Source organism: Planotetraspora phitsanulokensis (genome assembly GCF_016863295.1).
GTDB classification, from domain to species: Bacteria; Actinomycetota; Actinomycetes; order Streptosporangiales; family Streptosporangiaceae; genus Planotetraspora; species Planotetraspora phitsanulokensis.
Window position 1 is genome coordinate 227810 of sequence record NZ_BOOP01000001.1, and the last position, 56172, is coordinate 283981.

General features: G+C 69.5%; 56 protein-coding genes and 1 riboswitch (1 of these 57 running past the window's edge). Of the genes, 23 read left to right on the top strand and 33 right to left on the bottom strand.

Going from position 1 to position 56172, the window contains the following annotated elements; translation table 11 throughout:
- Nucleotides 1-17: the final stretch of a hypothetical protein gene (locus Pph01_RS01065; protein WP_204070977.1), read on the top strand. Its footprint begins 736 nt before the window's first position; only the last 17 of its 753 coding nucleotides appear in the window; its start codon lies beyond the left edge, outside the window; its stop codon occupies nt 15-17.
- A 144-nt stretch (nt 18-161) separates the two neighbouring features.
- Complete coding sequence (locus Pph01_RS01070) at nt 162-614, top strand: site-specific integrase (protein ID WP_204070978.1); 453 nt, start codon at nt 162-164, stop codon at nt 612-614.
- Between the two features lie 4 nt (nt 615-618).
- Here the strand turns inward: Pph01_RS01070 and glnA are convergent, their stop codons facing one another.
- Both glnA and Pph01_RS01080 read right to left on the bottom strand, forming a co-directional pair.
- Nucleotides 619-2043, bottom strand: a complete 1425-nt coding sequence (gene glnA / locus Pph01_RS01075; RefSeq protein WP_204070979.1) for a type I glutamate--ammonia ligase — start codon at nt 2041-2043, stop codon at nt 619-621.
- 192 nt (nt 2044-2235) lie between these two features.
- Entirely contained in the window at nt 2236-3336 is a 1101-nt protein-coding gene (locus Pph01_RS01080; RefSeq protein WP_204070980.1) for a hypothetical protein, read from the bottom strand.
- 113 nt (nt 3337-3449) lie between these two features.
- Between Pph01_RS01080 and Pph01_RS01085 the strand changes: the two genes are divergently transcribed.
- Entirely contained in the window at nt 3450-3911 is a 462-nt protein-coding gene (locus Pph01_RS01085; protein WP_204070981.1) for an RDD family protein, read from the top strand.
- A gap of 42 nt (nt 3912-3953) precedes the next feature.
- Here the strand turns inward: Pph01_RS01085 and Pph01_RS01090 are convergent, their stop codons facing one another.
- The 11 genes from Pph01_RS01090 to Pph01_RS01140 form a co-directional block, all read right to left on the bottom strand.
- Nucleotides 3954-4742 carry a class I SAM-dependent methyltransferase gene (locus tag Pph01_RS01090; RefSeq protein ID WP_204070982.1) on the bottom strand — a complete coding sequence of 263 codons (789 nt, stop codon included), beginning with the start codon at nt 4740-4742 and terminating at the stop codon, nt 3954-3956.
- A 58-nt stretch (nt 4743-4800) separates the two neighbouring features.
- Nucleotides 4801-5454, bottom strand: coding sequence for a DUF4191 domain-containing protein (locus Pph01_RS01095; RefSeq protein ID WP_204070983.1), 654 nt, complete (start codon nt 5452-5454; stop codon nt 4801-4803).
- A gap of 48 nt (nt 5455-5502) precedes the next feature.
- On the bottom strand, nt 5503-6432 hold the full coding sequence (gene lipA, locus Pph01_RS01100) for a lipoyl synthase (RefSeq protein ID WP_203950968.1): 930 nt from the start codon (nt 6430-6432) through the stop codon (nt 5503-5505).
- Between the two features lie 4 nt (nt 6433-6436).
- A complete protein-coding gene (lipB, locus tag Pph01_RS01105; RefSeq protein WP_239116329.1) occupies nt 6437-7105 on the bottom strand; it encodes a lipoyl(octanoyl) transferase LipB in 669 nt (222 codons plus the stop codon).
- Nucleotides 7106-7108: 3 nt separating this feature from the next.
- A complete protein-coding gene (locus Pph01_RS01110; protein ID WP_204070984.1) occupies nt 7109-7849 on the bottom strand; it encodes a Type 1 glutamine amidotransferase-like domain-containing protein in 741 nt (246 codons plus the stop codon).
- Nucleotides 7850-7879: 30 nt separating this feature from the next.
- A complete protein-coding gene (locus Pph01_RS01115) occupies nt 7880-8782 on the bottom strand; it encodes a TIGR01777 family oxidoreductase (protein WP_204070985.1) in 903 nt (300 codons plus the stop codon).
- A 261-nt stretch (nt 8783-9043) separates the two neighbouring features.
- The gene (gene sucB / locus Pph01_RS01120; RefSeq protein WP_204070986.1) at nt 9044-10537 is read right to left on the bottom strand and encodes a 2-oxoglutarate dehydrogenase, E2 component, dihydrolipoamide succinyltransferase; all 1494 of its coding nucleotides are present in this window, start codon (nt 10535-10537) and stop codon (nt 9044-9046) included.
- A 31-nt stretch (nt 10538-10568) separates the two neighbouring features.
- On the bottom strand, nt 10569-11948 hold the full coding sequence (gene lpdA, locus Pph01_RS01125) for a dihydrolipoyl dehydrogenase (RefSeq protein ID WP_204070987.1): 1380 nt from the start codon (nt 11946-11948) through the stop codon (nt 10569-10571).
- Nucleotides 11949-12026: 78 nt separating this feature from the next.
- Entirely contained in the window at nt 12027-13514 is a 1488-nt protein-coding gene (locus Pph01_RS01130) for a leucyl aminopeptidase (protein WP_204070988.1), read from the bottom strand.
- Nucleotides 13515-13763: 249 nt separating this feature from the next.
- Nucleotides 13764-14648, bottom strand: coding sequence for an adenosylcobinamide-GDP ribazoletransferase (locus tag Pph01_RS01135; RefSeq protein WP_239116330.1), 885 nt, complete (start codon nt 14646-14648; stop codon nt 13764-13766).
- A gap of 33 nt (nt 14649-14681) precedes the next feature.
- Nucleotides 14682-15833, bottom strand: coding sequence for a bifunctional adenosylcobinamide kinase/adenosylcobinamide-phosphate guanylyltransferase (locus tag Pph01_RS01140; protein WP_204070989.1), 1152 nt, complete (start codon nt 15831-15833; stop codon nt 14682-14684).
- A gap of 157 nt (nt 15834-15990) precedes the next feature.
- Here Pph01_RS01140 and Pph01_RS01145 point away from each other — a divergent pair, with 157 nt between their 5' ends.
- The gene (locus Pph01_RS01145; protein ID WP_203950961.1) at nt 15991-16197 is read left to right on the top strand and encodes a hypothetical protein; all 207 of its coding nucleotides are present in this window, start codon (nt 15991-15993) and stop codon (nt 16195-16197) included.
- Between the two features lie 21 nt (nt 16198-16218).
- Here Pph01_RS01145 and Pph01_RS01150 read toward each other — a convergent pair whose 3' ends face one another.
- The 3 genes from Pph01_RS01150 to Pph01_RS01160 form a co-directional block, all read right to left on the bottom strand.
- A complete protein-coding gene (locus Pph01_RS01150; RefSeq protein ID WP_204070990.1) occupies nt 16219-17220 on the bottom strand; it encodes an aldo/keto reductase family protein in 1002 nt (333 codons plus the stop codon).
- A 26-nt stretch (nt 17221-17246) separates the two neighbouring features.
- Complete coding sequence (locus Pph01_RS01155; protein WP_204070991.1) at nt 17247-19256, bottom strand: multicopper oxidase family protein; 2010 nt, start codon at nt 19254-19256, stop codon at nt 17247-17249.
- Between the two features lie 362 nt (nt 19257-19618).
- Nucleotides 19619-20212: a DUF3043 domain-containing protein gene (locus Pph01_RS01160; RefSeq protein WP_204071277.1), complete on the bottom strand. Its 594-nt coding sequence runs from the start codon at nt 20210-20212 to the stop codon at nt 19619-19621.
- Between the two features lie 166 nt (nt 20213-20378).
- On the opposite strand from Pph01_RS01160, the gene Pph01_RS01165 reads away from it, so the two are divergent.
- The 4 genes from Pph01_RS01165 to pspAB are packed head-to-tail and all read left to right on the top strand — an operon-like array spanning nt 20379 to nt 22892.
- A complete protein-coding gene (locus tag Pph01_RS01165; protein ID WP_204070992.1) occupies nt 20379-21176 on the top strand; it encodes a PspA/IM30 family protein in 798 nt (265 codons plus the stop codon).
- Entirely contained in the window at nt 21173-21451 is a 279-nt protein-coding gene (pspAA, locus tag Pph01_RS01170; protein ID WP_204070993.1) for a PspA-associated protein PspAA, read from the top strand. Before Pph01_RS01165 ends, pspAA begins: the two co-directional genes overlap by 4 nt.
- Entirely contained in the window at nt 21451-22344 is an 894-nt protein-coding gene (gene htpX, locus Pph01_RS01175) for a zinc metalloprotease HtpX (RefSeq protein WP_204070994.1), read from the top strand. Before pspAA ends, htpX begins: the two co-directional genes overlap by 1 nt.
- Nucleotides 22344-22892, top strand: a complete 549-nt coding sequence (pspAB, locus tag Pph01_RS01180) for a PspA-associated protein PspAB (RefSeq protein WP_204070995.1) — start codon at nt 22344-22346, stop codon at nt 22890-22892. The genes htpX and pspAB overlap by 1 nt, the downstream gene beginning before the upstream one ends.
- A 46-nt stretch (nt 22893-22938) precedes the next feature.
- Here pspAB and nadA read toward each other — a convergent pair whose 3' ends face one another.
- Nucleotides 22939-24093 carry a quinolinate synthase NadA gene (gene nadA, locus Pph01_RS01185; protein ID WP_373315609.1) on the bottom strand — a complete coding sequence of 385 codons (1155 nt, stop codon included), beginning with the start codon at nt 24091-24093 and terminating at the stop codon, nt 22939-22941.
- A 231-nt stretch (nt 24094-24324) separates the two neighbouring features.
- Between nadA and erpA the strand changes: the two genes are divergently transcribed.
- Nucleotides 24325-24678, top strand: a complete 354-nt coding sequence (gene erpA, locus Pph01_RS01190) for an iron-sulfur cluster insertion protein ErpA (protein ID WP_204070997.1) — start codon at nt 24325-24327, stop codon at nt 24676-24678.
- 187 nt (nt 24679-24865) lie between these two features.
- The gene (locus Pph01_RS01195) at nt 24866-25852 is read left to right on the top strand and encodes a carbohydrate kinase family protein (RefSeq protein WP_204070998.1); all 987 of its coding nucleotides are present in this window, start codon (nt 24866-24868) and stop codon (nt 25850-25852) included.
- A gap of 151 nt (nt 25853-26003) precedes the next feature.
- Here Pph01_RS01195 and Pph01_RS01200 read toward each other — a convergent pair whose 3' ends face one another.
- Nucleotides 26004-26222, bottom strand: coding sequence for a sulfurtransferase TusA family protein (locus Pph01_RS01200; RefSeq protein ID WP_239116380.1), 219 nt, complete (start codon nt 26220-26222; stop codon nt 26004-26006).
- Nucleotides 26223-26326: 104 nt separating this feature from the next.
- A complete protein-coding gene (locus Pph01_RS01205) occupies nt 26327-27460 on the bottom strand; it encodes a cysteine desulfurase family protein (RefSeq protein ID WP_239116332.1) in 1134 nt (377 codons plus the stop codon).
- A 187-nt stretch (nt 27461-27647) separates the two neighbouring features.
- Here Pph01_RS01205 and ctaC point away from each other — a divergent pair, with 187 nt between their 5' ends.
- From ctaC to Pph01_RS01225, 4 genes are all read left to right on the top strand, one after another.
- Entirely contained in the window at nt 27648-28478 is an 831-nt protein-coding gene (gene ctaC, locus Pph01_RS01210; RefSeq protein WP_204071001.1) for an aa3-type cytochrome oxidase subunit II, read from the top strand.
- Between the two features lie 5 nt (nt 28479-28483).
- Complete coding sequence (gene ctaD / locus Pph01_RS01215; protein ID WP_373315618.1) at nt 28484-30139, top strand: aa3-type cytochrome oxidase subunit I; 1656 nt, start codon at nt 28484-28486, stop codon at nt 30137-30139.
- On the top strand, nt 30136-30531 hold the full coding sequence (locus Pph01_RS01220; RefSeq protein ID WP_203880676.1) for a cytochrome c oxidase subunit 4: 396 nt from the start codon (nt 30136-30138) through the stop codon (nt 30529-30531). The genes ctaD and Pph01_RS01220 overlap by 4 nt, the downstream gene beginning before the upstream one ends.
- A 150-nt stretch (nt 30532-30681) precedes the next feature.
- Nucleotides 30682-31851: a L,D-transpeptidase gene (locus tag Pph01_RS01225; protein ID WP_239116334.1), complete on the top strand. Its 1170-nt coding sequence runs from the start codon at nt 30682-30684 to the stop codon at nt 31849-31851.
- Nucleotides 31852-31946: 95 nt separating this feature from the next.
- On the opposite strand, the gene qcrB is transcribed toward Pph01_RS01225, so the two are convergent.
- The 4 genes from qcrB to ctaE all read right to left on the bottom strand — a co-directional run bounded on the left by qcrB (nt 31947) and on the right by ctaE (nt 36101).
- The gene (gene qcrB, locus Pph01_RS01230) at nt 31947-33578 is read right to left on the bottom strand and encodes a cytochrome bc1 complex cytochrome b subunit (RefSeq protein ID WP_204071279.1); all 1632 of its coding nucleotides are present in this window, start codon (nt 33576-33578) and stop codon (nt 31947-31949) included.
- Nucleotides 33578-34657, bottom strand: a complete 1080-nt coding sequence (gene qcrA / locus Pph01_RS01235; RefSeq protein ID WP_204071003.1) for a cytochrome bc1 complex Rieske iron-sulfur subunit — start codon at nt 34655-34657, stop codon at nt 33578-33580. The genes qcrB and qcrA overlap by 1 nt, the downstream gene beginning before the upstream one ends.
- Nucleotides 34654-35415 carry a cytochrome bc1 complex diheme cytochrome c subunit gene (gene qcrC, locus Pph01_RS01240; protein ID WP_425570016.1) on the bottom strand — a complete coding sequence of 254 codons (762 nt, stop codon included), beginning with the start codon at nt 35413-35415 and terminating at the stop codon, nt 34654-34656. Before qcrC ends, qcrA begins: the two co-directional genes overlap by 4 nt.
- A gap of 68 nt (nt 35416-35483) precedes the next feature.
- Nucleotides 35484-36101: an aa3-type cytochrome oxidase subunit III gene (gene ctaE / locus Pph01_RS01245; RefSeq protein ID WP_204071005.1), complete on the bottom strand. Its 618-nt coding sequence runs from the start codon at nt 36099-36101 to the stop codon at nt 35484-35486.
- A gap of 162 nt (nt 36102-36263) precedes the next feature.
- Here ctaE and Pph01_RS01250 point away from each other — a divergent pair, with 162 nt between their 5' ends.
- A complete protein-coding gene (locus Pph01_RS01250) occupies nt 36264-36677 on the top strand; it encodes a hypothetical protein (protein WP_204071006.1) in 414 nt (137 codons plus the stop codon).
- 23 nt (nt 36678-36700) lie between these two features.
- A complete protein-coding gene (trpD, locus tag Pph01_RS01255) occupies nt 36701-37744 on the top strand; it encodes an anthranilate phosphoribosyltransferase (RefSeq protein WP_204071007.1) in 1044 nt (347 codons plus the stop codon).
- Between the two features lie 201 nt (nt 37745-37945).
- Here the strand turns inward: trpD and Pph01_RS01260 are convergent, their stop codons facing one another.
- Both Pph01_RS01260 and Pph01_RS01265 read right to left on the bottom strand, forming a co-directional pair.
- A complete protein-coding gene (locus tag Pph01_RS01260; RefSeq protein ID WP_203880670.1) occupies nt 37946-38233 on the bottom strand; it encodes an Lrp/AsnC family transcriptional regulator in 288 nt (95 codons plus the stop codon).
- A 51-nt stretch (nt 38234-38284) separates the two neighbouring features.
- Nucleotides 38285-40015 (bottom strand): DEDD exonuclease domain-containing protein, encoded by a 1731-nt coding sequence (locus Pph01_RS01265; RefSeq protein ID WP_204071008.1) that lies wholly within the window; start codon nt 40013-40015, stop codon nt 38285-38287.
- A gap of 230 nt (nt 40016-40245) precedes the next feature.
- On the opposite strand from Pph01_RS01265, the gene Pph01_RS01270 reads away from it, so the two are divergent.
- Together Pph01_RS01270 and Pph01_RS01275 are read left to right on the top strand one after the other, a co-directional pair.
- Nucleotides 40246-41562: an NYN domain-containing protein gene (locus Pph01_RS01270; RefSeq protein WP_204071009.1), complete on the top strand. Its 1317-nt coding sequence runs from the start codon at nt 40246-40248 to the stop codon at nt 41560-41562.
- 175 nt (nt 41563-41737) lie between these two features.
- Nucleotides 41738-42703: a C40 family peptidase gene (locus tag Pph01_RS01275; RefSeq protein WP_204071010.1), complete on the top strand. Its 966-nt coding sequence runs from the start codon at nt 41738-41740 to the stop codon at nt 42701-42703.
- A 663-nt stretch (nt 42704-43366) separates the two neighbouring features.
- Here Pph01_RS01275 and Pph01_RS01280 read toward each other — a convergent pair.
- Complete coding sequence (locus tag Pph01_RS01280; protein ID WP_204071011.1) at nt 43367-43558, bottom strand: hypothetical protein; 192 nt, start codon at nt 43556-43558, stop codon at nt 43367-43369.
- Between the two features lie 26 nt (nt 43559-43584).
- Nucleotides 43585-43743, top strand: a riboswitch (cyclic di-AMP (ydaO/yuaA leader).
- Nucleotides 43744-43807: 64 nt separating this feature from the next.
- Here Pph01_RS01280 and Pph01_RS01285 point away from each other — a divergent pair.
- Nucleotides 43808-44335: a C40 family peptidase gene (locus Pph01_RS01285; RefSeq protein WP_239116336.1), complete on the top strand. Its 528-nt coding sequence runs from the start codon at nt 43808-43810 to the stop codon at nt 44333-44335.
- 232 nt (nt 44336-44567) lie between these two features.
- Here the strand turns inward: Pph01_RS01285 and Pph01_RS01290 are convergent, their stop codons facing one another.
- Nucleotides 44568-45296 (bottom strand): LysR substrate-binding domain-containing protein, encoded by a 729-nt coding sequence (locus tag Pph01_RS01290; protein ID WP_239116337.1) that lies wholly within the window; start codon nt 45294-45296, stop codon nt 44568-44570.
- A gap of 88 nt (nt 45297-45384) precedes the next feature.
- Here Pph01_RS01290 and Pph01_RS01295 point away from each other — a divergent pair, with 88 nt between their 5' ends.
- Nucleotides 45385-45726 (top strand): DUF5997 family protein, encoded by a 342-nt coding sequence (locus tag Pph01_RS01295; protein WP_239116338.1) that lies wholly within the window; start codon nt 45385-45387, stop codon nt 45724-45726.
- 71 nt (nt 45727-45797) lie between these two features.
- Here the strand turns inward: Pph01_RS01295 and Pph01_RS01300 are convergent, their stop codons facing one another.
- Nucleotides 45798-46991, bottom strand: a complete 1194-nt coding sequence (locus Pph01_RS01300) for an NAD(P)/FAD-dependent oxidoreductase (protein WP_204071013.1) — start codon at nt 46989-46991, stop codon at nt 45798-45800.
- Between the two features lie 257 nt (nt 46992-47248).
- Nucleotides 47249-47602 carry a DoxX family protein gene (locus Pph01_RS01305; RefSeq protein WP_204071014.1) on the bottom strand — a complete coding sequence of 118 codons (354 nt, stop codon included), beginning with the start codon at nt 47600-47602 and terminating at the stop codon, nt 47249-47251.
- Between the two features lie 463 nt (nt 47603-48065).
- Here Pph01_RS01305 and Pph01_RS01310 point away from each other — a divergent pair, with 463 nt between their 5' ends.
- The 3 genes from Pph01_RS01310 to Pph01_RS01320 all read left to right on the top strand — a co-directional run bounded on the left by Pph01_RS01310 (nt 48066) and on the right by Pph01_RS01320 (nt 49997).
- A complete protein-coding gene (locus Pph01_RS01310; protein WP_204071015.1) occupies nt 48066-48935 on the top strand; it encodes an alpha/beta fold hydrolase in 870 nt (289 codons plus the stop codon).
- A 102-nt stretch (nt 48936-49037) separates the two neighbouring features.
- Nucleotides 49038-49193 carry a hypothetical protein gene (locus tag Pph01_RS01315; protein ID WP_204071016.1) on the top strand — a complete coding sequence of 52 codons (156 nt, stop codon included), beginning with the start codon at nt 49038-49040 and terminating at the stop codon, nt 49191-49193.
- A gap of 273 nt (nt 49194-49466) precedes the next feature.
- Nucleotides 49467-49997, top strand: a complete 531-nt coding sequence (locus Pph01_RS01320) for a DUF4262 domain-containing protein (RefSeq protein WP_204071017.1) — start codon at nt 49467-49469, stop codon at nt 49995-49997.
- A 122-nt stretch (nt 49998-50119) separates the two neighbouring features.
- On the opposite strand, the gene Pph01_RS01325 is transcribed toward Pph01_RS01320, so the two are convergent.
- From Pph01_RS01325 to Pph01_RS01340, 4 genes are all read right to left on the bottom strand, one after another.
- Nucleotides 50120-52201 carry a xanthine dehydrogenase family protein molybdopterin-binding subunit gene (locus tag Pph01_RS01325; protein ID WP_204071018.1) on the bottom strand — a complete coding sequence of 694 codons (2082 nt, stop codon included), beginning with the start codon at nt 52199-52201 and terminating at the stop codon, nt 50120-50122.
- 170 nt (nt 52202-52371) lie between these two features.
- Nucleotides 52372-53532, bottom strand: coding sequence for an NAD-dependent formate dehydrogenase (locus tag Pph01_RS01330; RefSeq protein WP_204071019.1), 1161 nt, complete (start codon nt 53530-53532; stop codon nt 52372-52374).
- Nucleotides 53533-53713: 181 nt separating this feature from the next.
- Complete coding sequence (locus tag Pph01_RS01335) at nt 53714-54682, bottom strand: LysR family transcriptional regulator (protein WP_239116339.1); 969 nt, start codon at nt 54680-54682, stop codon at nt 53714-53716.
- A gap of 62 nt (nt 54683-54744) precedes the next feature.
- Nucleotides 54745-56145, bottom strand: coding sequence for an MFS transporter (locus tag Pph01_RS01340; RefSeq protein ID WP_204071020.1), 1401 nt, complete (start codon nt 56143-56145; stop codon nt 54745-54747).
- Nucleotides 56146-56172 lie beyond the last annotated feature (27 nt).

Below are 56172 nucleotides of genomic sequence, written 5' to 3' on the forward strand. Positions count from 1 at the left end.
AGGCGGAAGGTGACTAGCTACCGGAAGCCGGAGGATAACGACGGGCCGCGCACGACGGGATCATCTCTCGATCTCCTTGGTCTCGCAGAACGTCGCCGGGGCAGGGGAGCCGGCGACCGTACGTCGCCGCAACGGGTCAGGTGTGGGCCTAGCACGACGCGATGCCTGTGCGGCACCGGGTGGTGATTCTCCTCGGGGCGTTCGTCAGCCTTCGTGCCGCCGAGGTGTTCGGCCTACGCGTCGACTTCATGCGGGGGATCGTCCATCCGGCGGTGCAGTACCCAGCTGAGGCGCTCAAGACTGAGACCTCCCGGACGCCGGTCCCCAACCCGGCGTCCCTGGCGCTCGAACTCTCGGCCCACGTCAAGGCCGGCCACAGCGGCGAGACGCTGCTCACTGACGACGATGGTGCCCAGGTCGGCCCGTGGAAGCTTGAATGGGCAATGCGAAAAGCCCGTGGCAAGGTGCAGGACCTTCCCACGGGCTTTCGATTCCACGACTTGCTCCGACGAGTCGACGCGGGCCGCGATCGATGCGGTGATCGCCGCTCGGACGGAACCGAGGCAGAACCAGACCGGGACCGCGCGATGAACGTGCAGCTCATCGCGCGGTGACCGATCACACGTCGTAGTAGAGCTCGAACTCGTGCGGGTGCGGGCGCAGCCGGATCGGGTCGATCTCGTTCTCGCGCTTGTACGCGATCCACGTCTCGATCAGGTCGGGCGTGAAGACGCCGCCCTCGAGCAGGAACTCGTGGTCCGCCTCGAGGGCGTCCAGGACCTCCGGCAGCGAGCCGGGAACCTGCGGAACCTGGCCGGCCTCCTCCGGAGGAAGCTCGTACAGGTCCTTGTCGACCGGCTGCGGCGGCTCGATCTTGTTGCGGATGCCGTCGATGCCGGCCATGAGCTGCGCGGCGAACGCGAAGTACGGGTTGCACGACGGGTCCGGCACGCGGAACTCGATGCGCTTGGCCTTCGGGTTCGATCCCGTGATCGGGATGCGGATGCAGGCGGAACGGTTGCGCTGGGAGTAGACCAGGTTGACCGGCGCCTCGTAACCCGGCACCAGACGGTGGTAGGAGTTCACCGTCGGGTTGGTGAAGGCCAGCAGCGCGGGCGCGTGCTTGAGCAGACCACCGATGTAGTAGCGGGCGGTGTCCGACAGGCCCGCGTAGCCGACCTCGTCGTAGAAGAGCGGCTCGCCGTCCTTCCAGAGCGACTGGTGGCAGTGCATGCCTGAGCCGTTGTCACCGAAGAGCGGCTTCGGCATGAACGTGACCGTGTGACCGGCCTCGATCGCCGTGCTCTTGATGATGTACTTGTACAGCATCAGGTTGTCGGCCGTCTTCAGCAGCGTGCCGAACTTGAAGTCGATCTCGGCCTGACCCGCGGTGCCCACCTCGTGGTGCTGCATCTCGGTCTCGATGCCGGAGTCGATCAGGTTGCGGACCATCTGCGAGCGCAGGTCGGTGAAGTGGTCCATCGGCGGAACCGGAAAGTAGCCGCCCTTGTAACGAGGCTTGTAACCGAGGTTGCCGCCCTCGGAGGCCTTGCCGGTGTTCCAGGCACCCTCGATCGAGTCGATGTAGTAGTAGCCCGCGTTCTCTTTGGTCTCGAAGCGGACGTCGTCGAAGATGTAGAACTCGGCCTCAGGGCCGAAGAAGACGGTGTCCGCGATGCCGGTGCCCTTGAGGTACTCCTCAGCCTTGCGGGCGACGTTGCGCGGGTCGCGGCTGTAGGCTTCGCCGGTCAGCGGGTCGTGCACGAAGAAGTTGATGATCAGCGTCTTGTGCTGACGGAACGGGTCCAGCACCGCGGTCGACGGGTCGGGCAGCAGGAGCATGTCCGACTCGTGAATGGCCTGGAAGCCGCGAATGGAAGAACCGTCGAACATGAGACCGTCGGTGAAGACGTTTGCCCCGAAGTTCTCCACCGGGAAAGTGAAGTGGTGCGTCGTGCCCGGCAGGTCCGTGAACCTGACGTCGACGAACTGCACACCCTCCTCACGGATGAACTTGAGTACGTCATCGGCAGAGTTAAACACTCTTGAACCTCCCAAGGGCATGTGCTAGCAGACCCGAAAATAGGCGGGGGCCGTTTCCGCTCCGTGTCTCGATTGTTTCGTGGGTGTTAAGGGGAGCGCCCATCGACGCTAACCCCGGCGGCCCCGCGAAAGCCCTCGGACCCGCGCCGGTTGACCCACTCTTGCCCGACTGGCAAGGCGCATCCGAGCAGGTCAGGTGCCCGTCGTCGGTCGGCACCCGTGGCGGCCGGCCCCGCTCTCCCTCCGATCGTACGGGTCGGTCGGAGCGCCCGAGGGGCGGGCCTCCTCCGGGGATCCGGGGAGGCCGGGCCGGACGAAGCCGTCCCCGGCGCCGCCGCGGGCATCGCATCGGGCGCCGAAGACGCTCCGCGTGACGCCGTCCACCCAGACCACGAGCCGCCCGCCGTCCCGGCGGGCGGAGAAGCCGACCACGTAGTGGGCCACCACCCGCATCGTCGTCACCTGATCACCGGGCGGGCGCACCGCGTAGACGAACAGGTAGTCGGCCTTGATCGTGACGCCCCCGCGTCCCTTCGTGGCCGCCCCGGCACGGCCCCGGACCGCGGTGATCGTCGTCTTCCCGTCGACCTTGACGGTGTCTCCGTTCGGCTCCGCCGTACGGGGATCCAGGCTGAACACCCACGTCCGGGTGTCGGGAGTGCCCGCCTTGTCGAGGTGGCGCGCGAACCACCCGCGCTGCCCGGGATCGAGCAGCTTGACGAAGGCGTCCGGCTTCTTCCCGCGCACGGTGGCCGGGTCGAGGTACGCGACGGCGAGCAGCCTCCGGACACGGGCGAGCGCGGCCCCGACCTCCTCCTCGGTCAAGCCGCCCAGCGCCCTGGCCGGGGGCGTCACGAGCCCGGCCGTCCCGTCGGCGAACGCCGCCGCCGGAGACCCGGCGAAGGGATCGGCGAGGCGGGGCAACTCCTGCCCGGCTTCGTCGTCCTCGATGGGGGTGAGGATCGGATCGGCCCTCGCGACCGTGGGGGCCTCGCCGTACCGGGGGCTGGGCGTGTCGCCGGGACCGGGGTCGCCGAACATGTCCGGGCGAAGGCTGACGACCAGACCGATGAGCACGACCAGGCCGGACAGCACGATCACCACGACCGGGAGCATCCCCCGGCGGTCGAAACGCCGCGGGGGAGTGGCCGGGGGACGTTCGCCGGGCTCCTGCGGGGGATCCTCGGCGACGCCCTCGGCCTCCTCGACCAGCCGTCTGATCTCGTCCTTGTCGAACTGGGCGATCAGCGCTTCGAAACGCGCGTCGATGTCGTCGGGATCCTTCGGCCGCATCGTTCCCTCCCCATGGATGAAACAGGCGGAAATAAGCCGATCGCCGTGCCCATGATGAACGGCTTCGCCTCCGAGAGGAAGACCGATCACCGGCCCCGATACGCTGGGGCACCATGAGCGACCGGCAGCCTCGATGGACACAGACCTGGCTTGGGGGCGTCCGGGCGGCCGGAGCGGACTTCGGCTACCCGGGACAGCGTCTGGGCCTGCCGGAAGAGGGATCCGGCTCGGTCTCGGGCTTCGGCCGGAGGATCGCCGCGGTCGTGGTCGACTGGCTGCTGTGCACGGTGGCGATCGCCCGCGGCCTGCTCCACGCCGACCCGCGGAACCAGGGCTGGATCGGCCTGGCCGTCTTCGCCGCGGAGTACGTCCTGCTGGTCGGCACCGTGGGGATGACCCTGGGCATGCGGCTGTTCGGGATCCGGGTGGCCTCACTCGAGGGCGGCCGCCCCGCGTTCCTGTCCGTGCTGATCCGCACGTTCCTGCTGTGCCTCGCCGTGCCGGCGCTGATCTGGGACCGGGACCGCCGCGGTCTGCACGACCGCGCCGCCGGCACCGTTGTCGTCAAGATCTGACGCGCCCGTACGGCACTGCCGCCGCGTGTTCTGAGGCCGCGTCTACGGCCGGCGGCACTGGAAGATCGCGGTTCCGGGGAAGAGTCGGCCGCGAAGGGGGCTCCAGCCACCCCAGACCTGCGCGTGTCCTTCCGGCCACTCCGGCTCGACCAGCCCGGTCAGGGTGAGGCCCGACGACACGATCAGGGCCACCCAGTCGCCCATGGTCCGGTGATGTTCCACATACGACGGCACGCCGTCGTCGGAGAACTCGACGTACGGCGTCCGGTCGAAGTAGGGACGGTCGGCCGTGAGGCCCCCGGGCCCGGGGTCGTCGGGGAACGCCCACCGGATCGGATGGCTGACGGAGAACACGAACCGTCCACCCGGCCGCAACACCCGCCGGACCTCGGACAGCACCGCCCCGGCGTCCGCCACGAACGGCAACGCCCCGAAGGCCGAGCACGCGAGATCGAACGAGCCGTCCGCGAACGGCAGGACCTCGGCGTCGGCCTGCACGACGGGCAGGGCCGTGCCGGTCGACTGATCGATGCGGCGGGAGTGCTGCAACTGCCGGTGAGAGAGGTCGAACCCGGCCACCGCGGCGCCCTGGGCGGTCAGCCATCGGCCGCACTGCCCCGCCCCGCAGCCCACCTCCAGGACGCTCTTGCCCGCCACCTCGCCCAGGAGGTGCGCGTCGGCCTCGTCGAGCCCCTCCGGACACCAGATGAAACCGTCGTCACGGAGGAACTCGCCGTGCTCCGTCTGGTAGTCGTCGGCCTCGCCGTCCCACCAGCCACGGTTGGCCCGCGAGGCCTCCGCGCGCGAGACCGTTCTCCTGCCGACGTCCATCGAGCCCCTCGAACCTTCTACCGGCCCGTCCGCACGGGATCCAGGCGACCCGCGTGGATCAGCGGGGCCGCTGCGAACGCGGCATCGGGCCCTTCGGAATCGGCATCGCCGGGGTCAGCGCGCGAATGCGGTTGTTGACCTCGGAGACGACCGGCTTCTTCAGGTTGCGGGGGAGCTTCATCAGGTGCCGCTGGAGCTTCGCCAGCGGCACCTGGCCCTCACCGTTGCCGCACTGGATGTCGTAGACCGGGATGTCGATGGCGACCCGCTGGACGCGCTTCTTCTCCGCGACGAGCATCCGCTGCACCCGGTTCCCCGGTCCTTCGGAGACCAGGACCACGCCGGGATAGCCGACGACGCGGAACACCACGTCCTGGTCGCGGTTGATCGCCGCCGGCTTTTCGTCGACGTACCAGTTCCCCCGCATGTTCTTCATGACGGCGAGGCTCGCACCGGGCTGCCCGTCCATCATCGAGTACTGCGCGCGCTGCGACCTGCGGCCGAACAGGAACATGCCGACCAGGAGGGCGGCGAACACGCCTGTTACGTACCAGGTCCAGCCGAAGAACAGGCCCAGCACCACGAACACGACGAGCGTCCCGAGGGCCGATGCGTACACGATCGGCATGGCCTTGGGATCGCCCTGTTTGGTGATCTGGACCAGCATCCGGATCTGCTTGAGCCGTCCGGGAGCCGCAGGGTCTTTCGCCATGGTGTGAAGGATACAAATCTCAGGGTCGATTAATGAAAACGAGACCGATCAGAGAGTCTGCCGTGCTGCGATCGCCTGCTGGTACAGACGCCCGGCGCGGTAGGACGAGCGGACGAGCGGCCCGGACATGACGCCGGCGAAGCCGATCTCCTCGGCCTCCCGCTGCAGCTCGACGAACTCCTCCGGCTTCACCCACCGGTCCACCGGGTGGTGGCGCGGCGTGGGGCGGAGGTACTGCGTGATCGTCACCAGGTCGCATCCGGCGTCGTGCAGATCGCGGAGGGCCTGGGTGATCTCCTCGCGCTCCTCGCCCATGCCGAGGATGAGGTTCGACTTGGTGACCAGCCCGGCTTCACGGGCCATGGTGATGACCTGCATGGACCGGTCGTAGCGGAAGGCGGGCCTGATCCGCTTGAAGATCCGCGGCACGGTCTCGATGTTGTGGGCGAAGACCTCGGGCCGGGAGGAGAAGACCTCCTCGAGCTGCCCGCGGTCGCCGTTGAAGTCCGGCACCAGCAACTCGACGCCGCAGCCGGGGACCATCGCGTGGATCTGACGGGCGGTCTCCGCGTACAGCCAGGAGCCGCCGTCGGGCAGGTCGTCACGGGCGACCCCGGTCACCGTCGCGTAGCGCAGGCCCATCTGGGTCACCGACTCGGCGACGCGGCGCGGCTCGTCCCTGTCGTACTCGGCCGGCTTGCCGGTGTCGATCTGGCAGAAGTCGCAGCGCCGGGTGCACTGGTCACCGCCGATGAGGAAGGTGGCCTCCCGGTCCTCCCAGCACTCCGAGATGTTGGGACATCCGGCTTCCTGGCAGACCGTGTGCAGTCCCGCGCCCTGCACCAAGGATTTGATCTCGTTGAAGTTGGGGCCGTTGTGCAGCCGTGTCTTGATCCACGGCGGCTTCTTCTCTATGGGGGTCTGGCTGTTGCGCACCTCCAGGCGGAGGAGCTTGCGGCCTTCTGGTGCAACCGTCACCCGTTCAGCTTATTACCTCGGCCAAATCTTCCTCGTACAGGTCGTAGGCCTCGGCGCCGAGGGCTTCCGCCAGCCGTTTCCCCGCGACGGGGATGACCTGCTCGACGGTGATGCGCCGGCCGGTCTCCGCCGCCAGGGAGGTCACGCCGCCGTCGTCGGCGGGCAGGATGCGGCCGTACCAGCTCAGGTCGTTCACGCAGTTGAGCGCGAAACCGTGCATGGTCACGCCGCGGGACACCCGGATGCCGATGCTGCCGAGCCTGCGGTCGCCCAGGCCCCGGGCGGGATCGGCCGGCACCCACACCCCGCCCCGGCCGGGCACCCGGCTCGCCGCGACCCCGAAGTCGGCGCAGACCTGGATCAGCACCTCCTCGAGGAGACGGACGTACGCGGTGACGTCGTCGATCCGGAGGATGGGGTACCCGACGAGCTGGCCGGGGCCGTGCCAGGTCATGTTCCCGCCGCGGTCGACGTCGATGACCGGCGTCCCGTCGGCGGGCCGCTCGTGCGGACGAGTCCGCTTGCCCGCCGTGTAGACGGGAGCGTGCTCCAGCATGAGGCACAGATCGGAGATCCCGCCGGCCACCCGCCGTTCGTGTGCACGCCGTTGCGTGCTCCACGCCTGCTCGTACGGAACGTCGACACCCATCCGGACGATGGCCAAGCCCTTCACGCCCTAAAGCGTAGAGGCCAGCTGACGAGGTTCGATACGGAACTCCTTGACCCCGGCTCCGTCACGCTCGATGCGGTAGGCGTAACCGCTGGGGTCGACGGTGACCGCCTGGATGAATTCGGTGCCGACGTAGTGGAGGGCGACGCCCTCGTCCGCGGCGTATCCCTCGGGCAGTTCGCCGGCCGCCACTGACTCGTGCAGCAGCTTGCGGCGCTGGCCGTCGGAGTTGTAGTGCACGCCGCAGGAGTACGGCAGCAGGCTGAGGCCCTCGGCCCAGGGCCGCAGCGCGGGCCCGAAGGAGTCGGTGTTGCCGCCGACGTGCCAGCACAGGGCGCCCGCGCTCTGGCCGGACAGCACGACGCCGCCCCGCCAGGCCTCGGCGAACGCCTCGTCGAGGCCGTGCAGCCGCCACAGGGCGGCGAGGTTGGCGACGCTGCCGCCGCTGACGTAGATGGCGTCCTGGTCGAGGATCCACTCGCGGGGGTCGTCGACGTTCGGCATGGGGAAGACGGTCAGGTGGCTGACCTCGACGTCCCAGCGGCTGAACGCGCCGTACATCTTGAGCAGCCAGTCGGAGTCGTCACCGGTAGCGGTCGCGAGCAGGCCCAGCTTCGGGCGGTCCTCGCCGGTGAGGTCGAGCACGTAGCGCAGCAGACCGGTCGGCTCGATGAACCCGTACCGCTCGGTCTGCCGGAACGACCCTCCGCCGATCGCGACGATGTGCGACTGTCCGATCCGGCCCATTGTTCACTCCAGTGTCAGAAGAAGGACTCACTAGAGTACGGCCGCCAGTGCCTCTCCGAGGGTGGGATGGGCGAACCGGTGGCCGGCGTCGAGCAGACGCCGGGGGAGGGCGCGCTGGCCGATGAGGAGCCCCTCCTGCGCGAACTCCCCGAGCGCGAGCCGCAGCGCGAAGGCCGGGGCGGGGACGGGCATCGTCGGCCGGTGCAGCGCCTTGGCCAGTTCCCTGGTGAACTCGGCGTTCGTCACCGGCTCGGGCGCCGTCAGGTTGACGGGGCCGGACATCCCCTCGTGGTCCAGGAGGAAGCGGGCGGCGGACACCCAGTCGGGCAGGGAGATCCACGACATGTACTGCGTGCCGCTTCCCAGCACGGCGCCCGCTCCCATCCTGAAAATCGGAATCAACCGGCCGAGCGCCCCGCCGTGCCCGCTGACCACGAAGCCCGTCCGCAGGCGCACGACCCGGATGCCGGCTCTCTCCGCGGGCTTGGCCGCCTGCTCCCACTCCCGCGCGAGACCGGCGAGGAACCCTTGGCCCGCGGGCGCGGTCTCGTCCACGGCCTGGTCTCCGGTGTCGCCGTAGAACCCCACCGCGGAGCCGGACAGCAGGACCCGCGGCTTCTTGTCCAGTGCGGCGAGGGCCTTCGTCAGGGTGCGGGTCCCCGCCACCCGGCTGGCGAGAAGCTTGCGCTTGTACTCGGGCGTCCATCTCCGGTCGCCGACGCTCGCCCCCGCGAGATGGACGACCGCGTCCACGCCCTCGAGGACGGCGGGCGCAAGAACCCCTCCCGCCGGGTCCCAGAAGGCCTCATCCGGGTTTTGGGGGCACTGCCGTACAAGTCTGAGGATCCGGGTTCCCGCTCCCCGCAGGGACTCGATCAGAGCCGAGCCGAGCAGACCGGACGAGCCGGTCACCGCGATCGTCGTTTCGTCCACGGTAGGGCTTCTACCCCACCTCGCCCGCTGATGCGGGGTTTTCCGGGCGGGATCGGCCCTCCGGGGCCGACCGCCCGGACGCGCTCACCGCGTCGTGGCGACGTATAAGGCCGTCCAGGGGGGCGCCCGCGGAACGGCGGAAGCCGCCCCGCGACGGCGAGGCGGCTTCCGGACGGTCCACCCGGGCGCCGGGCGGACGTGAACCTGTCAGACGAGAACCGGACGAGGACCGGGCGAGGCCCTCGTCGGTTGAGGACCTTCTCAGGCGAGCCCGAGCTGGCCCTCGAAACGGCCCTCCTCGAGGCGGCGCTTGATCGTGGTGAGGAAGCGCGCGGCGTCGGCGCCGTCGACCAGGCGGTGGTCGTAGGTCAGCGCCAGGTACACCATCGAGCGGACCGCGATGACCTCGCCGTCGGGGGTGTCCACGACGACGGGGCGCTTCACGACCGAGCCGGTGCCGAGCATGCCGACCTGCGGCTTGTTCAGGATCGGCGTGTCGAACAGGGCGCCGCGGCTGCCGGTGTTGGTCAGCGTGAACGTCCCGCCGGTGAGCTCGTCCGGGCCGATCTTGTTGGTGCGGGTGCGCTCCGCAAGGTCGGCGATCTTGCGCGCCAGGCCGGCGATGTTCAGGTCGCCGGCGTTCTTGGCGACCGGGACGATGAGGCCGCGCTCGGTGTCGACCGCGATGCCGAGGTTCTCGACGTCGTGGTAGGTCACCTCGCTCGTCTCGTCGTTGATCACGGCGTTGAGCTTGGGGTGCACCTTCAGCGCCTCGACCGCGGCCAGGGCGAAGAACGGCATGAACGACAGCTTCACGCCCTCGCGGGCCTCGAACGCCGCCTTGGCGCGCGAGCGCAGCGTGGCGACCCGCGTCACGTCGACCTCGACGACCGTGGTGAGCTGCGCGGAGGTCTGCAGCGACTCCAGCATCCGGTCGGCGATGACCTTGCGCAGGCGCGTCATCTTCTGGGTGGTGCCCCGCAGGGTGGTGTCCACCTTGACCGGCTCGGGAGCCGGGGCCGGGGTGACCGCCGCCTGGACGGGAGCCGGAGCCGCGGGCGCCTGCGGAGCGGGCGCGGGAGCCGCCGCGGCGGCCTGCTCGCGCTGCACGCGGGCCGCCTCGATGACGTCCTGCTTGCGGATGCGGCCGCCGACACCGGTGCCGGTCAGCGCGTCCAGGTCCACACCGTGCTCGGCCGCGAGCTTGCGGACCAGCGGCGTGACGTACGGGCTCTCTCCCGTCGAGGGGAGCGGGGCCGGGGCCACGGCGGGCGTGGTGGCGATCGGCGTGACGGGAGCCGGGCTCGGCGCGGGCGCCGGAGCGGGCGGCGGCGTCACGACGGCCGGCGCGGGCTGCGGGATCGAGGAGATCGGCTGAGCCGGGGCCGGGGCCGGGGCGGGCGCCGGCGGCGCGGCCTGCACCGGCGCGGGGGCCGGCTCGGGCTCAGGGGCGGGCTCGGGCTCAGGCGCGGCGGCGGGAGCCTGCGGCGCGGCGGGTGCCGGAGCGGCGGCCGCGCCGTTGGAGTCGATCAGAGCGAGTTCGGCGCCGACCTCGACGGTCTCGTCCTCAGCAACAATGATCTTGGTGAGATAACCCGCCGAGGGCGAGGGGATCTCGGTGTCGACCTTGTCGGTCGACACCTCGAGAAGCGGCTCGTCCGCCTCGACGTGGTCGCCTTCGCTCTTCAGCCAGCGGGTGACGGTGCCCTCGGTAACGCTCTCACCGAGCTGGGGCATTGTTACGGAGACCGGCATGGTCCTTCTCTCTCGCGTTTCCTAGAGGGCTTCAGTTGTGTACGTGCAGCGGCTTGCCGGCCAAGGCCAGCATCGCCTCGCCGAGAGCCTCGGACTGGGTGGGGTGCGGGTGGATCAGCTGGGCGACGTCGGTGGGCGTGGCCTCCCAGTTGAAGATCAGCTGAGCCTCCGCGATGAGCTCGCCCACACGGCTGCCCACCATGTGCACACCCAGGACCCGGCCGTCGCGCTCGGAGACGACCTTGACCTCGCCCTGAGTCTGGAGGATCTTGCTCCTGCCGTTGCCCGCGAGGTTGTAGGTGAGCTCGACGACGTCGTGACCCCGCTCCCGGGCGACGGCCGTGCTGACGCCCACCGACGCAACCTCGGGCTCGGAGTAGGTGATGCGCGGCACGCCGTCGTAGTCGATCGGCACCGGGTTCAGGCCGGCGATGTGCTCGGCGACCAGGATGCCCTCGGCGAACCCGACGTGGGCCAGCTGCAGGGTGGGGATGAGGTCGCCCACCGCGTACACGCCCGGCACGTTGGTCTGGCAGTACTCGTTGACCGGCACGTAGCCGCGGTCGACCGCGACGCCCGCCTCCTCGTATCCGAGGCCGGCGGAGACCGGCCCGCGCCCGACGGCGACGAGCATGAGCTCGGCGTCGAGGGTCTTGCCGTTCTCCAGGGTGACGACCACGCCGGTGTCGGTGGTCTTGACGCTCTCGAACCGGACGCCCAGCTCGTACTTGATGCCGCGGCGGCGGAAGGCCCGCTCGAGCAGCTTGGAGTTGGACTCGTCCTCGAGCGGGAGCAGGTGGGGGAGCGCCTCGACGATCGTGACCTCGGCGCCGAAGGAGCGCCACACGCTGGCGAACTCCACGCCGATCACACCGCCGCCGAGCACGACGACCGAGGACGGCACGCGGTCGAGGACCAGCGCGTGCTCGCTGGAGATGACCTTGTCGCCGTCGATGTCGAGGCCGGGCAGCGACTTCGGCACGGAACCGGTCGCGAGCACGACGTTGCGACCCTCGAAGACCTGGTCGCCGACCGTGACGCGGTTGGGGCCGGACAGGCGGCCCTCACCCTCGACCACGGTGATCTTCTTGCTCTTGATGAGGCCGGCGAGACCCTTGTAGAGCCCGCTGACGACCTTGTCCTTGTAGGAGTGGACGCCGGGGACGTCGATGCCCTCGAGCTTGGTGCGGACGCCGAAGGCCTCGCCCTCGCGAGCCTGGTCGGCCAGCTCCGCCGCGTGCAGCAGGGCCTTGGTCGGGATACAGCCCCGGTGCAGACAGGTGCCGCCGACCTTGTCCTTCTCGATGAGGACGACGTTCAGGCCCAGCTCCGCCGCTCGCAGGGCGCAGGCGTAGCCGCCGCTACCGCCGCCCAGGATCACGATGTCGAAGGGGCCGCTGCCATCAGCCACTGGAATGCTCCTCGCTGGATTCACGCACCGCCGGATCGATCCGACAGCATCTTTTCATTTGTCTCTGAAGATCGGGGTTCAGTTGCCGGCGTAACGCTCGGCGATGCCGATCAGGGTGCGGGTGATGGCTCCGGTGCCGCCCTTGGGCGTGTACCCGTGCGGCTCGCCCTTGTTGAACGCGGGCCCCGCCATGTCGACATGTGCCCAACGGATGCCGTCCGGCACGAATTCCCGCAGGAAGATGCCCGCGGCGAGCATGCTGCCCCAGCGCTCGGGCTGGAGGTTGGCGATGTCGGCCACCGGGGAGTCGAGGCCCTTGCGCAGCTCCTCGGGGAGCGGCATGCCCCAGGCGCTCTCGCCCTGGCCGCCGGCGATCTCCACGACCTCCTCGCGCAGGGCGTCGTCGTTGGACATGACGCCGGCCGTACGCCATCCGAGCGCGACGATCTGCGCACCGGTGAGGGTGGCGACGTCCACGATCAGGTCCGGCGAGTCCTCCGCGGCGCGGGCGATGCCGTCGATCAGCACCAGGCGGCCCTCGGCGTCGGTGTCGAGGACCTCGACCGTCTTGCCGCTGTAGGTGTGGAGCACGTCGGAGGGGCGCTGGGCCGAACCGGACGGCATGTTCTCCGCGAGGCAGAGGTAGCCGACGGCGTTGACGGGCAGGCCGAGCCGGGAGACCGCGAGGAGGGCACCGAACACGGCGGCCGCGCCGCCCATGTCGGACTTCATCCAGTCCATCGAGGCGGCGGGCTTGAGCGAGAGGCCGCCCGAGTCGAACGTGATGCCCTTGCCGACGAAGGCGACGGTCTGGGTGGCCTCGGGGTGCGTGTAGCCGAGCCGTACGAGGCGGGGCGGCCTGATGGAGCCCTGGCCGACGCCGACGATGCCGCCGTAGCCGTTCTTCCTGAGCTCCTCGTCGTCGAGCACGTCGACGGTCAGGCCCGCCTCGGCCCCGACCTCCTGGGCGATCTCGGCGAACTTGCCGGGCCACAGGTCGGACGGGGGCGTGTTCACGAGGTCGCGGACCAGGCCGACGACGCCGGCCAGCGTGGTGGCGTGCCGCAGGGCCTCCTCGGCGCCGGCGGCGGTGGACGACACGGCGAGTTCGCCGACCGGGGCCTTCGCGTCGCCGTTGGTGCGGTACTTCGTGAAGGTGTACGCGCCCAGCAGGCCGCCGATCGCGACCGCCTCGGCCTGCTCGGCCGTGGCGGCGGGCAGGGCCAGGACGGCGGAGGCCGTGCCGGCGAGGGTCCTGGCGGCGGCTCCCGCGGCGCGGCGCAGGGTCTCCAGGTCATAGTCGCCGTCGGGGGCGGCACCCAGTCCCACGGCGATGACGACCGGTGCGGGCAACGCCCCGAACGTCGGGATCTTGGCGATCTCCTCGGCCTTGCCCGCGAACCCCACGGTGGTGAGGATTTCGGCGAGGCGGCCGTCGAAGGCCTGGTCGAGTCCGTCCGCACCAGGAGCCGTCCGGGGTCCTTCCGGAGTGGCGTGGAAGCCGACGATCAATGCATCGGTCTCGATGGAGACAGATTGAGAGGCGTTGAGGCGCACTGTGGTCACGTGAGCCGATGCTAGCCCTGCTTTCTCCCCCACGCATAAACGAGGGTTCGTCCTACGAATCCCCGCCCGCCCCCCACTCCCGCGTGATCATGCACAGGCTCGGCGAAATATGGCCTGACCGGCCCCGATCTCCCGCGTGATCATGCGGGTATTCGGTGATCACGTGTCTCGTCTGCGACGTCACGATTCGTGATCACGCAGGAATTCGCGAGGGCCGTCCGCGCCGGGAATCCGACCGCGAACCGGCCGTCAGAGCAGGACCCACACGAGCAGGGTGACGGTCGCGGAGGTCTCCACCAGTGCGCCGAGCACGTCGCCCGTGATGCCGCCCAGTCGCCGTACGGCACGCCGGCGCAGCAGGGCCGCGGCGCCGAGGCCCGCGGACGGCGCGAGCACCAGGGCGAGGCCGAGGGCGAGCGACGTGCTCGCGGGAGCGCCGATCGACTCGCACAGACCCGCCACCCATTGGTCCGGGGTGAACGGGCAGACGGACCGCGCCCCGGAGTTGATCGCGAGCGCGGCGAGGGCGAGGACGGCCGCCGTCGCCGCCGTCGCCGCGATCGCCTGACGTCGCCGTACGGCACCTGCGACGAGAGCCCCGAGGCCGTCGGGACGGGCGGGGGGAACGCCGTCGCGGCAGGCCCAGGTCGCGGCGAGCCTGCCGGCGGCGCAGGAGACCACGAGGGCGAGCGCTCCGGTGAAGGGCGGCGCGGCGGTCTGGATCTGCGCGAGCGAGCCGATCTGGACGAGAAGCGTGAAAATCAGCGTGACGACGCCGAACGGCCCGATGTCCGACTGCTTCATGATGTCGAGCGCCCGCTGTGACGGCGCGCGGCTGCCGAGCCCGTCGGCGAGGTCGGCCAGTCCGTCCAGGTGGAGTCCGCGGGTCAGCCAGGCCAGCGTCCCGACGGCGAGTGCCGCCGCGAGGAGCGCGGACCCCGACAGGCCGTCCGCGACGATGAGGACTCCCGCCGCGACGAGCCCCAGCATCATCCCGGCGAAGGGCGCCAGGGCCATGCCCCGGCCGGCGACCGCACGGTCGACCGTACCGGCGCGCACCGGGAAGACGGTCAGCATGCCGACCGCGAACCGCCATGCGGACAGGAGACCAGGCTGGCGCGGCGTTCCGGACACGACGGACGATCGTAGCGACCCGGACGGGCCGACTCAGAATGGCAGCGGAAGCACCCGTCCCGCGACGACCAGGGCCACGTCCTCGGACTCCTGCGCGAGCCGCTGGTTGAGCCGGCCGAGCGCGTCGCGGAACAGCCGTCCGCTCGCGGTGGCGGGGACGACCCCGAGCCCGACCTCGTCGCTCACCGCCACGACCCGGCCCGGGGCCCGCCGCCAGGCCGCCACGAGATCGTCGCACCGCCGCGCGACGCGGTCGGCCGCGGAGATCGCCGCGTCGCTCGCGGAAGCGGGCATGTCGTCTGCGGGAAGCGGCGCGCCGCCCGCGGAAGCCGAGTCGCCGCCTGCGGGAACGGGCGTGGCGTCCGCGGGGGCGGACTGGCCGGGCCATGCGCCGTACTCGTCGAAGACCGCCGCCAGCCAGGTGCCGAGCCCGTCGATCAGGAGCGTGCCCGGCGGATTCAGGAGCAGGGGGGCGAGATCGGTGGTCTCCACCGTCCGCCAGTGTGCGGGCCGCCGATCCCGGTGGGCCTGCACCCGGGCCAGCCAGGACGGGTCGTCGCCGACCGACGGTCCCGTCGCGACATAGGTGACGTCGGGATCGGCGGCCACCCGCAGCTCGGCCTCCGCCGACTTGCCGGAACGGGAGCCGCCGAGCAGGAGTGTGCGGCCACGCCGCGGGGAGGCCGCCTCGTACGGCAGGCCGCCGGCGGCCGTCTCGAGCGAGGTCCCGTCGGGCACGGCCTCGGCGTCCCAGAACGCGAGCCTCCTGCTCAGCTCGGCTTCTGAGGTGACTCGATGGTCGACCCCCACGGCGACCACCCGCGTGTGAGGGGTCACCAGCCCGCGGCGGCGCAGGTCGCCGAGGTGTTCGGGCCGGTCGAGGAGGTCGATGAGCACGAGGTCGAAGGGCTCCGTCGCGTACGGCTCCGAGCCGCCCCACCGGGAGGCGCCGGCGTGCAGGAGGCGACCTCCGTCAGGCGTGACGATCTCGTCCCCGTCGGGACCCCTCCTGAACCCGTATCCCTCCGGAAGCCCCGGCCCCGGGTGCGGGAGCCGTACGCGGCCGTCCAGCAGGATCGAGGCCGGTCCGCGGTGCCCGGGGGAGAGGCGTCCGCAGGACGCGCAGCCGCAGCCGGGGGCGGGCCAGCCCTCAAGCCCGGCCGTTCCCTCCAGGTAGACCTCCATGACACCTCCAGTTTCTTCACGGGCCGTATGGCCCGGCGTTCCCCGGCACGCGCCTCGGCCTCGCCGAGCCCCTGCCGATATGGGGCCGATATAGGGTCGGCTGGATCCCGCGAGGGGCAGACCCTCGTGGTGAGGACGGCGGAAGGGGCGTGCGGGAATGACATGGCGCTGGCGCTACGAGGACGCCAAGGGCGGCGAGCTGACGGACCGGCCGCTGCCGCGTGAGATCTTCTCCAGCCAGGCCGACGCCGAGTCGTGGCTGGGGGAGACCTGGCGCGACCTGCTCGAAACCGGTGTCGAGCAGGTCACGCTGATGGAGGACGAACGCGTCGAATACGCGGGGATGTCCCTGCGGCAGGCCTGATCGGGGTCGGGCCCGGCCCGCTTACGGGCGCCGGGCGGGGCTCACGGTCTTGGCGGGATCGCGTTCCACCACGGAGCCGAGCACTTCGTCGATCTTCTTCATGGTGTCCGCGTCGAGTATGACGCCCGACGCCTTGACGTTGTCCTTGACCTGCTCCGGACGGCTCGCGCCCACGATGGCGGACGAGACGTTGGGGTTCTGGAGCACCCAGGCCACGGCGAGCTGGGCCATCGTGAGGCCGTGGTCCGCGGCGATGGGCTGGAGGTCCTGGACCCGGGTGAGCACGTCGTCGTGGAGCAGGCGGCTGATGAAGTTGGCCCCGCCGGACTCGTCGGTCGCGCGCGATCCCGCGGGCGGCGGCTGGCCGGGCTGGTACTTGCCCGTGAGCACGCCCTGCGCGATCGGCGAGAAGACGACCTGGCCGATGCCCTCCTTCTCTGACAGGGGGACGACCTCGGCCTCGATGACCCGCCACAACATGGAGTACTGCGGCTGGTTGGAGACGATCCGGTCGAAGCCCATCTCGTCGGCGATCTTGAGTGCCCGGCCGATCTGCTCGGCCGTCCACTCGCTGACCCCGATGTACAGCACCTTGCCCTGCCGTACGAGGTCGTCGAAGGTCTTGAGGGTCTCCTCGAGCGGAGTTTCGGCGTCGTAGCGGTGCGCCTGGTAGAGGTCGACGTAGTCGGTCTGCAGACGCCGGAGCGACCCGTGGATCGACTCGGTGATGTGCTTGCGGGACAGGCCGCGGTCGTTGCGGCCGGGACCGGTCGGCCAGTAGACCTTGGTGAAGATCTCCAGCGACTCGCGGCGAAGGCCCTTCAGCGCCCGGCCGAGGACCTCCTCGGCCCTCGTCCCCGCGTAGACGTCGGCGGTGTCGAACGTGGTGATGCCCTCGTCGAGTGCCGCCTGCACGCACGCGCGCGCCGCGTCCTCCTCGACCTGGGAACCATGGGTGATCCAGTTGCCGTAGCTGATCTCGCTGACCATGAGACCGCTGCGGCCGAGATGGCGGTGTTCCATGATCCGACACACTAGAACAGATGCCGTCACATGTGCCCGTGGCTCCCGCGCATCGCCATCACCGCGTGCGGATAGACCACGAGCGGGCGCATCATGCCCTCGTCCTGGTGCTCCAGCAGGTGGCAGTGGTACGCGAAGCGCCCGGTGGCCCCCTCGAACCGGCCGGCGATGGTGACGACCTCGTTCACGCCCACCTGAATGACGTCCTTGAGCCCCTTCTCGCCTTCCTCGAGCACCCCGGCCTGCTTGTACGCGATGGGCTTGGTCGTGCCTCCCAGCGTCGCGTCGAATCCACTGATGTCGTAAATATCCCGAGAAAGGGCTTGGAAGCGCATCAGGTGGATGTGCATCGGGTGCGGGAAGTCGGTGGCGTTGATGAACGTCCAGAGCTCCCAGGCGCCCTCCATCGCGAAATAGTTGACGACGTCGTCCGGCCCGTTGGCGATGCGCCGGTAGGTGAGGACGTTGCCGTCGGCGGTCTTGAGCTGGACGATCCCGTCGGTCCCGAGATCGACGGAGTCGGGGCGCACCTTCTCCATCTCCCACATCTCGGAGTGCTTGCCCCCGCCGACCTTGGTGAGCACGACCCGGTGCGTCCGGTTCACCGGGAGGCTGTCGTGGGTGGTCCGCACGAAGGCGGGGGAGACGACACGCGGCAGGGTGAACGTGTCGCCGCCGCGTGCCCCCTCCTGCTCGCGGTGGCGCCCGGCGGCCGGCCGTCCGACGCGGAACTGCATGACCTGCGGGTACGGGATGCCCGCCGCGGGTTCGCCGGGCGTCGTTCCGGCGAGGGTGTTGACCAGGCGGAGGCGCTTGCCCTGGTGCGCGCTGAAGTCGATCAGCAGGTCGGCGCGCTCGCCCGAGGCGAGTGACAGGAACGGCTCGATCGGCACGGGAGCGTGCAACAGCCCGCCGTCGGTGCCGATCTGCTTGACCGCGCCGGTGACGGGTTTGCCGGTCGTCTCGTCTATCAGCGCGAGCCGGAACGTCCTCGAGTTGGACGCGTTGAGCACGCGGAAGCGGTACCAGCGGGGCTCGACGTCCAGGTAGGGCCAGATCACCCCGTTCACCAGCGTGAACGGCCCCTCGAACGGCCGCGTGATCGGCTGGATCTCGTTCCTGAACGTCACCTTGTGCAGGAGCCGGCCGGTGAGCAGGCCGTCGGAGTCGGTCTCGAAGTTCCGGTCGCACAGGACGAGGGGCAGCTCGTGGTCGCCCTTCGGCAGGTTGAGCGCGTCCTCCTCCTCGTCCCTGATCCAGTACATGCCGAACAGGCCGGCGAACAGGGTCCAGGTGGAGGTGTGCATCGCGTGGTCGTGGTACCACAGGGCCGCGGAGGGCTGCTTGTTCAGGTACTCCGAGTACTGCACCTCGCCCGCCAGGTGCCCGTTCTCCGACCAGCCGTCCTGGCCGCCCCCGGTGATCGCGCCGTGGAGGTGGACGACCAGCCAGGGCGGGATCCCCGCGACGTCGTCCCGGGGCACGGCGCCGCCGGCCCCGGGCAGCGTGTTCGGCAGCGTGGGCTTGCCGACCTCGGCGTACACCTGCACCGCCGTCACCGGGACGGTCTCGTTCTCGATCCGGTTGGCCCAGGCGACCCGCAGCCGCTGCTCGCGGCGCACCTCGATCGTCGGGCCGGGGAAGCTGCCCTCATAGGTCCACAGCCGGGTCGGCGGGAGCTGCGAGTGCAGGCGCCTGGCCACGGCGCGCATCTCGATCATCAGCTCCTCGCCCGCCGGCCTGATCAGGGCAGGGACGTAGAGGGGGTCGGCGAACGGCGTCAGCGTCGCCGTCACCGGCCGGTCCGCTCCCGCGAGGCTCGGGGCCTGCCCGCCTCCCGCGCCCGGCCTGGCCTCGCCCGCCACGGGCTCCGCGGTCGTCTCGGGAGCTCCCGAAGGCTCCGGCGACCCGGAGGGGACCGGCGTCCCGGGGACTCCGACGGCCTGCCCGGCGTTCGCGGCCGACGCGGGTGCCGTGACGCCCGCCACGGCGACGGCCGTCGCGAGCCCGAAGAACTTCCGCCTGCTGGTGTCCAATTGATTCCGCCCCTTGTCGAGATCGATTCGCCCCCCAGCGACCCGACGGCAAATCCCGGAGCGTAGCGGCGGAGACATCGAAGATCATCGTGAAACGCCAGGGCGGAGCGGAACTTGGCCGCACCTTGGCCCGGCCGGGGGTTCGGGACGACGGAACCCGGCCGGTCCGATGTGATTCGTGGGTGGACGCCGGTCTTGCGGTGAACAGAGGCGTCAGGGCGCATCTGGTCCGGTTCGCTCCGCATGCGACGAACGAACGACGACGGCGCCGGTGGCCGTGGAGGCCTCCGGCGCCGTCGTCGTGATCGAGCAGGCCGTGGCAGGTGAGCCGCGGCGGAAAGTGCGTGCTCCGCCGTACGGAATCAGACCTTGGGGGGAACGGGAGCGCCCCCGGGACGGACGGTGGGCTTCGGGTAGCGCAGCGGGCGCATCTGCAGCGCGCGCATCGCGGCATAGAAGCCGATGCCCTTGAGGTTCTCGCCGGGGAACTTCTCGGCAGCCGCCTTCTTGACCCGCAGCGCCATGAAGTACGACAGCGGCAGCAGAAGCACCATCACGGGCACCGAGTAGTTGTAGATGTAGAAGAAGAACGCCCTGATCTCCGTGGGGAACGGGATCACCGTGAGGATCAGCAGGGCGAGGATCGCCGGCAGGGCGTACGCCCAGGGGACCCGTCGCGAGTCGACCCAGTCCCGGGCGAACTTCCGCACCGGACCGCGGTCACGGGGCTGGAGGTACCGCTCCTCGCCGCGCAGTCGGCCCTCGCGCTCGCGCAGGCGTGCCGTCTTGTCGCGGTCGCGCTGGAGGCGGTAGGCCTCCTTGCGGTTGGAGGGAGCCGTCATGGGCATGCGGCGGCGCCCCTGTGACTCGCTCCGCTTGGGGGTGGGACGCCCCTTGCCCGGAGTCGCGTGGGGTTTAGGATCAGCTACAGGGACGGGGGAGTCGTCCGTAGGCATCTGGATACGGCGTCGGAACACGCCGCCCAGCCTACCGGGAGTGCAACTTAGTGACGCCCTCGCGCGTTATGCGTAGGGTGAACCCAGGCGGTTGAACCGCTTATCGGATGGCTGGAACGGCTGGGGTCACCCACGCACAACCTTGAGAAGGGGACGGCCGACGCGCATGAGCGTGATGAAGAGACTTTCCATGATCTTCAAGTCCAAGGCCAACAAGGCTTTGGACAAGATGGAAGATCCTCGGGAAACCCTTGACTATTCCTACCAGCGGCAGCTGGAGTTGCTCCAGAAGGTGCGCCGGGGCGTGGCGGACGTGGCCACCAGCCGCAAGCGGGTGGAGCTGCAGATCAACCAGCTTGAGGGTCAGGCCTCCAAGCTGGAGAACCAGGGCCGGCAGGCCCTGTCGGCCGGTCGCGAGGACCTGGCGCGCGAGGCGCTCAGCCGCCGCAACGGCGTGAACACGCAGATCGCCGATCTTCGCATCCAGTACGGCAACCTCCAGGGCGAGGAGGAGAAGCTCACCCTCGCCAGCCAGCGGCTGCAGACCAAGGTGGACTCCTTCCGCACGAAGAAGGAGACCATCAAGGCCACCTACACGGCCGCCGAGGCGCAGACGCGGATCAACGAGGCGTTCTCCGGCATCTCCGAGGAGATGGGCGACGTCGGCCTGGCGATCCAGCGCGCCGAGGACAAGACGGCCCAGATGCAGGCGCGCGCGGGCGCGATCGATGAGCTGCTCGCCAGCGGCGCCCTCGACGACTTCACCGGCCAGCGCGACGACATCCAGGCCGAGCTCGACCGTATGGGCGGCGGCTCGGACGTGGAGCTCGAGATCGCCAAGATGAAGGCCGAGCTGGGCCAGGGCCCGGCGCCGAAGAGCGCCATCGAGGCGGGCCAGCCCGGCCAGACCGGGCAGCCGGCGCAGCAGCCCACCCAGCAGTACCGCCAGGGGGAGGGACTGTGATCGTTCGCATCATGGGTGAGGGGCAGGTCGAGATCGGCGCGGCCGACATCGACGTCCTGAACACCCTGGACGTGGAGCTCGAGGCGGCCATCGAGTCCGATGACGAGGACGTCTTCCGCACCAAGCTGCACGCGCTGCTGGAGAAGGTCCGCCAGGTGGGCAAGGCCCTTCCCGACGACTCGCTCGAGCCGTCGGAGCTGATCCTTCCTCCCGCCGACGCTTCGATCGAGGAGGTGCGGGAGATGCTCGGGGACACCGGGCTCATCCCTGGCTGATGGCTCGCACCAGATTCGCGCCCGATCGCGGTCTGTCCGTGCGGATGACCGTGACGATGTTCCTGCTCGGCCTGCTCTACGTGATCTTCATGGCCGTCTTGATCTCGCTGGGTGTGCAGGCCGTCGCGGTCCTGGTGATCGCCGCGGGCCTCCTGCTCGTGCAGTACTTCTTCTCGGACAAGATCGCGTTGTTCGCGATGCACGGACGGGAGGTCTCCCCGCAGGAGGCGCCCGAGCTCCACGGCATCATCGACCGGCTCACGGCGATGGCCGACATGCCGAAGCCCCGGGTGGCGATCGCCGACTCGGACATGCCCAACGCCTTCGCCACCGGGCGGAACCAGAAGAACGCGGTCGTCTGCGTGACCACGGGGATCCTGCGCCGGCTGGACGCCAACGAGCTCGAGGGCGTCCTCGCCCACGAGATGTCCCACGTCGCCCACCGGGACGTCGCGGTGATGACGATCGCCTCGTTCCTCGGGATCGTCGCCGGGCTCATGACGCGGTTCGCGCTCCTCACCGGCCTCGGGGGTCGCCGGGACAGCAACAACGGGCCGCCCATCGGCCTGATCATCCTGCTCGTTTCCGGGCTCGTCTACGCCGTGAGCTTCCTGCTGACGCGGGCCCTGTCCCGGTACCGCGAGCTCGCCGCCGACCGGGCGGGGGCCTACCTCACGCAGCGGCCGTCGGCACTCGCGAGCGCCCTGGTGAAGGTCAGCGGGGAGATCGCCCGCATCCCCACGCGGGACCTGCGCGAGGCCCAGCCTTTCAACGCGTTCTACTTCACCCCCGCGCTGTCCGGCCAGAGCGTCGCCGCACTGTTCTCCACCCATCCGCCGCTGGAGCGACGGCTGGACCAGCTGGCGCAGATCTCCGCCGCTCTGGGCCGCTGATGGGCTGGCTCGACACGCTGCTCGGACGTTCCAAGCCCGCCCAGCCGGATCTCGACGCCCTGTTCGCGCTGCCGTCGGCGGCCGTGTCACTGCAGGCCGCCATGGGCTTCACGCCCACAGGCGCCGGCTCCGTGGCGTTCCGGGCCGCGGAGGGCGGCGCGTTCGCGCAGGTGGAGAAGGACGTCGAGGCCCTGCTGGGCAAGGTCGAGGTGTCCCAGGACTCCTACGGCTACACCTGGCTCCTGGTGCGCAACCCCGACGTGCCCGCCCTCGTCACCGACCTGCACGGCGTCAACTCGTCGCTGGAGGCCGCGGGCTTCGGGCCGTCGCTCCTGTGCTCGATCGTGACGTTCTCCGACCCGTCGGGCCGCACGCTCGCGATCGTGTACCTCTACAAGCAGGGCACGTTCTACCCCTTCGCCCCCACGCGGGGCACACAGCGCGACAACGCCCTGGAACTGCAGGTTCGCGGGGTCCTGGCAGGCGAGCTCAAGATCGAGTCCGACCTGTCCCGCTGGTTCCCCGTCTGGGGCGCCCCGGGCCTGTGAGCCGCCCCGCCGTACGGAGGTCCCGTACGGCGAGGCGTGCCGCTCGCTACGGAAGGGCGAGCATCCGGTCGAGCGCCACCTTCGCCCAATGTGTGGTGTCGGGATCGACGGTGATCTGGTTGACGACCTCACCGGCGGCCAGCGACTCGAGCGCCCAGACCAGGTGAGGCAGGTCGATCCGGTTCATGGTCGAGCAGTAGCACACGGTCCGGTCGAGGAAGGTGACCGTCTTGTCCGGGAACATCTGGCCGAGGCGCTTGACCAGGTTCAGCTCGGTGCCCACGGCCCACGCGGACCCGGCGGGGGCCTCCTGCAGGGTCCGGATGATGTACTCGGTCGAGCCCACGTAGTCGGCCTTCGTCACGACCTCGTGGCGGCATTCGGGATGCACGAGGACGTTGACGCCAGGAATGCGGCCGCGCACCTCGTCGACGCAGTCGGCCGTGAACCTGCCGTGGACCGAGCAGTGTCCCTTCCACAGGATCATCTTGGCGTTCTCGAGCTGTTCCCGGGTGAGCCCGCCGTTCGGCCGGTGCGGGTTGTAGACCACACAGTCGTCCAGGGACAGCCCCATCTCCAGCACCGCGGTGTTGCGCCCGAGATGCTGGTCGGGCAGGAACAGGACCTTCTCGCCCTGCTCGAAGGCCCATTCCAGCGCCCGCCTGGCGTTGGAGGAGGTGCACACGGCACCCCCGTGGCGCCCGCAGAAGGCCTTGATGTCCGCGCTGGAGTTCATGTAGGTGATCGGGACCACCCGCTCGGCGATCCCGGCGTCCTCCAGCGCGTCCCAGCAGTCCTCGACCTGGGTGAAGGTCGCCATGTCGGCCATCGAACAGCCGGCGGCCAGGTCGGGGAGGACGACCTTCTGGTCGTCTCCGGTCAGGATGTCGGCCGACTCGGCCATGAAGTGCACGCCGCAGAACACGATGTACTCGGCGCCGGGCCGCGCCGCGGCGTCACGGGCCAGTTTGAAGGAGTCTCCGGTCACGTCCGCGAACTGGATGACCTCGTCGCGCTGGTAGTGGTGCCCCAGCACGAACACGCGGTCGCCGAGCCGTTCCCTGGCCGCGCGGGCACGCTCGACCAGAGCCGGGTCGGAGGCGGGCGGGAGATCTCCCGGGCAGTCCACGCCACGCTCGCTGTGCGGGTCGGTGCCCTGGCCCAGGACGAACAGCGGAAGTCCGGTCTCAGCGATCGTCACGGACAACACCCCCTTCGGGGACTTATCGTCGAACTGACGACTAAGCATTGCACACGCGTCCGGCAGCCCCCGCCCGGGGTGGTGGAAAGGGGGCGGACGGGGGCCTCCGGGAACTCGGGGGCGCGGGCAGGAATGTGTATCGATCGGCGGGTGTTGGTAGCGTCTAAGTAGGACGTCGGAATCAATCGACCGCTCCGGGTGGGCGGTTGGCGCAGACGCGGGAGTCAGCACATGACGATTGAGAGCAGCGAGACGACGCAGCAGGGCCTCCTCCTGACTGACGCGGCCGCCGCCAAGGTCAAGAGCCTGCTGGAGCAGCAGGGCGAAGAGGGGCTGCAGCTGCGCGTCGCGGTCCAGCCGGGCGGCTGTTCCGGCCTTCGCTACCAGCTCTTCTTCGACGACCGCTCCATGGATGGAGACGTCGTCTCGGACTTCGGCGGCGTGGGCGTCGTCACCGACCGCATGAGCGCGCCGTACCTCGTCGGCGCGACGGTGGACTTCGTCGACACGATCGAGAAGCAGGGCTTCACGATCGACAACCCCAACGCGACGGGCTCCTGCGCCTGCGGCGACTCGTTCAGCTAAGCGCACCGCCTGGACGACCAGACGACTTACAGGGGCGACAGGGGCTCGGCAGAGCACACCTGAACCCGTGTGACCGGCCTCGTACGGATTCCCGTACGGGGCCGTCGTCGTGTCGACAGGGTACGCTCGACAGGTTCGGCAAGATTGCCACCTATCCCCAGATGCTGACAACGAGGAGAACGACCCCGTGCGCATCGCCATAACCGGCTCGATCGCTACCGACCATCTGATGACTTTCCCCGGTCGTTTCGGCGACCAGCTCATCGCAGAGCAGCTCGACCGGGTTTCGCTGTCGTTCCTCGTGGACGAGTTGCAGATCCGACGAGGCGGTTGCGCCGCCAACATCTCTTTCGGGATGGGCTGCCTCGGCCTGACGCCCGTCCTCGTGGGCGCCGTGGGCACCGACTTCGCCGACTACCGGTCATGGCTCGAGCGGCACGGCGTCGACTGTGATTCCGTGCACATCTCAGAGGTGCACCACACGGCCCGGTTCCTTTGCACCACCGACGAGGACCACAACCAGATCGCGTCGTTCTACACCGGCGCGATGGCCGAGGCCCGGGAGATCGAGCTCGGCCCGATCGCCGAGCGCGTCGGCGAGCTCGACCTGGTCCTGGTGGGCCCCAACGACCCCGACGCCATGCTCCGGCACACCGACGAGGCGCGCACCCGAGGGATCGCCTTCGCGGCCGACCCGTCGCAACAGCTCGCGCGGATGCCCGGTGAGGAGATCCGCCGGCTGGTCGACGGCGCGGCCTATCTGTTCAGCAACGACTACGAGCTCGGGCTGATCATCCAGAAGACCGGCTGGTCGAACGAGGAGATCCTCGACCGGGTCGGCGTCCGCGTCACCACCCTCGGCCCCAAGGGCGTCAGGATCGACCGCAAGGGCGAGCCGTCCCTGCACATCTCACCGGCCCCCGAGCTGGGCAAGGCCGACCCCACGGGCGTCGGCGACGCGTTCCGCGCGGGATTCCTGTCCGCGCTCGCCTGGGGGCTGTCGCTGGAGCGCTGCGGCCAGGTCGGCAACCTGACGGCCACCCACGTCCTCGAGCGGGTCGGCGGCCAGGAGTACGAGCTCGGCCAGAAGGTCTTCGTCGAGCGCTTCGCGGCCGCGTACGGCCAGGCCGCGGCGGACGAGGTCGCCGCCCACGCCCGCTGCCACTACGCCTGACACCCACAGCCGACCTGCAGTCGGAGGAACGCCGGTCGGGGCGTGCTGCCCGCATCCTGGGAGCCGCTCTCGATCGGCTGCTCCGGCATGCCCGGCCCGGGCACAGTCGCGCCCGATCGGCCCCTCCGGCGTGCCCGGCGACGGGCCGGGGTCAGTAGTTGCGGCGGACGTGGATCGACCAGCCGCCCCGCGGCAGGTCATAGGTGGCCACGTGCGCGTGCGACTTGAGACGGCACCAGGCGGGGATGTCGGTGAACGCGGCGGGATCGTCGGCGTGCACGGCGACCACCCCGCCGAGCGGCACGACGTTGATCTGCTCGGCGAGCATGATGATCGGGATGGGGCACTTGCGGCCCAGCGCGTCGATCATCAGGTCCGACGGGGGCTCCGTCTGCGTCTGACGCGTCTCCGGGGCCTCGGGGGCCTCACGGGTCTCGGCGGCGGATCCGCCGCCGTTCGACCGCCTGCGCCACATCAGTGAACCCCCAAGCTCGCCCGAATCCGCCGCACGATGTCCGGAAGCACGGCGAGAAAGCGATCGACGTCGCCCTCGGACACGCCACGGGGCAGCGATACCCGGACGTTCCCGTGTGTAAGCACTCCCATCGCCTCCAGAACATGCGATGGGCGAAGCGTACTCGCCGTACACGAACTTCCGGACGAGATGGCGAACCCGGCCTTGTCCAGTTCTGTCAGGAGCGCCTCACCCTCCACGTAGAGGCAGGAGAACGTCACGATGTGCGGCAGCCGGGCCACCGGGTCGCCGATGACCTCCACGTCGGGCACGAGGCGGGGGACCTCGCGGCGGATCCTGTCCACCAGCGCCGACAGGCGGGGGCCCTCCGCGGCCTCCTCGGCGGCCCTGGCGCGCAGCGCGGCGGCGGCTGCGACGATCGCGGGGACGTTCTCGAACCCGGGCACCCGGCGGCGCTCCCGCTCGTCCTCCGGGTACGGCGAGCGCCAGCGCGTGCCCTTGCGGACGGCCAGCACCCCGACGCCCGCCGGGCCTCCCCACTTGTGCGCGCTGGCCGTCAGCACCGACCAGCCGCCGGGGATCGGGAGGCGGCCCGCCGACTGCGCGGCGTCCACCAGGAGCGGCACGTCCGCGGCGGCGCACGCGGCGGCCACCTCCTCGACCGGCTGGAGGGTGCCCACCTCGTGGTTGGCGGTCTGGAGACAGGCCAGTGCCGTCCCCGGCCGGGAGACGGCCTCGGCGAAGGCGGCGGCGTCCGCGCGCCCGCTCCGGTCCACGCCGACGGTCTCCACCTCTCCGTCGTCGTGTTCGTGCACCGCGGCGGCGTTGAGCACGCTCGAGTGCTCGACGGCGTTCACCACCAGCCGCCGCCCCGCCCGGCGGCGTCCCCGCAGGGTTCCGAGGACCCCGAGATGCACGGCCTGCGTCCCCGACGACGTGAAGGAGACCTCGTCGGCCCGCGCCCCGACGATCTCGGCCACCTCTGCCCGCGCCTGATCCAGTAACATCTGGGCCCGGCGGGCCGTGCCGTACAGGCGGGCGGGGTCCGCCCAGCCGGAGTCCAGGGCGGTCATCAGCGCCTCACGGGCCGCCGGGTGCAGGGGTTCGGTGGAAGCCGCGTCCAGATAGGCCACGGTTAGGACACTAACGGGGGCTGCTCGGAGGGGCATGGCCGGTCCGCGCTAATGTGTCCCCCAGCGTGAAGTGACCAAGTAAAGGGGGGACCGGCGACAGGACAGTGCCGGTCGTCCCGAGAGCGCAAAATGTGAAAAACCGCCCAGGAGAAGGACTCTTGGGCTTCATTTGTGGGGTAGGCGATCCGTGAGTCCGACCCGCCGTACGACACGGCGACAGTTGGCCCGCCGCCGGTTGACCGGCGGCGTCGCCGCGGCGCTGCTGCTGGCGACCGCTACTGCGTGCAGCAGCGATGCCGTTGACCAGTGGAGCCGCGGAGGGATGCCGGAAGGCGTCACCAAGCAGTCGACCATCATCCAGACGCTCTGGAACGGAGCCTGGATCGCGGCACTCGCCACCGGCGTCGTCGTCTGGGCGTTGATCCTGTGGGCGGCGGCGTTCCATCGTAAGAAGAAGAACTCGGTCGACCAGCTTCCCCCGCAGGTGCGGTACAACCTGCCGATCGAGATCCTCTACACCGTCGTACCGGTGATCATGGTGGCGGTCTTCTTCTTCTTCACCGCGCGTGACGAGACCGCGATCATGAAGGTCGACGGCGACGCGCCGGTCAAGGTGGCCGTCGAGGGTTATCAGTGGAGCTGGCGCTTCACCACAGACTTCCAGGGCCAGAAGGCGGTCACCGCCGGCGTGCCCGTCGACCTGAGCAAGCAGAGCCTGCAGACCCCGCAGGGTCCCCAGCTCGTGCTGCCGGTCGACACCAAGATCCAGTTCGACCTGCACTCCCCGGACGTCATCCACTCCTTCTGGGTGCCGGCCTTCCTGTTCAAGCAGGACGTGTTCCCGGGGAACGTGCACAACAAGTTCGAGATCACGACGCTCAACCGGACGGGCGTCTTCTTCGGCCGATGCGCCGAGCTCTGCGGTGTCGATCACAGCAGGATGCTGTTCTCCGTGAAGCTCGTGCCGCAGGCCGAATTCGCCCAGTACATCAAGACCCAGGCGGGGAGTGCGCAGTGACCGCCATTCAGGAACCGGTTCGCGTCGCCGCGAGGCCGTACACCAAGGGCACGGTCGTCGCCAAGTGGCTGTCCTCGACCGACCACAAGGTGATCGGGCACCTCTACCTGATCACATCGTTCGTGTTCTTCCTGATCGGCGGCGTCATGGCGCTGGTCATGCGGGCCGAGCTCGCCCAGCCGGGCCTGCAGTTCGTGTCGAACGAGCAGTTCAACCAGCTGTTCACGATGCACGGCACGATCATGCTGCTGATGTTCGCGACGCCGCTGTTCGCGGGCTTCGCCAACGAGCTCATGCCGCTGCAGATCGGCGCGCCCGACGTGGCCTTCCCGCGGCTGAACATGGTGAGCTACTGGCTCTACCTGTTCGGCAGCACGATCGCGGTGAGCGGCTTCTTCACCCCGGGCGGCGCCGCGGCCTTCGGCTGGACGGCGTACGCGCCGCTGTCGAACGCGGTGACCTCGCCCGGCCTCGGCGGCGACCTGTGGGTCCTCGGACTGGCGCTGTCCGGTCTCGGCACGATCCTCGGCGCGGTCAACTTCATCACGACGATCATCACCATGCGGGCTCCCGGCATGACGATGTTCCGGATGCCGATCTTCACCTGGAACATCCTGCTCACCAGCATCCTGGTGCTGCTGGCCTTCCCGGTCCTCGCCGCCGCGCTGCTCGCGCTGGAGGCCGACCGCAAGCTGGGCGCCCACATCTTCGACTCGCCGACAGGCGGCCCGATGTTGTGGCAGCACCTGTTCTGGTTCTTCGGCCACCCCGAGGTGTACATCATCGCGTTGCCGTTCTTCGGCATCATCACCGAGGTCCTGCCGGTCTTCAGCCGTAAGCCCGTCTTCGGCTACATCGGCCTGGTCGGCGCGACCATCGCGATCGCCGGTCTGTCCGTGACGGTCTGGGCGCACCACATGTTCGTCACCGGTCAGGTGCTGCTCCCGTTCTTCTCGTTCATGACGTTCCTCATCGCGGTGCCCACCGGCGTGAAGTTCTTCAACTGGATCGGCACGATGTGGCGAGGCCATCTGGTCTTCCACACGCCGATGCTGTTCGCCGTCGGCTTCCTGGTGACCTTCCTGTTCGGTGGCCTGACCGGCGTCATCCTGGCCTCGCCGCCGCTGGACTTCCAGATCAGCGACAGCTACTTCGTCGTCGCCCACTTCCACTACGTGGTCTTCGGCACCGTCGTGTTCGCGATGTTCTCGGGCTTCTACTTCTGGTGGCCCAAGTTCACCGGCAAGATGCTCGACGACAAGCTGGGCAAGTTCCACTTCTGGACGCTGTTCTTCGGCTTCCACCTGACGTTCCTGGTGCAGCACTGGCTGGGCGTCATCGGCTTCCCGCGTCGGTACGCCGACTACTCGGCGGCCGACGGCTTCACCGACCTGAACATGATCTCCTCGGTGGGCGCGTTCCTGCTCGGCGCCTCCACGCTGCCGTTCCTCTACAACGTGTGGCGGACCTGGAAGAAGGCGCCCAAGGTCATGGTCGACGACCCGTGGGGCTTCGGCGGCTCGCTGGAATGGGCCACCTCGTGCCCGCCGCCGCGGCACAACTTCACGTCGCTGCCGCGGATCAGGTCCGAGCGTCCCGCGTTCGACCTCAAGTACCCGCACCTCGCGGCGAACAAGCCTGAGCTGGAGGATGTCCGATGAAGATCCAGGGCTGGATGTTCCTGCTCTGCGGCGTCTTCTTCGCCGCCGCCGACGTCGTGTACTGGTTCTGGTCCAAGGAGCCGACCGGCACCACGGCCATGGCGATCTCCGTCGGGCTCGCGTTCATGATCGGGTACTACCTGCTGTTCACGGCACGCCGCATCGGCGACCAGCCGGAGGACAACAAGGAGGCCGAAATCAGCGACGGCGCCGGCGAGCTGGGCTTCTTCAGCCCGCACAGCTGGTGGCCGCTGTTCGTGTGCCTCTCGGCCGCGCTGACGTTCTTCGGCTTCGCGATCGGCTGGTGGCTGTTCTTCATCGGGCTGTTCGCCACGATCATGAGCACCATCGGTTTCGTGTTCCAGTACTACCGGGGCAACTTCTCCCACTGACTCGGTGAGGCCTCACGTCGCGGCCGGTCGACCTCTGCGTCGACCGGCCGCGACGTCTTTTTTGCCGGGAATCAGGACGGCCCGGTACAGGCCCTGAACGTGCTCAGGGAATAACCCCGGGAAACTGATCACGGCCGGGGGGAGATCGACGTGCGCGCTGGTGCAGGGGCGCTGGCCCTACTCATGGCGACCGGCTGTTCCGCCGCGGTTGAGGACGGCTCGTCGTCCACGCCGAAGACGGCGATCAGCATCACTCCGCTCAACGGCGGGCAGGGGCTGTCCACGGAGACGCCCATCATGGTGGGCACCACGGTCGGAACGTTGAAGAACGTCACCGTAAGGGCCGGAGGGCAGCCTGTGGCGGGCGTTTACAGCGCCGACAGGACCCAGTGGCGCAGCGAGCGCCCGATGGCTCCTGGGCTCTCCTACAGCGTCACGGCTGTTGCGGCGGGACCCGACGGCGGAACCGTCGAGAAGACCAACACGTTCTCCACGGCCAAGGCGACCACGTCGTTCGGCATCGACACGCTGCTCCCCAACAAGGACACCGGCCTCACGGTGGGCGTGGGCATGCCGATCATGATCACGTTCGACAAGCCCGTGAAGGACAGGGTCTCGGTCGAGCGCAACCTCTCCGTCCAGGCGTCCAACCCCGTCGAGGGGGCCTGGCACTGGTTCGACGACAAGAACGTCGTCTTCCGGCCCAAGAACTACTGGCCGCCTCACACCAAGGTGCGCTTCGTCGCCAATCTCAAGGGCGTCAAGGGCGCCGACGGCATGTACGGCAAGCAGGACTACACCCGCGACTTCACGATCGGGCGGTCCCAGATCAGCGTCGCGAACACCCAGACCCACCACATGAAGATCGACCGTGACGGCACGCAGATCAAGAACTTCCCGATCAGCGCGGGCATGGGCGGCGTCATGCGGCACTACACGACCAGCGGCATCCACCTGGCGATGTCCCGCGAGGACGTGACCGTCATGACCTCGCCCGACGCCGGCCCCGGGCAGTCCGGCTACTACCAGACCACCGTGTACGACACCGTGCGGATCTCCAACAGCGGGGAGTACGTCCACGGGGCGCCGTGGTCGGTGGGGGACCAGGGCAACTCCAACGTCAGCCACGGCTGCATCAACGTCAGCCCCTCGAACGCGAAGTGGTTCAAGGAGAACACCCTGATCGGCGACCCCGTCATCGTCGAGGGCACGCCGCGGAAACTGGAGGCGACCAACGGCTGGGGCCACTGGCAGGAGTCCTGGAAGGACTGGCTCAAGTGGAGCCGCCTGCGGGCCGACATGACGGGCCCGCTCACGTAGGACGGCCGCCGGTGCGCGGAACGTGAAACGGCCCGGGTGGGGGATCCCACCCGGGCCGTTTCACGTGCGGGCGACCGTGCCGGCCGCCCCTGTTCTCAGTGCCCGTCCCGGTGACCGTCGGAGTGGTCTCCGGCACCGATGGCGGCGTGCTCGTCGTGGCCGTGTCCCTCCTCGAGGGGGACGTGGTCCGTGCCGTACGCCTCACTGGCCTTCGCGCGCAGGCGCCCGAGAGCCGTGCGGGCCCCCTTCGGCGGGATGCCCTCGCCGTCGACGCCGCTCTCGATGATCGGGATCTCCGCCTTGCCCCGGATGTGGTCGGCGATGTCCTGCGCCGCCGGGGTGTGGACCTCGATGTACTCACCGTGGGGCAGGCGCTTGATGACGCCCGACTCCACGCCGTGGGACAGCACCTCGGCGTCCTTGCGCTGGAGGCCGATGCAGATCCGGTACGCGACGACGTAGGCGATCGCCGGGACCAGGAAGATCGCGAAGCGCCCGAAGATCGTCGTCTCGTACAGGCTGATGTGGAAGTTGGCCGAGATCTCGTCGTTGGCTCCGAGCAGCCACAACACGCCGTAGAACGCGATACCGCTGAAGCCGATCGCGGTGCGGTGCGGGTTGTTGCGGGGACGGTCGGCGGTGTGGTGCTCCCGCCGGTCGCCCGTGACCCACTGCTCGATGAACGGATACAGCGCCAGGCCGGTCATGACGATGCCCAGCGGCACCAGGGCCGGGATCAGCACGCTCAGCGACACCGTGTGATCCAGGAAGTTGATCTCCCAGGCGGGCATCAACCGCAGCGAGCCCTCCAGGAATCCCATGTAGAAGTCGGGCTGGCTGCCCGCCGAGATGTCCGCCGGCGTGTAGGGACCGAACAGCCAGATCGGGTTGATCTGGGCGAAGGTTCCCAGCAGCGCGATGACACCGAACGTGAACAGGGTGAACGCGCCCGCCTTGGCCATGAAGGTCGGGTAGAAGGGCGCGCCGACGACGTTCTTCTCGGTGCGGCCGGTGCCCGGCATCTGCGTGTGCTTCTGCACCCACATGAGAACCAGGTGGGCCGAGATGAGCGCCAGGAGGATGCCCGGGATCAGCAGGATGTGGATCGTGAAGAACCGCGAGATCACGTCGTGCCCGGGGTACTCGCCCCCGAACAGCAGGAACGTGAGGTAGGTGCCGACCACCGGGATGCCCAGCATGACGCCCTCGGTGATCCGCAGGCCGGCGCCGGAGAGCAGGTCGTCGGGGAGGGAGTAGCCGGTCAGGCCCTCCAGCAGCGCCAGCGTGAGCAGGCCCACGCCGATGAGCCAGTTCAGCTCACGCGGCTTGCGGTACGCGCCGGTGAAGAACACCCGCAGCATGTGGACCATCATGCCCGCGATGAACAGCAACGCCGCCCAGTGGTGGATCTGCCGGATCAGCAGGCCGCCGCGGACGTCGAAGCTGATGTTCAGCGCCGAGGCGTAGGCCTCGGACATCTTGACGCCCACCAGAGGCTGGTAGGAGCCGGAGTACACGACTTCGCCCATGCTCGGCTTGAACCAGAACGTCAGGAACGTGCCGGTCAGCAGCAGGATGATGAACGAGTAGAGCGCGATCTCGCCCAGCAGGAACGACCAGTGGTCCGGGAAGATCTTCCGCAGGTTGCGCTTGAGGAAGTTGCCCGGCCCGATGCGGTCGTCGAGGAAGGTGGAGACTCCTGCGATGGCCTTGGGAGTGGTGTCCATCACGCCTTCTGCTCCCTTGCTTCCGCCTCGGCGTCGCCGCGCTCCCAGAAGCTGGGGCCGACGGGGACGTTGAAGTCGGACTTGGCGACGAGGTAGCCCTCGCTGTCGATCGCGATGGGCAGCTGAGGCAGCGGCCGGGCCGCGGGACCGAAGATGACCTTCGCGCCGTCGGCCGCGTCGAACGTCGACTGGTGGCACGGGCAGAGGATGTGGTGCGTCGTCTGCTCGTAGAGCGCGGCCGGGCAGCCCACGTGGGTGCAGATCTTGGAGTACGCGACGATGCCGTCGTGCGTCCAGTTCAGGTTGGTGCCGGACTTGATCTCGTCCGGGCGGAACTTGAGCAGGATCAGCGTGGCCTTGGCCAGCGCGTTCAGATCCTCCTCGTAGCCCTCGGGGATCACCGAGAGGATGCCGCCGGGAGAGTTGAAGTCGGCCGCGCGGATCGGTTGGCCCGTGCCCTCGACCACGAGGCGGCGTGGCTTGCCGTCCTTGGTCGGGACGCCCCACACCGTGTGCCGCAGCGCCGTGCCGGGCAGCGGGCCCATGTCCTTGAGCAGCACCAGCGGGGCAAGCCCCAGCGGCGCGGCGGCCAGCAGCAGCGTCCGGCGCAGCAGCTTGTGCTTGACGAAGCCGCTCTCGTTCGCACCCTGGAGGAACGTCTCCTCGACGTACTCCTTGGTGTCGGCGTCGGAGGCCATCGGGTGGCGCTCCTGCACGAGGTTGTACTTCGGCATGATCTGGCGGACCCACACCACGATGCCGGCCGCCAGCGAGAGCAGCGCGATGCTGAGCGAGCTGCCCAGCGCGTAGTTGGAGGCGGCCGTCCTGTCGATCGTGCCGACCTGGAAGATCACGTAGGACGCGATGAACGCCGCGCCCGCCAGGAAGGTGATCGTGAACAGCAGCGCGACGATCCGCTCCGCCCGCTTGGCGACGGCCGGGTCGGCGGGAATGACTCCGGGTACGCCCTTCTCCTCGTGGACGATCTCGTCCCCGAGGATGGGGCCGTTGGAGGGCGGGGTGCCGATGACGCGCGCAGGCACGCGGCCCTCAGGCTGATCGTTGATGTTGTCTGTCATGCGTGCGTCCGTCGCTTCTTCGCCGTGATCCAGATGGAGGCCAGGATGAGAAGGCTGAGACCCACGATCCACGCCACAAGGCCTTCGGTCACGGGCCCGATCCGGCCGAGACCGGAGCCTCCCGGGTCGACCTGCGACCGCACGTGGGTGATGTAGGCGATCATGTCCCGCTTCTGGTCGGGGGTGATCGTCGAGTCGTTGAAGACCGGCATCGCCTGCGGACCCGTTGCCATCGCCTCGTAGATCTGGGTCGGCGTGGCCGGGTTCAGCGGGGGAGCGTACTTGCCGTAGGTCAGCGCGCCGCCCGCGCCGACGAAGTTGTGACACTGGATGCAGTTCGCCCGGAACAGCTCACCGCCCTTCGCCGGATCGCCCTTGGCGGGATCGACCTGCTCGGCCGCGGGCCGGGTCGGTCCTCCGCCCAGCGACTGGACGTACGCCGCGAGGTCGCTGATCGCCTGCGGGGTGGCCCACTCGCCGAGAGGCTTGCGGGGCGCCTGCGGGCCCGCGTCCGCGGCCGGCATGCGGCCGGTGCTGACCTGGAAGTCCACGGCGGCCGCGCCCACGCCCACCAGGGTGGGAGCCTTGGCGCTGCCCTCGGCGTTCAGGCCGTGGCAGCTGGCGCAATGGGCCACGAACAGGCTCTTGCCCTGCGCCACGTCGTCGGCCTTGCCCGACGCGATCGCCGCGTCCGCGCTGCCGCCTCCCGGCGCGGCCACGGCGTAACCGCCGCCGAGCAGGCCGAGTGCGAGCGCCACGACGGCATATCGTGCGAGAGGATGGCGCCGTCGGGCGGTGATGGAGTTCACCGAATTTCCCGTTCCGATCATTTGATGATGTAGATGGTCGCGAAAAGGCCGATCCAGACCACGTCCACGAAGTGCCAGTAGTAGGACACGACGATCGCGGCGGTCTTCTGCTCAGTGGTCAGGCGCTTCGCGGCGTACGTGCGTCCCAGCAGGAACAGGAACGCGATCAGGCCACCCGTCACGTGCATGCCGTGGAAACCCGTGGTCAGGTAGAACACCGAGTCGTACGGCGAGTGCGAAAGGACGTGACCCTCGTGCGCGAGGTTCGCGTACTCCCAGAGCTGACCGCCCACGAAGAAGGCGCCCATCAGGAAGCTGATGAGGTACCACATACGCAGCTTCTTGACGTCACCCCGCTCCACTGCCCACACGCCAAGCTGGCAGGTGACACTCGACAGGACCAGGACGGTCGTGTTGAACGTCGCGAAGGGGATGTTGAGGTGCGCCTCAGGCCAGGGACTGTTCTCCCCGAGGCTGACCGACCGGATGGTGAAGTACATCGCGAACAGCGCCGCGAAGAACATGAGCTCAGAGGACAGCCACACGATCGTCCCGACCTGAACCAGGTTCGGCCGGTTGTACGCGTGTGGTCTCGTCGTCGTAGTAGTTGCGGATGCTGTCGCCACGGGCGCCATTATTGCGGTTCTGGAGGCCGGGTCGCCGCACGACCCCCCGTTAGGGCCCCATCCGGCGTCTAAAACGGGCATTGCACAGCAATAACCCCGCGACTACGCGCCTGGCGGCCACGCCGGTAGCATCACGATGACCATACCCCGCGATTCGACAGTGAGCGTGACATGAGGGTTCTCGTCTACAGCGACGACGCCGGCACCCGGGAGAAGGTGCGGCTGGCCATCGGGCGGCGTCCCGCCGCGGACGTGCCACTGGTCGAGATCGTCGAGTGCGCGACGCAGCCGGCGGTGATCAAACTGCTGGACGCCGGGGACATCGGCGTCGCGATCCTCGACGGCGAGGCCGTCCCCGCCGGGGGGATGGGCGTCAGCAGGCAGGCCAAGGACGAGGTCCACAACTGCCCGCCGATCCTGCTGCTCATCGCGCGCCGCGACGACCGCTGGCTCGCGAACTGGTCCCGGGCCGACGCCGTGGTCGCCCACCCGATCGACCCGGTGGTCCTCGCGGAGGCGGTCGCAGGCCTCATGCGCAGCCGCCTCAGCATCTCCGGCACGAACTCGACAAACCATTCCGTCTGACATCTGAGACCGCGGAGCCCACCATGGACACGCGCACCACATGGCCCTCGCTGCTGAACGCACTGATCTCCGGCGAACACCTGACGTCCGACGAGACGTCGTGGGCCATGGGCGAGATCATGTCCGGCAGGGCGACGTCCGCCCAGATCGCCGCCTTCGTGGTGGCCTTGCGGGCGAAGGGCGAGACGGTGGCCGAGGTGACCGGGCTCGCCCGCGCCATGCTCGACCGCGCGACCCCGCTCACCGTGGAGGGGCCGGTCGTGGACGTCGTCGGCACCGGCGGCGACCGGGCCCACACGGTCAACGTCTCGACCATGGCCGCCGTGGTCGCGGCCGCGGCGGGAGCGCGGGTCGTCAAGCACGGAAACCGGGCGGCCTCGTCCCTCTGCGGCGCGGCGGACGTCCTCGAGCACCTGGGCGTCACGCTCAACCTGCCCCCGGAGATCACGGCCAGGGTGGCCGTCGAGGCGGGCATCGCCTTCTGCTTCGCGCCCGTCTACCACCCCGCCCTGCGGTTCGTCGGCCCGGCGCGCAAGGAGATCGGCGTCCCGACGGTCTTCAACTTCCTCGGCCCGCTGACCAATCCGGCCAGGCCCGACGCCCAGGCGATCGGCGTCTACGACGCCCGGATGCTGCCGGTGATCGCCGGCGTGTTCGCCGAGCGCGGGGTCTCCGCCCTGGTGTTCCGGGGGGAGGACGGTCTCGACGAGTTGTCCACCGCCGCGCCGTCCACCGTCTACGTCGTCCGGGACGGCACCGCCACCCAGACCCTGTTCGACCCCGCGGAGATCGGCATCCCGCGCTCGCAGCCGGGAGATCTGCGCGGCGGTGACGTGGAGTTCAACGCGGCGGCCGTGCGCGACCTGGTGAACGGCAAGACCGGGCCCGTGCGTGACGCGGTGCTCCTGAACGCCGCCGCCGCGCTGGTCGCGCTCGAGCGGCCGGACGGCGACCTGGTCACGGTCATCGGCGCGGCCTTCGAACGCGCCGCCGACGCGGTCGACTCCGGCAGGGCCGCGTCGACGCTCGACCGGTGGGTCGAGGTCAGCCGGTCCCTGACCCCCTAGACCGTCCGAGGTGCACGCCGCCGACCGGGTGGCGCGCATCTCGGGTATCCGGTGTGGGTGCCGCGAGGGAGGGCCGTCGGCGCGTTTCGCACGTGGTGACGTCGCTCAGCGCCGGGCGGGCCACCGAGCTGTGGCGGGGCCACCGACCTGTGGTGGCGGTCGCCCTCCTGGCTACGTTCGACGCGGGAGGGTTTTCGGGGGTCAGTCGGATTCGCCCAGGCCGATGGAGAAGGCGGCCTCGAGGTCGTGACGTGAGTACGTCCGGAAGGCGATGTGCGTCTCGGTGTGGCTCACGCCGGGCACCTTGTTGACCCGGCCGGGGATCACTTCGGCGATCTCCTCGTACCGCTCGACCCGGACCATGGCCAGCAGGTCGAACTCGCCGGTGATCGAATAGACCTCGCTGACGCCCTCGATCTCGGCGATGGTCTGGGCGACCTCGGGGATCCGGTGGACATCGGCCTTGATGTGCACGATCGCGGTGACCATTGGGGTCTCTCCTGCTTTGTGGCGAGTACGGCTGTGGTCCCGACCCTAGCGTCATCGCAGCGGCCTGCCCTCACGCGGCTGGCGCGGATGCAATCCCTGGTAGGCGCGCTCGATGCGGTCCCGCAACCGGCCGGCGCCGTACGCGGGGACGCTCCAGGTGCCGTCGACCTGGACCAGCCGGACCCCGGGGGAGTCGAGCCAGCGCAGGACGCACTCGGTCTCCTCGGCGCTGGCCGCCGGGGTGGGCCCCGGTCCGGGGACGACCGTCTCCGCCGTGGCCACCAGCGCGTCCACATAGGGCGTGGGATGGGCGCCCCGCGGCATCACCCCGGCGGCGGCGAGCCTGCCGTACCGGATCACGTGGATGTCCCAGCCGCCGTCGAAGGCCGGGCTCGCCGCCACCATCTGGGAGATGGCCGTGAGCGATCTCAGCCGCTGCATGCGGGCCGCCGTCCTCACGTAGGAGGCGAGCCGGTCGCGGTCGATCGCGGCCTCCTCATACCGCTGCTCGGCGGACAGCCGGCGCATGCGGGCCTCCAGCGCGGAGAAGACCGCCTCGGCGTCGTGCTCCATGGCCCGCTTGGCGCCGCGGACGTGCCGCGCGTAGGCGTCCTCGCTCTCGCGGCCCTCACATGGGGCTCCGCACCGGCCCAGCTCGGCGAGCGTGCAGGCGTTTCGCAGGGTCCGAGGCGAGAGCCGCTCGGTGCACTGGCGCAGCGGCAGCGCCTCGTGCATGGCCGTCCTGGCGTCGTCGGCGGCGCGGCTGCTGCCGAACGGCCCGAGGTAGGTGGCGCCGTCGTCCTTGACCTCCCGGACGACGCTGAGCCGGGGGAACGGCTCGTTGGTGAGCTTGAGCCACACCGCGCGCTCGGGGAACCGGGATCTCTTGTTGTAGCGGGGCTTGGTGGATCCGATCATCCTGAGCTCGCGGATCTCGGCCTCGAGCCCGGTGGCGCAAATGATGGTTCTGACCCGCTCGGCGATGCCGACCATCTCGCGGATCCGGGAGCGCGTCTCGCTGGCGGTGAAGTAACTGCGGACGCGGTTGCGCAGATTGGAGCTCTTGCCGATGTAGAGGGCCTCGCCCCGCGAGTCCTCGAAGATGTAGACGCCCGGGGCGCTGGGAACCCCCTCGGCGAGGTGGCGCTTGCGCTGTTGCTCGGGCGTGGGCGTCCGGGCGAAGCTCCGCAGCTCCTCCAGCGTGTGGACGCCGAGCGAGCCGACCCGGGCGATGAGCCCGTGCAGGACGTCCACGGTGGCCTTGGCGTCGGCGAGCGCCCGGTGGCACGGCTCGGTGGTGCTGCGGAACAGCCGGGCCAGCGTGCCCAGCTTGCAGTTGGGCGTCTCGTCGCGGGTCAGCACCCGCCGCGCGAGGTCGGCGGTGTCGACGATCGGGTTCGCGGGCGGCGGGTATCCGCCGGCCGCGCAGGCGGCGCGGATGAACGACATGTCGAAGGGCGCGTTGTGGGCGACCAGCGTCGCCCCCTTGATGAACTCCAGAAAGCTCGGCAGGACCTGTGAGAACGGCGGAGCCGCCATGACCATGGCGTCGGTGATGCCGGTCAGCACGGAGATGAACGGGGGGATCGGGCCGCCGGGGTCGACGAGGGTCGCGAACTCGCCCAGCACCTCGCCGCCGCGGACCTTGACCGCGCCGATCTCGGTGATCGCGTGCTCGGCGGCCGACCCGCCGGTGGTCTCCAGGTCGAAGACCACGAAGGTGACCTCTCGCAGGGGAGTGCCGAGCTCGTCCAGGGTGCCCTGTACCGCGTCCACGGCCATGACCTTAGGGAGTCCGACCGACAATCGGCGCGATCACCCCGCTCAGTGCGGGTACGCCGACCCGTTGATCGGATATGGCCACCTTCCAGACTTCGGGTGGAGATCGAGTGTTTCGGGAAGGGCGGAGGGCGCGGCGCCGGCGGTCAGGGGCGGCCGGCTCTGATCGGCGACTCGGACAGGGGTCTGCCAGCCGTACCCTTGACGAAAGGACAAGTACAAGGAGCGACAGGATGAGTTCAGCCGGAGAGGGCCTGTCTCGTCCGTTGCCCGAGCAGGTCCGGTTACAGGTGGTGGAGCTCGCGGCCCAGGTGCTCGGTTCCATGTCCGCGACCACGGTGCCGGGGCCGTTGCGCGGGATCGCCAAGTTCGACCCCCGCAAGCGCGCCCGGCTCGGCAGCGCCCCGATCGCCGCACAGCTGGAGAACGACAAGGAGTTCCGCGAGCTGGTCGCCGAGACCCTGCAGGAGGCCTGGCCCGAGCTGGTGGCCGCCCTCTCGGAGGGCACGGCGCCCCCGGCGGCGGAGCCGGTGATGGTCGCGGCCGCGGCCTATCTGACGCGCCCGCCGGGATGGCCGGACCTGGTCGAGATGGCGCGGGCCGACATCGAGCACGCGGCGGCCGCCGGGTCCCAGCGCGAGCAGGCGGAGGTGCGGCTGCGTGAGCAGCTCGCGGCCCACCGGGCGGCGGCCAAGGAGGAGATCGAGCGGGTCCGCGAGCAGCTCAGGTCGGCGCGGGCGGAGAACGCGGAGCTGCGGCGCAAGCTGCACGACTCCCGTGAGCGGGTCAGGGCCGCCGAGGCCAGGTCGGCCGGGCTGCAGGCGGAGGCGGCCGAGGCGACGAGCAGGGCCGCCAGCGCGAGCGGCGCGGCGGAGACCGAGCTGCGGAGGCTGAAGGAGCGTCTCGCGGAGGCGGAGAGCCAGCTCGAGGAGGGCCGCCGCGCGGCGCGCGAGGGCCGCAGCGTCGAGGACACCCGCATCCGCGTGCTCATGGACGCCCTCCAGGACGCGGCCGCCGGCTTGCGCAAGGAGCTCGCCCTGCCCACCTCGATCACCCGGCCGGCCGACTACGTCAGCGGGGTCAAGCCGGGCGAGCCGGGGGTGAGCGCGGTGCCCGCCAGGGCGCTGGCCAGCGACGACCCCCAGCTGCTCGACCAGTTGCTGGCGATTCCCAACCTGCATCTGATCATCGACGGCTACAACGTGACCAAGACGGGATACCCGTCGCTCACCCTGGCCGACCAGCGGGCCCGGATCCTCACCGGGCTCGGCGGCCTCGCCGTGCAGGCGCGGGTCGAGGTGACGTGCGTCTTCGACGGCGCCGAGCTGAACGGCCCCGTCCACGTCTCCGCACCCCGGGGTGTCCGGGTGATGTTCAGTGCGCCCGGGGAGATCGCCGACGATCTCATCCGGCGCCTGGTGCGCGCCGAGCCCTCCGGGAGGGCGGTCGCGGTCGTCTCGTCCGACCGCGAGGTGGCCGAATCCGTGCGACGGATGGGGGCCCGGCCCGTGCCGTCGACCCTCCTGTTGCGCCGCCTCGGCCGGGCCTGATCCGGGGGCCGTCGGAGACGGGCCGGCGCATTGGACCGTGCCGCTGATCACCCTTCGAACGGTGTATGTCGCAATCTGTGACGATTGCCGTGAATAGCTGGGAATAGGTTGAAGCTCCAAGATCGCCCCAGTAAAGTCGCGCCCGCTGGTTAGGGTCGATCCCGAGGGAGCCTCGATGCGAGGGCGTGTACCGGTGGCCACTGGCTTGGCCGCCGCGGTTCTGCTGCTGCCGATCACGAGTGCGCAGGCGGATCCGAAACCCACGATCGCCGAGGCTCAGGCCAAGCTGAAGAAGCTCAACTCCAAGGCCGACAAGATCGTTGACGACTACAACGCCGCCAACGAGAAGTACAAGAAGGCCAAGAAGAAATACGACAGCGTCAACGACGACTACCAGAAGCAGTACCACCAGGTCGACGCGCTCAGGCAGTCCGTCGTGTCCATCGCCGTGAACAGCTACCAGACCGGCGACGTGGCGCTGATGGGAGGCGTCTTCTACAGCTCCGACCCGGAGTCGGCGCTCAGCGGCATGGCCGCGCTCGACCAGCTCTCGCAGGGGCGGGCCCAGCAGCTCGCCGAGTACGAGGCCGCGATCAAGGGGCTCAAGGACAAGCGGGACCAGCAGAAGACGGCCTACGACGACGCCGCCAAGACCAAGTCCGACCTGGGGAAGAAGAAGTCGGAGGCGGAGAAGCTCGTCAAGGAGCAGAAGTCGCTGCTCACCAAGCTCGGCGCGTACAACGCGGGCAACACCAACAGCGCCGGCATCACCTACACCGGCCCGGCGTCGGGCAACGCGCTGACCGCCCTCCAGTTCGCGTACAAGCAGGTCGGCAAGCCGTACCGGTACGGCGGCACCGGCCCGGGTTCGTGGGACTGCTCGGGCCTCACTCAGGCGGCCTGGGCCGCCGCCGGGGTGAGCCTGCCGCGCACCACCTACGAGCAGTGGTCGTGGGGGGCGAGCCGCCGGGTGTCGCTCAGCAAGCTCGAGCCCGGCGACCTGCTCTTCCACCCGGGCATCGGGCACGTCGGCATCTACGCGGGCGACGGCAAGGTCGTGCACGCGCCCCAGACGGGTGATGTCGTGAAGGTCGTCAGCCTGTCCGGCTACGGCAGCATCGCCGGCGCGGTCCGCCCCTGACCTCCTCGCATCCCGAGCGTGATCATGCACAGGTTCGGAGGCGCGGCCGGTGAGCTGCGCTTCCACCGATCGTGATCATGCACGTATTCGGGTGTGATGGTCTGGGCCAAGGCGTCTCCTCTTCGTGATCACGCGTGAGCTCGTCTCCCGGCTGCCGGGTGGAGGGCCGTACCCGCCGATCGCGATCACGGGATCGCGCTGAGGACGTCCTCGGAGGATCCAGGCTTTCTGTCGTGCTGCGCATGCACCGCTGCGTGCACTGCTCGTGTCCCGTGCACCGCCGCCGTAGCGGCTCCTGTGCGGCATGCGTCGTGCTGTTACGGCATCGTCTGTGCCTCGCGCGCCTGATTCGTGTCCTCGGACCTCGGCGCGCAGGCCGTTCGAGCTCTCTGTACGGCCAGGCATGCCGTATCGGTATGTATGCCGTTCGGTTATGCATGCCGCTTCCGTATGGCTGACCTGGTCCGCGCTTGCTGTAGCCCAGCCCCTCGGGGGGGATTCGGTACGCCGCCGTCCCCGATCGAGGCCCTCGTCGGGCCGGCCTGATCGCATCCCCGTGCCCCACGAAGATCACGAACTGGTGTGACGGATGTTACTGATGTGACGTCGTTCAGCATTTGTTTTATTAAGTGTGAGCAGAGTCACATTTAGCGTAGATATCCATTAGATATCCAGCAGTTTTGTTTTCGTGATCAGCAAAAGACGATCTACATTTTCATGTGCTGGTTTTGCCGAAACGCGCGATCGATGGATAGCTTCTGGCGTCGCGACGAGCACGCCATGCGCGTCGCAGGGGTCGGCGAGCCGATTCCGGAACCACCATCCATGCGTCGCCGTCGCCATCGACTCGATCACGCCTGGGCCCTGTGAGGCCCGCAGGCGGCGGTGACCTGCCGAGTCCGTGCAGTCAGGAGGCACGGAGCCGGGGACCCATTCGACCTTCCGTGAAGGTCCGGGGTGAATCGGCGCCAAGTGCGCCGTAGGGCGACTTCCCCGCCCGAATCCGTCAGCTAACCCGGTAGGCGCAAGTGGAAGACCGTAGGAGAGATCCTGTCCAGCACTCCCGTAAGTCTGTCCCGTCGTGCCCTCGTCTCCCTTGGGGGCGTGGCGCTGACAGCCTCCGTCGGAGCCTTCTCCGCACCACCGGCGTCGGCCCAGACGGTGACGGCCGCCAAGGTGGCCACAGCGACGGTGGCGACGACCACCGCCGCCACCAGGACCGCCACGAAGGCCGTCAAGAAGAAGAAGCTGAGCAAGGCCGCCCTGCAGCAGGCCAAGGCCAGGCGGGCCATCTCGACCGCGAAGAAGCACATCGGCGACCCGTACCGCTGGGGAGCCACCGGACCTCACGCGTTCGACTGCTCGGGTCTGGTCAAGTACGCCTGGCGTAAGGCCGGCGTGAAACTGCCGCGGACGACCTACTCCCAGAAGAAGGCCGTCAAGAAGAAGGTGAGGTGGGGTCACTTCAAGATCGGTGACCTGATCTTCACCAGCGGCGGCGGCCACGTCGGCATGTACGTCGGGCACGGCAAGATGATCCACTCGCCGCACTCCGGTTCGCGGGTCCGGATCGACAAGCTGAACTCCTACCGCAAGCGGACGTTCGTGGGAGCGGTTCGGCCGGGTCTGTAGACCTGTAGGTTCTCAGCTCGGATGACCTTTCTCAGTGGAGATGTCCGCGACTTCTGGACATCTCCACTGAGAAGGGCGACCGGTTCCACGGTGCCTCGTGACGGATGTCTGAGAGGCTGTCACCGCGCTCAAGCGCTCGCTGGACCGCTTCGCAGTAGCTCTTCGCGCTCGTAGCCGACTCGTTCAGCGGTCTGCCGCGAGGCGGGTCCGAGCCGGAGTTCGGGGCCGCAGGTCACCGAGGCCGGTGGCCCTTTCTCTTACGGCCGGCTGGCGCGGCCCGGCGACCGGAGCCGCTCTGCGGGGGTTTTTGTGCCTGCCGCTGTGCAGGTTTCTCCGCAGGGGAGGCGGGGGTACGGCCCCGCGAGCTGTTCACTGTCCGGCCGCGGACGATGCCGATGAAATCTTCCACCAGGTCAGTGGTCGCGTCCGTGGGCCAGGTCAGCGCGACCTGAGACTGCGGCGCGTCCGGCACCGGCCGGTAAGTGAGATCCCTGCGGTGGTGGAGGCGTGCCAGCGACTGCGGAACCAGGAGAATCCCAGCGCCGGCCGCTACCAGTTCGACCGCGTCCGCCGTTGTCGCCGGGCGGGTGAACGCGGGCAGCCCGGGCCGGACCGTCCACTCGATGGGGTCGTCCAGAGGATGGAACACCTCGTCGTCGATGAGGTCGGCGATGGCCACTTCATCGGCGGCGGCCGCCGCATGGTCCTTAGGCACCACGACCACTGTGGTCTCCACGTAAAGAGGAATCACGCTGAGCCCGTCCCGGTCGACCGGCAGCCTGACGAGTCCGGCGTCGGCGCCGCCATTCCGCAGGAGTCCCACCACCTCGGCGGCGGGAACCGTGACGAGGCTAACCGGCACGCCGGGCATTCTCTCGGTCCAGATGTTGACCCATTTCGCGGGTGTCACCCCGGGCACGTACGCCAGCCGAAACACCCTGCCGGTCTCTCCGTCAGTCACTTCCTCAGGGTAGCGATGTCAGGGGAACCCGTTCCGACTGACTACTCTTGGCGCCATGACCTCGTCCAAACCAAAGAGCATCCAGACGATGAAGCCTGCGACCGCGGCCAAGAAGCTGGGTGTCCTCCTCTCGGCAACTCCCGCCGAGTTCCAGGAGGGTGTCGTCTCCAGGGACGAGCTGAACGAGTTGCAGTCGACGCCGCCCGCCTGGCTCGCTGACCTGCGTCGCAACGGCCCGCACCCCAAGCAGGTCATCGCCGCGAAGCTCAGGGTCTCCATTTCCGGCCTGATCAGAAGCGGGATCACCGGACCGCTCACCACTGCTGAGATCGATGCGCTGAAGACGGAGAACCCGGCGTGGCTTGAGCGCGAGCGGTCCATCCAGGCCGAGGCCCGCAAAGAAGCACTCCGCCTCAAGCAGCAACCCTAGATAGACGAGGTCCTGCGGGTCTCCGACCCCAGACGCGTCTCCAGCCTGCCGTCACCGCCCGACACCGTTCGTCACGGGGACGAGATCACCCGCGCTGCGGAGCTCGGCTGCCCGGGACGCGTGCCTCCCTTCATCCAGATGACGGAACCCGGCTTCTGGGCCTCGCGGCGGATCCTCGACACCGCGAACTTGCAGACCACCTCCTTGATCACCGCGCCCATGCGGCCGCCGACGTAGACGTTCACCGCGGTATCGTCCTTGCGGGCGACCTGTCGTACAGCGACGCGCCGGCCGAGGCTGACACACGCCCCCGAGAAGGCCAGGGTGATCAACGCCGGTTCGGTCCCCGCGATGCGGCTCAGCACGGTGTTGGCGGCCTGCGCCCCGAGCGGGCCGGCGGCGTAGCAGCTCATCCGCAGCGGCTGGCCCGACGGGGCGGCGGCGTCCCCGGCCGCGACAATGCGGTCGTCGTCGACGCTGGTCAGCGTCTCGTCGGTGAGCAGCCGGCCGAGCGCGTCGGTCTGCAGCCCGCTCGCGGCCGCCAAGTCCGGTACGCCGAAACCGGCCGCCCAGATGGTCAGTGCGCTCGCATGTACCGCACCGTCGGCGAAGACGACCGCGTCCGGCCGGACCTCGCTCACCACGTCCGCCTCCAGCACCGCGACACCGTGCCGGGACAGCCACGTGGCCACGGATCGGCGCCCCGGTGCGCTGAATGACGGCGCCAGGGTCCGGCCGCACACCAGCGTGACCGTGCGTCCTTGCTCGGCGAGCTCGGCGGCCGTCTCGATGCCGGTCAACCCGCCGCCGACCACGGTGACCGGAGCATCGGGGGGCAACTCCTCCAGCCTGGCGCGCAGCCGCTGCGCGGATTCGAATTCAGCGATGTCGAACGCGAATTCGGCCGCGCCGGGCACCGAGGACGGAATCGCCGCGGTGCTGCCGACCGCGTAGATGACGTAGTCATAGTCCAGCGCGCGGCCCGACGCCAGCTCCACCGTGCGGGCGGCGGTGTCGATGCGCGTGGCGTTGTCGACGACCAGCCGGACGCCCTCGCCGAGCAGCGTGCCGTAGTCAATCAGGGCCTCGCCGGTGCCGGCCACGAACTGGTGCAGCCGGACTCGTTCGACGAACTCCGGGCGTGGATTGACCAAAGTGATGTCGACGTCGGCGCGCATCCGCAGATGGTTGGCCGCGAGCGTTCCGGCGTAACCGCCACCGATGACGACGACCTTGTTGAGAGTGTGGTGCCCGGGCGTGGACATGGCGAGGTTTCCCTTCTCGATCTCAGCGAGGGTTTGAGGCCCTGCGACCAGGTGGAGTCAGTCCTCCGTCTGAAAGGGCCGGCCGCGGGGACGATCACGCGTCGGTTGACGGCTGTCCGCGTACCTGCCGGAGGTCGCTGAGCTTTCCTGCGTGGTGAATCGTGTCTCAGTAGTCGGACGGCACAATCGCTGGGAATAGGAGGCGACGCGTCGATCGTCATGCTGCGGAGGCCAGGCGAGTGAGCCTGTCTCCACGATCACGACCAGTGGTAGACCAGGTCCGCGGCTAGTGCGGCCACCGCAGTGGCGAAGAATCCGGCCCAGTTCGCGAGGTTGTGGGACTCCACTCGCAAGTGCGCAAGGAGCGCGCCGATGAAATACAGCACGAGGCCGGCGGCGGCCAATGTCCCCAGCATTGGCAGGGCGAACCCGCCCAACAGCCCCAAAGAGCCCGCCGCCAGCAACATGCCCAATACCGGCGCCCACGACCGTGGCAAGCGCTTCATGTCCAGCTGAGCCTTCGGAAATTCGTGGCCGATCAGGTAGACGACGGCGGCGCTGCCGTACAGCAGCGAGGCGAAGATGGTGATCGTCGCATAAACGGCGAACATAAGCCCTCCTGTGTAGTTGTTTGCTTCAAGAACTTCGGTTGGGAAAGCCGGCCAGGGCATCATTGATCGCTGCGCGTCTTCGGCAGGGCGAGGTCTCCCTTCTCGATCTCAGCGGTGTTCGAGCCTTGCGACCCGGTCTCCCAGTAGTCCGACGAAACGACTGCTGGGAATGTCAGGTGACGCGCCAACCGGAGAATCCGGGGCGCTGGCTGTTCGAACCGGTGAGGCGGGTGCGAGCAGGGCCCGCGGACTGGAGCAGGTTCGGCACCTGGTGTGCCTCAGTCGGACGGACGCCATTGGCCGCCCGCAGCGGCTCTCGGATGGCTGGAAATCCACTGCACCCAGCGCTGCGATCGCCCTTCGGTACGCGCTCACCCTCGGGACCGAGTTTCGACCGTCAGATTGTCGGGGCTAAGGCGTAGGTTTCCGATGAGTTCTTGATACGGAAGGGGTCTACACCGCTATGACTACGCAGATGCTCAAGACTCCCGATGTCGACCTCGCCTACGACGTCCACGGCCCGCTGCCGACCGCCGACGGACGCCCACCGCTGGTCATGATCGGGCAGCCCATGGACGCCAGCGGCTTCGGCACGTTGGCGTCGCTCTTCCCCGACCGCACGGTGGTCACCTACGACCCGCGCGGCCTCGGCCGCAGCACCCGCAAGGACGACCGGTTCGACCATGCGCCCACGATCCAGGCCGCCGACGTGCACGCCGTCATCGAGGCGCTCGGCGCGGGACCGGTCGAGATGTTCGCGAGCAGCGGCGGTGCGGTGACCGCGCTCGCCCTCGTCGCGGCGTACCCCGATGACGTGACCATCCTGGTGGCGCACGAGCCGCCGCTCATTCCGGTGCTCCCCGACGCCCAGGCCGCCGAGCGCGCCCGTGCCGAGGTCCGGGATGCGTACGAAGACAAGGGGTGGGGTGCCGGCATGGCGGCCTTCATCACGATGACGTCGTGGCGGGGCGAGTTCACCGACGACTACTTCGCCCAGCCCGTGCCGGATCCCGCCGCTTTCGGGATGCCGACCGAGGATGACGGCTCCCGTGAGGACCCGCTGCTCTCCGACCGCTCATGGGCGGTCAGCAGCTACCGGCCCGACGTCGACGCGCTTGCCGCCGCGCCGACGCGGATCGTGATCGCAGTGGGCGAGGAGTCCCTGGACACCTTCACCGGACGCACCGCGGTGGCGGCGGCCACGCTGTTCGGTCAGCAGCCGACGGTCTTCCCGAGCCACCACGGCGGCTTCATCGGTGGCGAGTTCGGCTACGCCGGGCAGCCTGAAGCCTTCGCGCGCAAGCTGCGCGAGGTTCTCGACGCCGCCGGCTGACGGTCGCCCTTCTCCTCGTCACGCGATGTTCGCCGGAACCTTGTGATCCGCGTCACCCCACATGTAACACTCGGACATGATCACGGAGAAAGGCGGTATCCGATGAACTCTCGTGGCTTCAAGGCCCGGCTCCTCGCCGGGGCGGCGACGGCCGTGACCGTCGCCGTACTCGGCCTCGCGGCAGCCCCCGTGGCCGCTGCGGCGGCCGGCAACGGCGGCCCGGTCATGCACACCGACGGCAACATCATGGGCAGCTAGCCCACCCGGGCGCGGGTCGTGACTGTTTCGGCAGCGGGGCGGCATCATGCCGTACCAGGTCGAGCTCGGCGCTCGCCGGGGGCGGCTCCTGCCGCAGACCGTGCGGCATGGCCCGCGCCCGGGTCTCCGCCCGGTATGGCTCAGCGTGATCGAGGCGGACCTGACATCGCCCATCCGGCGGCGGCTTGACGACGAGATCGGATCGTGGGCTGAGATCTGGCCGGGGTCAAGGTCGGCCGCATCGTTGACCGCGGAGTCCGTACGCTACGTCCCATGTCTACAGAAGGCCTGGGTTGTCGGTGCATCCTCTGCCACGACTACGGGGACCGTGACGAGTGGGACATGGGTGATCGGCGGGCCGTGGAGCACGTCCAGACTCGCGGCTGGAGCGTGTGGATGATCCCGGAGGACGACGTCGGACCGGGATTCTCCTACACGGTCGGTCTGTGGCATACCTACCGGTCGCCTGAGCTGGCCATGTTCGGTCTGGACGTTCATCTCATGCACGAGTTGTTGAACCGCCTCGGTGACGGGATCGCGGCGGGTGAGTTCGTCGCGGCGGAGCAGGAGCGGCGCGACCTCATCGAGCGTTATCCCGTCGTCCTCAAGCAGGTCGACATGAGGTGGTACCGCGAGTACTTCGGACGAGCGATCGCGTTCTATCGGCGCCCACCGTTCCCGATCCTGCAGGTCCTGTGGCCCGACGCCGATGGCCGATTCCTCTGGCACCCCGAGTACGCGGAGCGGTGTCGCGAGCTACAGCCTTCACTGTGGCTGTGGCCGGGTGACGAACGGGGTGAGTGATCGTCCGACGCGACGTCAGGGACGGCCGATCCTGGGGAGGGATTCCCAGGACGTCTTGACGGCGCCCCATCAGGACTACCTCCTCGGCCCTGCAAGCGGAGGCAAACCCCGGCTCGTCGGTCTCACCGCACCAGACGGTCGAGGCGGATGGGAAGGTCCCGCACCCGGATGCCGGTGGCGTGATGGACCGCGTTGGCGACGGCCGCGGCCGTGCCGACGATGCCGATCTCGCCGATGCCCTTGGAGCCCATCGGATTGATCTCCGGGTCCTCCTCATCGATCCAGTGGGCCTCGATGTCGGGCACGTCGGCGCACGCGGCGATGTGGTACTGGGCGAAGTCGTGGTTGAGGTAGTCGCCGAACTCCACGTCCATCACGCTCTCCTCCATCAACGCCATGCCGATTCCCATCGTCATGCCGCCGATGAACTGCGACCTCGCCGTCTTCGGGTTGATCACCCGGCCGACGGCGAAGACGCCGAGCATGCGGGACACCCGTACCTCGCCGGTGTCCATGTCGACCCCGACCTCGGCGAACTGCGCGCCGAAGGCGTGACGGGACAGCCGTGACTGCGACGCGATCTCGTCGGCCGTGTCGACGCGGACTTCGAGCGGCCGGACGCCGCTGCGGTCCATCTCCGCCAGCAGCGCCTCACAGGCCCGCACGACAGCCGTCCCCCATGAGGCGGTGCCCATGGACCCGCCGGCGATGGGCGCGGTGGGCAGGCGGCTGTCGCCGACCTCGACGCGAACGTGATCCGGGGAGACCCGCAGGGCGTCGGCGGCGATCTGGGTCAGCACCGTCCGCGCTCCCGTGCCGATGTCGGCGGCGGCGACGCCCACCGTGAACCGGCCGTCGGCCTCCACCCGGGCCGTGGCCTGCGACGGGCGGCGGATGACGGGGTACGTCGAGGAGGCCACGCCGGTCCCGACCAGCCGGCGACCGTCCCTGCGCACTCCCGGCGTGGGGTCGCGGTCCGCCCACCCGAACCTGGCCGCTCCCTCGCGCAGGCATGCGACGAGACCGCGGGAGCTGAACGGCAGGCCGGTCTCGGGGTGCAGCGCGGGTTCGTTGCGGACGCGCAGCTCGATCGGGTCCATCCCGCAGGCGATGGCCAGCTCGTCCATCGCCGACTCGAGGGCGAACATCCCCGGGCACTCGCCCGGCGCACGCATGAAGGTCGGAGTCGGCACGTCGAGGGCGGTCAGCCGGTGGGTCGTCCGCCGGTTGGGCGAGGCGTACATGACGCGGGTCGGGGTCGTCGTCTGCTCGGCGAACTCCTTGACGGTCGAGGTCTGCTCGAAGGCGTCGTGAATGATGGCCGTCAGCCCGCCGTCCCGGCCGGCGCCCAGGCGGACCCGCTGGATGATCGGCGTACGGTAGCCGACCAGGGAGAACATCTGCTGCCGCGTCGTCGCCACCTTCACCGCCCGGCCGGTCACCTTCGCGGCGATGGCGGCGAGGACCACCGGCGGATGGGGCGCCAGCTTGGACCCGAAGCCGCCGCCGACATGCGGGGCGATCACACGCACCCGGTCGGGAGGGAGCTCGAACAGCCTGGCCAGGACGTCGCGGACCGCCGACGAACCCTGGTTGGAGTCGTACAGCGTGAGGCCGCCGTCCTCCCAGACGGCCACCGTCGAGTGCGGCTCCATCGGGTTGTTGTGCTGCGCGGGAGTGGTGTAGGTCAGGTCGACGCTGACGGCGGCCTCCCGCAGCGCCGTGTCGGGGTCGCCGCGTTCGGTGTCGGTCGGGTAGTTGGGGGCCACCTTCGGCGGCTTGTACATCGTGGGGTCGTCGGCCCGCAGCACCACGTCGTGCCGCTCCTGCCGGTATTCGATCCGCACCTGACCGGCCGCCTCGCGGGCCGTCTCGATCGTCTCCGCGACCACCGCCGCCACGATCTGACCTCGGTACGCCACCCAGTTCGACTGGAAAAGGGCGAGTTCGCCGTCGTCCGAAGGGCCCAGGCGGGGCGCGTTGCCGTACCAGATCACCGCGATGACGCCCGGCAGGGTGAGCGTGGCGCCGGTGTCCACGCTGACGACCTCGCCCCGGGCGACGGCCGCCTGCACCGGCGCGGCGTAGGCGATGTCGCGGCCGGGTGCGTGCTCGAACGCGTAGCGGGCCGTCCCGGTGACCTTCTCCCGCGCCTCGATCCGGCTCAGGTGCGCCCCGACCGCCTGTGTCCCCGTGAGCGTCATGGGATCACCGGTCCGGCAGGAGGCCGCGTCGGTGGAGTTCGACCATCACGGGCGGATCTCTACCCTCGCGTCGGCAATCTCCATCTACAGGAAACCGTGAGCCTGTTTGACCTGAATGAGGGACGCCGCCCCGGTGGAGGCACCACGTCTCCACCGGGGCGGATCCACGGTCAGGCGCGGGTGGAGTAGGAATGGGCCCCGGCGCCGGCGAGACCCCCGCCCTGGACGATGAGGTACTCGTCGCGGATCGGCGTCCCGTCGAACCAGGCCTCGAGGATCTCCCGGGTACCGGCCGCGTAACGCGCCTGGGCGGACAGCGACGACCCCGAGATGTGCGGGGTCATGCCGTGGTGGGGCATGGTCCGCCAGGGGTGGTCGGCCGGAGCCGGCTGGGGGTACCAGACGTCGCCCGCGTACCCGGCCAGTTGCCCGCTCTCCAGCGCCCGGACGACGGAGTCGCGGTCGGCGATCTTCGCCCGGGCCGTGTTGATCAGGTACGCGCCGCGCTTCATGGTGGAGATGAGCTTGTCGTCGAACAACCCCTCGGTCTCGGGATGCAGCGGGGCGTTGACCGTCACCACGTCGCAGAACGGGACCATGTCCTGGGTGCTCTCGTGCCAGGTGAGGCCGAGCTCCTCCTCGATCTCACGGGGCAGCCTGTGCCGGTCGGTGTAGTGCAGGTGCACGTCGAACGGCTTCAGCCTGCGCAGCACGGCCAGGCCGATCCGCCCGGCGGCGACCGTGCCGATGTGCATGCCCTCGACGTCGTAGGAGCGGCTCACGCAGTCGGCGATGTTCCACCCTCCGTCGAGCACCACCTGGTAGGAGGGCAGGTAGTTGCGCACCTGCGACAGGATCATCATGACGACGTGCTCGGCGACGCTGATGCTGTTGCAGTACGTCACCTCGGCGACGGTGACGCCGTGCGCGATGGCCGCGTCGAGGTCCACGTGGTCGGAGCCGATTCCGGCGGTGACGGCGAGCTTCAGCTTCGGCGCCCTCGCGATGCGCTCGGCCGTGAGATAGGCCGGCCAGAACGGCTGGGAGATCACCACGTCCGCGTCGGGCAGTTCGCGGTCGAAGACCGAGTCCGCGCCTTCCTTGTCGGAGGTGACGACCAGGGTGTGGCCGCGCTCCTCGAGGAAGCGCCGCAGGCCGAGCTCGCCCGAGACGCTCCCGAGCAGGTGGCCGGGGGTGAAGTCGACGGCCTTGGGAGTCGGCAGGGTCTGGCCGCCGGGGTAGCCGTCGACGACCGGCAGGTCGTCCCTGGCATACGTGGCCGGGTATCCGCCGGTCGGGTCGTCGTACAGAACGCAGAGCACTTTCGCCATGATGTCGGCTCCTCGTCGAGGCCGGGGGCAGGTGCCCTCCACACTCCGCGCGGACGTATTCGCACGTCAAAGCGAAAGTTCCTATCGCGAGATAGGGCGCTTCTATGAGCTCTCCGCCCGCGCTCGCTCTGTGAGTTCTCCGCCTGCGCTCGCTCTGTGAGTTTCTCCGCCCGTGCCCGCTCTATGGGTTCTCCGTCCGCGCCCGCGGTGGCACGGCCGTCGGCAGCGGCGCGAGGGCGTCGCGCAGCAGCCGGTCCAGGGTGTCGCGCAGGTCCAGCCCGCGGGTGATTTCCAGCAGCGCGGTGGCGAGCACCGGTTCGGGGCTCCGATCCGCGACGACCAGGCCGACCCGTGGCACCTGCGCGGGCCGTTCCATCCGGACGATCCGCGTGCCTTCCGGCACGCCGAACATGTGCAGCCAGGCATGCGCGATGACGCTCGACCACCGGTGCGTGGCCACATGGGCGTACAGGGCCGAGACGGTGTCGGTCTCGATGGCGGGCACCACGACGGCGCCGGCGGCGCGGAAGATGCCGTCCAGGATGCGCCGGTTGCGCATCTCGGGAGCCAGCAGGCACAACGGCAGCGCGGCGACCTCCGCCCAGCGGACGACGTCCCGGCCGGCCAGCTCGCCGTCGTCAGGGGTGAGCAGCAGGTAGCGCTCCTCGTACAGCGGGGTCGCGCGCACGTTGCCGAGCTCCTCGTCGTCGAGGTACGTCATCGCCACGTCGAGCTCGAACTCCGCGAGTTGGCGGTTGATCTCGCGGGACGACAACGACGACAACGAGACCCTGGCGTGCGGGTGACGCTCGCAGAACGGCGTCGTCAGCAGCGATACGGCCGTCAGCGCGGTCGGTATCGCGCCCACGCGCAACGTGCCCGACAGGCTCTCGCGCATCACCGACAGGTCGTCCCGCAGCCCGTCGCACTCGGCCAGGATGCGGTGAGCCCACAACAACACGCGGTCGCCCTCGGGGGTCAGCCCGGCGAAACGCCGGCCCCGCCGTACGAGAGGCACGCCGAGCTCGCGCTCGAGCTTGCGGATGGCGGCCGACAACGACGGCTGTGAGACGTGACAGGCGGCGGCGGCACGGGCGAAGTGTCGTTCCCTCGCCAGGGCGACCAGATATTCCAACTGGCGTAACAGCACCCCCCACAGGATGGCGCGTCCGCCGCCGCCTCGTCTAGATCGTCACGGTCTCAGCGCCGGTCTCAGTGCCGGTCCGCCGCCGCGGTGCGAGGCAGCCACGGCAGGCACAACGCGCAGAGCACGGTCACGCCGAGTACGGCGAGCAGGACGGTGAACATGGCGGCACGCACGCCGTGTGCGGCGCCGACGGTCAGGAAGACCGCCGAGATGCCCGCCGCGCCGACGGAGTTGGAGAGTTGCTGGGCCGCGTTGAGTGTTCCGCCGGCGCTGCCGGATTCCTCCACGCCGACGTCGCCCAGCGCGACGGCGAAGACGGAGCCGAAGCAGCAGCCCATTCCCAGTCCACACAGGAACAGCGGCGCGGTCAGCGGCCAGATCGACCGGCCGTCGGCACCGAGGACGGCCAGGTAACAGAGCACTCCCGCGCCCGTCAGGGCCAGGCCCGCCGCCACCAGCCGGCGCCCGTGCCGTGCGATGAGGCCTCGTGCCGAGAACGAGGCGACGATGATGCCGACGGACAGGGGTGCCATCGTCTCCGCGGTCCGGAACGGCACGAGCCCCCGGCCGTCCTGCAGATACAGCGAGGTGACGTAGAGCAGCCCCGAGACGACCGAGGAGAACAGCGCGCCCAGCAGGACGCCGACGACGAAGCCCCGGTCGCGGAACAGCGCCCGGGCCAGCAGCGGGGTGGCGCTGCGGAGCTGGCGACGGGTGAACATGGCCAGCCCCGCGAGACCCGGGCCCACCGCGAGAAGCGACGGCCCGTCCCAGCCGTGGTCCGCGCTCCGGACGAGGCCGCCGAGCACGCCGAGGACGCCGAGCGTCAGCAGGACCGACGCAAGCGGATCGATCACCACAGCTCGCCGTCCCGGGTCCCGCGGCAGGACCCGGCCGCCGGCGAGGGCCACCGCGAGGCCGAGCCCGGCGTTGGCGGCGAAGACGCCCCGCCAGCCCAGCCCGAACGGGTCCGCCTGGATCAACAGCCCGCCCACGACCGGGCCGCTGATCGAGCACACGGCCATGAGCGGGCCGAAGAGGCCGAAGGCCCGGCCGACTTCGGCGCGGGGGAAGACGCGGAGCAGGATGCTGAAGCCCTGCGGGATCAGCAGGGCGCCGAACACGCCCTGCGTCAGCCGGGCGGCGACGAGGAACGCCGGGTTCCCGGCGAGCGCGCAAAGCAGCGCGGCGGCGGCGAACCCCGCGCCGCCGGCGAGGAACGACCGGCGGTGGCCGTACCTGTCGCCGATCCTGCCTCCGATCACCAAGACGGAGCCGAGCGTCAGGGCGTACGCCGACCCCAGCCAGGGCGCCAGAGTCGGGGGAGCGTGCAGGTCGCGCAGGATGGAGGGCGCGGCGATGTTGGTGACCGTCGTGCTCAGGAGATCGAGGACGTCGGCGACCAGGATGACGGTGAAGATCCACCATCGGAGGCAGGCGCGGACGATGGTGCCGGTTTCTGGCATGGCGAAGAACTCTCTGGTGAGAGAGAC

Bases quoted from the DNA above. Each gene is read 5' to 3' on its own strand.
- Pph01_RS01070 (WP_204070978.1), top strand. From the start codon at position 162: ATGCCTGTGCGGCACCGGGTGGTGATTCTCCTCGGGGCGTTCGTCAGC.
- Pph01_RS01080 (WP_204070980.1), bottom strand. From the start codon at position 3,336: ATGCGGCCGAAGGATCCCGACGACATCGACGCGCGTTTCGAAGCGCTG.
- Pph01_RS01085 (WP_204070981.1), top strand. From the start codon at position 3,450: ATGAGCGACCGGCAGCCTCGATGGACACAGACCTGGCTTGGGGGCGTC.
- Pph01_RS01090 (WP_204070982.1), bottom strand. From the start codon at position 4,742: ATGGACGTCGGCAGGAGAACGGTCTCGCGCGCGGAGGCCTCGCGGGCC.
- Pph01_RS01095 (WP_204070983.1), bottom strand. From the start codon at position 5,454: ATGGCGAAAGACCCTGCGGCTCCCGGACGGCTCAAGCAGATCCGGATG.
- Pph01_RS01110 (WP_204070984.1), bottom strand. From the start codon at position 7,849: ATGGGCCGGATCGGACAGTCGCACATCGTCGCGATCGGCGGAGGGTCG.
- sucB (WP_204070986.1), bottom strand. From the start codon at position 10,537: ATGCCGGTCTCCGTAACAATGCCCCAGCTCGGTGAGAGCGTTACCGAG.
- Pph01_RS01140 (WP_204070989.1), bottom strand. From the start codon at position 15,833: ATGGAGGTCTACCTGGAGGGAACGGCCGGGCTTGAGGGCTGGCCCGCC.
- Pph01_RS01145 (WP_203950961.1), top strand. From the start codon at position 15,991: ATGACATGGCGCTGGCGCTACGAGGACGCCAAGGGCGGCGAGCTGACG.
- Pph01_RS01150 (WP_204070990.1), bottom strand. From the start codon at position 17,220: ATGGAACACCGCCATCTCGGCCGCAGCGGTCTCATGGTCAGCGAGATC.
- Pph01_RS01160 (WP_204071277.1), bottom strand. From the start codon at position 20,212: ATGCCTACGGACGACTCCCCCGTCCCTGTAGCTGATCCTAAACCCCAC.
- Pph01_RS01165 (WP_204070992.1), top strand. From the start codon at position 20,379: ATGAGCGTGATGAAGAGACTTTCCATGATCTTCAAGTCCAAGGCCAAC.
- htpX (WP_204070994.1), top strand. From the start codon at position 21,451: ATGGCTCGCACCAGATTCGCGCCCGATCGCGGTCTGTCCGTGCGGATG.
- pspAB (WP_204070995.1), top strand. From the start codon at position 22,344: ATGGGCTGGCTCGACACGCTGCTCGGACGTTCCAAGCCCGCCCAGCCG.
- erpA (WP_204070997.1), top strand. From the start codon at position 24,325: ATGACGATTGAGAGCAGCGAGACGACGCAGCAGGGCCTCCTCCTGACT.
- Pph01_RS01200 (WP_239116380.1), bottom strand. From the start codon at position 26,222: ATGATCGACGCGCTGGGCCGCAAGTGCCCCATCCCGATCATCATGCTC.
- Pph01_RS01220 (WP_203880676.1), top strand. From the start codon at position 30,136: ATGAAGATCCAGGGCTGGATGTTCCTGCTCTGCGGCGTCTTCTTCGCC.
- qcrB (WP_204071279.1), bottom strand. From the start codon at position 33,578: ATGGACACCACTCCCAAGGCCATCGCAGGAGTCTCCACCTTCCTCGAC.
- qcrA (WP_204071003.1), bottom strand. From the start codon at position 34,657: ATGACAGACAACATCAACGATCAGCCTGAGGGCCGCGTGCCTGCGCGC.
- ctaE (WP_204071005.1), bottom strand. From the start codon at position 36,101: ATGGCGCCCGTGGCGACAGCATCCGCAACTACTACGACGACGAGACCA.
- Pph01_RS01250 (WP_204071006.1), top strand. From the start codon at position 36,264: ATGAGGGTTCTCGTCTACAGCGACGACGCCGGCACCCGGGAGAAGGTG.
- trpD (WP_204071007.1), top strand. From the start codon at position 36,701: ATGGACACGCGCACCACATGGCCCTCGCTGCTGAACGCACTGATCTCC.
- Pph01_RS01260 (WP_203880670.1), bottom strand. From the start codon at position 38,233: ATGGTCACCGCGATCGTGCACATCAAGGCCGATGTCCACCGGATCCCC.
- Pph01_RS01265 (WP_204071008.1), bottom strand. From the start codon at position 40,015: ATGGCCGTGGACGCGGTACAGGGCACCCTGGACGAGCTCGGCACTCCC.
- Pph01_RS01270 (WP_204071009.1), top strand. From the start codon at position 40,246: ATGAGTTCAGCCGGAGAGGGCCTGTCTCGTCCGTTGCCCGAGCAGGTC.
- Pph01_RS01275 (WP_204071010.1), top strand. From the start codon at position 41,738: ATGCGAGGGCGTGTACCGGTGGCCACTGGCTTGGCCGCCGCGGTTCTG.
- Pph01_RS01295 (WP_239116338.1), top strand. From the start codon at position 45,385: ATGAAGCCTGCGACCGCGGCCAAGAAGCTGGGTGTCCTCCTCTCGGCA.
- Pph01_RS01300 (WP_204071013.1), bottom strand. From the start codon at position 46,991: ATGTCCACGCCCGGGCACCACACTCTCAACAAGGTCGTCGTCATCGGT.
- Pph01_RS01305 (WP_204071014.1), bottom strand. From the start codon at position 47,602: ATGTTCGCCGTTTATGCGACGATCACCATCTTCGCCTCGCTGCTGTAC.
- Pph01_RS01310 (WP_204071015.1), top strand. From the start codon at position 48,066: ATGACTACGCAGATGCTCAAGACTCCCGATGTCGACCTCGCCTACGAC.
- Pph01_RS01315 (WP_204071016.1), top strand. From the start codon at position 49,038: ATGAACTCTCGTGGCTTCAAGGCCCGGCTCCTCGCCGGGGCGGCGACG.
- Pph01_RS01320 (WP_204071017.1), top strand. From the start codon at position 49,467: ATGTCTACAGAAGGCCTGGGTTGTCGGTGCATCCTCTGCCACGACTAC.
- Pph01_RS01325 (WP_204071018.1), bottom strand. From the start codon at position 52,201: ATGACGCTCACGGGGACACAGGCGGTCGGGGCGCACCTGAGCCGGATC.
- Pph01_RS01330 (WP_204071019.1), bottom strand. From the start codon at position 53,532: ATGGCGAAAGTGCTCTGCGTTCTGTACGACGACCCGACCGGCGGATAC.
- Pph01_RS01340 (WP_204071020.1), bottom strand. From the start codon at position 56,145: ATGCCAGAAACCGGCACCATCGTCCGCGCCTGCCTCCGATGGTGGATC.